The following is a 57671-nucleotide window of genomic DNA, read 5'->3' on the forward strand; positions in this document are numbered from 1 at the left end:
CGCCCAGGTCGACTACTAATCCACCTTTAACGACGTCTTTCACTTCCGTTTCAATCGTTTCTTTTGAGTTAAATTTCTCTTCAAGTGAACCCCAAGCATCTTCCGCGTCGACTTTCCGTTTTGAAAGAACATAATTATCTTCTTCGATTTTCATAATAATAAGTTCTAGTTCATCACCTTCAGCAACCGCATCCGAAGCCGTCTCAATGTGAAGGCTTGATAGTTCACTGATTGGAATAACACCATCAAACGGAGCTCCCGCAATTTCAACTGTCACCGATTTGTCTTCGATTTTCGTCACTTTTCCAGTAACACGGTCACCTTCATTGTAGTTGTTCTCTGTTTCTAAGTTCATCTCTTCAGTCATTATGTAGACCTCCTTCATAAAGAATCTTACTTCCATATTATGCGAATCGATTCATAATAACAAAAATTTACCCTTATTTTGTTCATTTATTTTGTTCGAGAAGGTTTTTGATCTCACTCATTATAACTTCTGTAACCTCTTCAGCCGACGTCCTATTTTCACGGTAAGGCGTCATGTCAAGCGGTTTTCCATAGACAACTGTTAATCTTTTAAATGCTTTATAAGGTCCTATAATTGCGCAAGGAACAACGACAGCATCTCCGCCTTTCAAAGCAAAAAATCCTGCACCTGCAAGACCTTCGCCAAGTTCGCCCGTCTTGCTCCGTGTGCCTTCAGGAAACATTCCGACCACTTTCCCTGATTTCAGGATTTTAAGTGTATTACGAAACGCCTCTCGATCACTCATCCCGCGTTTCACCGGATATGCATTCACTTGTGGCAGGACACTTTTTAATACTGGCAATTTGAAAAGTTCTTCTTTCGCCATGAAGTGAACAGGTCGTGGACAGGTGATCCCAACAACAGGCGGATCGACATTCTCAATATGGTTCGTACAGAGAAGAACACCTCCTTCTTTAGGAAAGTTTTCCTTGCCAATTACTTTAATTCTATATAGCGGATAAAAAATAGTGCTACACAGAAATTTGCCTAGTGGGTATAAATTCATAAACGCATCCTCTTTTCGGCCAGTTCGCTAATTTTTTTTCGCCACATCCTCGATGGTCATGGAAGTTGAGTCAATTAGAACGGCGTCTTCTGCCTGTCTCAGCGGAGATACCTCTCTCTCCATATCCGCACGATCACGTTCGCTTATTTCAGCCTTCAATTGTTCAATTGAAGTGATGAAACCGCGACGTTCATCTTCAATATGACGCCGCCTTGCTCTTTCTTCGACAGACGCAGTCATAAAAATCTTGAGTTCCGCATCTGGCAACACAGCTGTCCCAATATCACGGCCATCCATGACAACACCTACTCCTTCGGCTAATTGCCGTTGCTTATCGACCATTAGGCATCTAACACCACTGTGAGCAGCAACTGCAGACACATTGGCAGTTACCAGTTGTGAGCGAATGGATTCAGATACATCTACACCATCAACAATTATGGCTTGACCTACCGGTGACGGTAATAGAACGATTTCAATCTGTTCAAGTAATTTCTCCAGTTCCATTCCATCATTACTATTTATGTTGCGGTCTAATGCCTTATGCGTAAGTGCACGGTACATTGCTCCTGTATCAATATACGTATAACCTAGTTTTTCAGCTGTAATTTTGGCAATTGTACTTTTTCCAGCAGCAGCCGGACCGTCAATCGCGATTTTTATTCTTTTTGTCATTTCTCAAACCCCCGTAATCAATTCGAAAACATTGTATCATAAGTATGACGTCAGCGCCTTTGTTAGGTTGTGAAAGAAAAGGTAAAAGCCGCGGAATGTGCATTTTTCTTTGAATTAACCATTTCCCTTCGGCGCGCTAGTCATGAAAACGAAAAGAGAAAAGCCCTTTTATCACGGACTTTCCCCCATTTAAACTCTATTTAATATCTCTCATTTGCAATTGTCGTTCAAAGCAGAACCGAATGATGGATTGACGCACAAATGCATTTACTTTCTCAAATTCCAGCGAAGCAATTATTCTTCCATCTTTCTCCCATACTCTGACGACCTTTGCAGATAATTTAACATACTTAATATCGTGACTATTGAACGGTAATACGATAATTAACGATACGACTTCCTCAGCGACTAGTGTTGTGAAGTTTGACAAAAAAAGTGCGATACCGCCTGCACTTAAGTCTGCAGCGACATATTGGCTGAATAGACTATTTTTCTCCACAGCGACATCTATTGCTGATTCTACTCTTACAAATTGGCGTCTTTGTATCTTAATGAGCTGATCATCACCAGGATAGGTTAATTTCAGCATGGGGATCCCTTTATTAAGGCGACCACTTACTTCTGTCCGAAATGCATATGAAATTTTGGTGCTATCAGTGAAGTTCACTTGTAACTGCGTTCCATCCATGAAGAATGAAGTGCGTCCGGTTTCAATATGAGTTGGATAGTCAATCATCACGTACCCATCACTCATATCGACCACTTTACTTTTAAACTTTTCACCATCTTTAGTAAAATCCTTGTCAATAACAATAATTGTCCCTATCGAAAGTAGCACATGTAACACCTGCCATCTATATGTCATACATCCTATTATGTCATGACAAGATGGAAAATCCAATGCCTATTTTACTGTAACCTTTCCGTTTTAATTACTTCGGATGTTTCAGTGTCGACAATAACAGCATACGTACCTGTTTCACCATTTTCATCTAATGTGACAGTCATATAATGTGCAAGTCTCTGTTCCATCTGACGATTTTCAACATATGCATATTCTTCTTTAACAATCGTTACGTTGGTGTGGAAAAATGATTTCCAATCCTTTTTCGTTATCGGTTGCTTCGAAGTTTTCTCTTTACGTACATATTCAGAAGCATCCAATCCGATTATACCTGCATTATCTTTGGCGATTTTCAAATGAATGATATCTGAAAATACTTTTGCACCATATTCAGGTTCTACTCGAACAAACACCATATGCCATGCTGTACTATTTTCCCTTGCCTCTTCATAAACAAGATCCTTATACCCCGCATCTTTTAAAAACGACTCAGCTTTCTTTTTCAAGTCTTCAAACGGAAGGCTTTCTTTTCCAAAAGGTCTTTCCGTTAATAATGATAAGACATGGCCACCTTTTTCTGTGATGTCGATGTAACCGACAGACTCCTCTTCCGCGAAACGAATATGATAAAACGGATAGGGAGATCCTGGTTGGCTTTTTTCTACAACAATGGTTTCGTTTGATAGGTGTGGGAACAATTTTTTAAAGTTGGTAACAGCCTGTTCTTTTGTAACTTTCGGATCTTCTATTTCTTTAAGATCTTTCTTTTTCATCGAATCCGACTCACTTGCCGTGAGCGGGAAATCACTTTCTGTATACTGCTTTACAGCAGTGCCCATTCCTGTCCAATCGTGTCCAGCACTTGCACTATCGAGTCTTTTATTCCATCCATCAACCGACAAATCTCCGGTCACCATGCCTGCAGTTGCAACTTGCCACTCATCCGACATGGAACTCAGATTCTTGGAGGCTAGTTTCATTACTCGGTGATATTCAGCATTATCCTTTGAACGGTCAGTTTCCTTTGCAAAGTTACCAAGTCGTCCAAGATAATTCATCCAGGATGTAGAAAAACTTGGATCCATCGGCAGAGAGGATACGGAGTTTTTTATATCAGATGATAAGCGCCAAATGTCCTCCCGTGCTTCAGATGAGCCTTCTGTCTCATTAAATAATAACGTTTTCTTCACCGCAATATCTAATTCTTCCAGCTTCTTCGACGCATCAGTCATCTTATTAGCATATTGGTTGCTTAAGGCTATGGATAGCTCTTTATTTTCAGTCGCCTTAGTATAAGAAAAAATTGAAAGTGCTGCTACAGAGTATATCAAAACAAACATCAGTTTTTTCATAAATCAGCAAATAACAGCAGGAGCCTTTTTGTTATTCCCACTATATTTGCCCTATCCTCCTTTCGTGTTCAAATGTTAGTCCTTAATGGCAAAATACATGCAACCCAATTTTCTTTACTTGTGGTCGGGACCAAATCCATTCACTTGTTGCTGTAATAGGGTTAAAGTAGTAAATCGAGTTTTCTGATGGATCCCACCCATTAATTGCATCCAGGACCGCCTCTTTTGCTCGCTCATTGGGAGTCAGCCATATTTGACCATCTGCAACAGCAGTAAAGGCCAGTGGTTGGAAAATTACACCACCTACAGTATCAGGAAAGTCAGGATGCTCAATTCGGTTTAAAATGACCGCCGCAACTGCTACCTGGCCTTCATACGGCTCGCCCCTTGCTTCACCGTAAACCGCATTTGCTATCAGATTAAGATCTGCATCCGAATACTTTGCAGGTAATTGAACATTCTCTTTTTTGCCTGCGCCTTTATTCACTTGAGATGCTAGCGGCTTACTTCCGTAATGGGTGAACTTATTTCCTTTATTCATATTTTCTTTAACAAACTTCTCGTCATAATTAGATGCATCCACTAATTTCTTTCTTGTCTGTAGCCCTGCAATTCCGTCAACCGGAAGTCCATATTTCTCTTGGAAGTTACGTAAAGCCCAATAGGTTCCATAACCGAATTTCCCATCGATTGTCCCAGTGTAGTAACCGATATACTGAAGTCTTGACTGCAGCTCGATAACATCATCTCCGAAAGCTCCTCGTGTAACATTCTGCGTACTGAATGCCTCAATTTGACCGGGAGATGCAGCATATGCACTTCCGAGGAGAAGGACGATTGTAATCATGCGGATAATCAATTTTTTCAAGTTCATTCCTCCTTTTAAATCAGTTTGTCCAAAATCATCATTATTATTAGCAAAACAAAAAAATGATTCAGCAATTGCTGAATCATTTTGTGTTCATTCGGGTTTTACGTCTGAATTGTTGCATTGCGAATGAATGTGCATATTTAACTCGTGTTAAGCCAAACCACCATAGAAATAACATAAAAGGAATAATCAGATACAGCCACAAATCATCTACGGCAAGGATGCCATTGTATATGAAGTGAAGACCATATGGAGCTAGTAATGCTAAAAATAAGTACTTATTAACGTGTGCTTCAACTGCAAACTTAGCACGTCCAAAATAATAACCCATGACAACACCGAAAAGGGCATGACTTGAAACTGGCAGTAAAGCACGGAGAAAAGCTGTATCAGTTCCAAATGTCAAGAGATAAATAATATTTTCAACTGTTGCAAAACCTAAGGATGCGCTGGCACCATAAAGGATTCCATCATAAGCATCTTCAAATTCCACATGACGATAAATCGCTAACAGAAGGATAAGCCACTTAAAAAACTCTTCAAGACCGCTGGTAAAAACTACATTTCGAAAGAAGTAGTTAGAAAAAATGTTTTCCTCTTCGAAAACATGTTGAATGAACAATATTGGGAAAGTCATGATAGCTCCATATAAGAATGTATGAAATAATGTCAGAGAAGGTTCTTTTGCAATTTGTTTTCTTAAATAAAAATAACTGAAGAGCGCCAATCCCGGCGCAATCGCTACGGTAAGCAATATGAACATAGGCTGGCCTCCATTTCCGCTTTATTATACCATCAATTCCCATGAACAGGAGGAACTAAAATGCTGAAAAACATTCTACTCGTACATACAGGCGGGACAATTTCGATGGAACTAGATATCACAACGGGTGGCGTTATGTTAAGTGCGACCAATCCACTAGCATTAGAAATAAATAACATCCAACATTTCGCTACGATTACAGAAGTGGAAGCATTTAATTTACCTTCCCCTCACATTACACCCGAAGAGATGTTGGAGCTGCAAAAATTAATATCTCGACATATTGAGGACAGTCACTTCGATGGTGTAGTCATTACCCATGGCACGGACACACTTGAAGAGACTGCGTATTTCCTAGAACTGTCAACGAATTTCAGCATCCCCATTGTATTAACAGGTGCCATGCGCTCTTCCAACGAAATCGGATCGGATGGCGTTTACAACCTGATGTCTGCCGTCAGGGTTGCAGCTTCAGACTACGCCATCGGAAAAGGTGTGCTCGTCGTCCTAAACGATGAAATCCATACAGCGACTAACGTGACAAAGACTCATAGTAGTAGCGTATCAACTTTCCAAAGTCCTCAATACGGTCCAATCGGTATCGTAACGAAGTCGGACATTCATTTTCATCATGCGCCCCTTACCCGAACGTATCTTCCAATATTGAATATCACTAAAAAGGTAGCAATGTTGAAAGTCTATGCGGGAATGGATCCGGACTTGCTAATTTCAATCGCCTCACTCGGCTATGACGGCTTGGTTCTCGAGGGACTCGGACAAGGCAATGTTCCGCCTGATCTAATTACAGGAATCAGACAGCTCCTTTCTGACGGTCTTCCAATTATTCTAGTTTCCCGTTGCTTCAACGGAATTGCTCAAGACATTTATGCTTATGAAGGAGGAGGGAAAATGTTGAGTAAAATGGGTGTGCGTTTCGAACATGGACTTAGTGGTCAGAAAGCGCGTTTAAAACTATTGCTAGAACTATGTTCGGAGTAGTTTCCTAAGCAACGAAAAAGGCTTCTCCTCACCTGTTCTAATCAGGTGAGGAGTAGCCTTTTTCATATCTCGTTTTTCTTCATTTCGATGGCTCGCGCGATTAAGTCTCCATGAAACTTTCCATTTTCAATAAAAATTTCATTGGCATTATTTCCAGCTGCTATTACCCCCGCTACAAAGAGCCCTTCCACATTCGACTCCATCGTTTCTTCATCAAAAGTGGGACGTCCACTTTCTTTATCAATTGTAATACCTATTTTCTCCAAAAAAGCGTGGTTAGGATGATAGCCAATCATCGCAAAGACAAAATCATTATCGAATTCGAATGTCTCCCCCTTTTTTTCAATCACAACAGACGAGTTAGTGATTTTGAGTATATTCGCACTAAAATGCATATCAATGTCACCACTGCGGACAAGGCTGTCAAATCCTGGTAAAATCCACGGTTTGATACTCGGTGAATAGTCTGAACCCCGATAAATTACCGTAACCTGTGCGCCGGCACGTTCCAATTCAAGCGCTGCGTCAATGGATGAGTTCTTACCTCCAATGACAACAACCTTCTTTCCGAAGTAAGGATGTGCTTCTTTAAAGTAATGGAAAACGTTCGGAAGTTCCTCCCCTGCAATTCCCAATCGATTTGGATTGTCATAATAGCCAGTCGCAACAACAACGTTTGCAGCTTGGTACTCGTTTTTGTCTGTTAAAACGCGAAAGTCTTGACCTACCTTAGTGACGTCTTCCACTTTTTCGTAATTATTGATGGGTATTTTTTTAAATTCAGCTACTTTACGATAATAGACAAGCGCATCATTTCGCTTTGGTCTATCTATTGCAGTGATAAACGGAATATCCCCAATGGATAATTTAATACTGGTACTGAAAAAGGTTTGATGCGTTGGATAATGATAAATAGAGTTCACAATAGTACCCTTTTCAATAACAAGTACGTCATGACCTTTATTTTGCAATTCAATTGCCGCTGAAAGACCACATGGTCCTCCCCCTATCACAATTACATCTTTTAGTATCATTTTAACTTTCGCTCCTTTAGGACGGTTCAAGTGTATCTGATTGCAATAATATGACATTCTGGCTCTGCCCCTAGACGCAACGGTATCTTAGAAGTGCCATATCCATTGCTGATAAGCTTTGCCCGACCATTCTTGATGCGGAAGGATCCTTTGTCTTCCAGACCGTATTTACCGATTCTAATTTGACCTCCGTGTGTATGTCCAGCCAGCAATATACGAGGTTGATAAAGCTGTTCCACTTTCCTAAAAAGTGAAGGCGTATGTGTAACAAATATTACATTTTCATACTGTACGATGGATTGAAGAGAAGAATCAATATCGACATTCCCGCTAGATGGATCATCCGTTCCACCAATCCCCCACTTTGAATGACCAGGAATTGCTACATTTTCATTATCAAGGATTTTTCCTCCGTAGCGGCTAATCATATCCCTAATTTGCTTTTCTCCTGCCTCACGGTCATTGTTACCCCAGATAAAAAACAACGGACCTAAACTGGCTAACTGACGGATATTCTTCTCGACACGCGCTAATGGGACACCTTTTTCGGCAAGATCCCCGCCGACGATAACTACATCAATTTTATTTTCGAATTGAATTTTAGCTAGTAGCTTATCATCGATTTTACGCCTATGAATATCAGAAATGAAAAATACCGATAGCCTTTTGTCGAGTAACCTTTGACTTTCTATGTTCATGCTATGGTGAACAACGTTCCTTCTTCTGGCGCTCATAAACATGAATGTGATGAAGCCGACTATAATTAATACTAATAACTTAATTGTTTTATTGACCGTAATCATGCCCCACCTTTCATAGGAAAAAGGCAAAGCAAGTACACTTTGCCTTCTTCCACAATGTTATTTATCAAGGAATAACGAGCGTCTGTCCCACACTAATTTCATTTGAAGACAATCCATTCGCATTTCTAATTTTATCTACACCTGTTCCATTGCCATAATATTTCAGTGAAATACGATATAGATTCTCATTACTGGCCACTTTATGCGTTTTAGCAGTTGGTTTTGGTTCAGGTTTTGGTTCAGGTTTCTTCTCTGGCTTTGGTTCAGGTTTCTTTTCTGGCTTAGGTTCCGGCTTCACTACTGGTTTCTTCTCAGGAATTGGATCGGCTTTGACTACTGGCTTTTCCGCTCCACTGACCGGTTTACTTGTACTTTCCCCATCATCTTTGCTATCTGTTTTACTCTCATCATCCTCGGCCTCAATTGCAATATCCTTATCGGTGGCATCATTTTTTTTATCGGCCGCTTCCTTACTAGTTTCAAAGCGTATACCTGTTTCGCCACCTTTTGCAGATGTCATATCACCAGGGGAATAAAAATCAGAAATGAAATAAACTAAAATGAGTACTGGAATCAGCGTAAATAGTCCAAGAATTATGTTAATCATCAAATGGCCGGATTTCTTTTTCGGCTTCCGACCTTTCCTGTGTAATTCCGTACGCGATGGAAGGTCTAAAACTTCTGAACCTTCGTCTAAACTGATTTCTTTCCTGTGCTCTTCGAATTCAGTCTTGTAATCATCTTTTTTCATCGCCACATTCTCCTATCGCATCGTACTATTCTTCTATTATGACGAGTTTTGTCGTAAAAATCAAATACACATTGGTGAAATCACTACTGCCACTACGCTTTCATCTTGGAATAGATTGCGTCCAGATTTTGAATTGAGCCTGTGCCTGCAGGACGCGACGAATTTAGGACACCTTTTGACTAGCTGAAGGCTCATACTAAGTGAACTTGTTTGAGAAACCGAGCTATTATCCAAGAAGTACAGCTAGTCTTTGATCCCAATCCATCGTTCGTTTATCGAATGGAATCGACTTTTGTCCAACAGTGCCTATAAATTCTGCAGTTCTGCAAACTGAACAACAATATTGAGGTTTCACTTCACAGTTCTCACCAAAAAAACGTAAAATTTCGTGTCGAATGCATTGATCTGAGTGGATCAGTCGAAGCATCGTCTGTAGCTGTGCCTCTTTTTCCCTTATTAACTCATTCATCCGAATAATAACGTCTTCGATTGGCATCCGTTCAATATAGTAATCCATGACACGTTTTCCTGTTTCGCTGATTCGCGCTAATTCTGCAGCCTCATTAGGTGAAACATTATTCTCTAGAAGCTGTTGATAATGCCGAATTTCAGTTTCTTGCGGTATATCATCTTGAACAATAAACCGTGTTCTCGATTCGTCTTCTTGAGAAAAAAGCAATGTTGCAGCAGATTGTTTACCGTCCCGGCCTGCCCTTCCAACTTCTTGAATATAACTTGCAATGGCCTGGGGCACATGTTCATGGATTACTTGACGGATATCATTCTTATGTATACCCATGCCAAAAGCATTTGTAGCGCAAATCCAACTAATTTCACCAGTAATGAACTGCTCTTGGATAAATGCACGATCTTCTTGTTCTTTACCAGCGTGGTAAGATGCGACTGATACACCGTCCGTCTGGAGGATTGCTGAAAGTTCATCCGCACGTTTTCTTGAAGCAACGTATATAATTCCAGGACCCTGTGTTTCAATTATACGACTTCTTATCCAATCCGTTTTCATCATCCCGTTGTCAACTTTAATAATCGAATATGAAATATTCGGACGATCAAGTGATTGCTGATGGATGATTGGTGTCCGTAACTGTAAATAATGGCAAATATCAGCTTTTACCTTATCATCCGCTGTAGCCGTTAAAGCCAAAATACCCGGACGCGCCACACCGTTGAACAATTCCCCAATCCGTAAGTAATCTGGCCGAAAATCAAATCCCCATTGCGATATACAATGCGCCTCATCCACTACGAATAACGACACATTCAAAGTGCGGAGTAGTGCAGTCACTTTTTTCTGCAACAGCATTTCAGGTGAAATAAAAATAAATTTATAATGCTGCAACTCATTCATTATTCGTGTCTTTTCAGAATAAGTGTGGAATGAATTCAAAGCAACCACTCGTTTTTCACCATTTCTTTTCATGATGGCCACTTGGTCTTCCATTAAAGCAACCAAGGGTGAAACGATTAAGACTGCTCCTTCAAAGACATATGCTGGTAGTTGGTAGCAAAGGGATTTCCCAATGCCTGTAGGTAAAATGGCGACCGTATCTTTACCTGCAATTACATCTCGAATTACCTCCTCTTGACCCGTCCTGAATTGGTCAAAACCAAATTTCTCTTTCAAAATTTTGTGCATCTCCACTAGCATTCCACTCCAGTCCGAGCACCTAGAATTAGTCGTAGTTGAAAATAGGACAAGTGCTCGAATTCCGATTTCAGCACTCGAAGTCTTCGTGTTCCAAATTCACTAACCTTCAAAATGACTGCCACTACATCTTCCTCTGAAACAAAATCAGTTAGAGGGAATTCTAAGTCATTAATAGACATTTCGACGAAGTGATCTTCAATCGTACTTGTTTTCAATTTACGTACATTGACTATGTCTTCAATCGATAGTCCACGGATAAAAAGCTGTTTCGTTTTTACTGACGAATCAGTCAAGTATGTCGAAACCTTGACGTTTTCAGCTAATTTTCGCAACAAAGGCAAATCGGATGAATTCAAGATTACAGTTAGTAACATATGTAATGCTTCTATAAAAAGTAGACGGATGTCAAATGGATTTTGTTTCAAAGTATCCGATAATTGATCCCAAGTCCATCCGCTCATTTTAAAACCGCTCAATCGATAGGTGATAACTTGCTTTTGAATGTCGTCTATTCCGCTTCGTGTAAAGCAAACGCGAAGCTCTTCGCTAAGCAAGCGAGAAAACGCAGGATCGCCAATAGGCAAAGTATGTAAGATAGATTTTACAAAGTGCTGGATATCGCGGTCTTTTTGAACTGGCATGAAAGACTTTTCACCTGCCTTAAAATTAGAGACCGTTTGAACTGTAAGCGATAACCTTCCAAAAAAAATCATTTCACGACCTCTATAATCCCAACCGTTAAATTGATAAGATTGAATTTTTGCGACTTCGGCATTTCCCTGTTCAGTCAACTTGACGTATGAATCATTCATGGTTAAAATAAGTTCTTGATCCGCCAATTGATGAGCAACTAAATTAAACTCTTCTAACGACAATTTTGGTAAAATGCCAAAGAATTCTTTTAAGCCGTAATATTCGACATCCTGCAAAGTCTGACCCGATTTTTTGCCGCGTAATAGGTGAAAACCCGCATAGATTTTGCGTTCCCCATCTATTCTACTTATGATGGTTAATAGTATTGAAAATAGATTCATTTTGAATTCCTCCGATAAACAAACGTTTTTTGTTGAAAACTCTTGTCAACATCATTAGAATGGATTATGAAGTAAATTTTTTGTACGGAGAAAAGAGGAGAAAAAGACTATGCCTAAATATACAATCGTCGACCAAGATACATGCATCGCATGTGGGGCGTGTGGAGCAGCTGCTCCAGATATATACGATTATGATGACGAGGGGATTGCTTACGTTATCCTCGATGATAACACGGGTACAGCGGAAGTTCCAGAAGAACTAATGGAAGATTTGGAAGATGCTTTCGATGGCTGTCCAACCGATTCAATCAAGACCGCCGATGCACCATTTGATGGCGATGCGTTAAAATACGAAAATTAATTTCAAATTAGTAGTCGACATACACCAACCAGTATTACTAGCTCAGCGCATCTCAGTTGACGTCGGAGATACCATACCGACCCAACTACACTAGATTACTCCACAAGCATGTCCTATGCAGTGTTGAACGCGCTGAACTCACCTTCAGGTCACTAAATTAATTAATACATAGAAAAGCCGTACCGGTAAAACTTCCCGGTACGGCTTTTCTCTATATAGTATTTTGACTCGTTACATTTGTAATTCAAGAAGCTAATTGTGACCGCTGTTGAGCAATCCATTTTTGCATACTATTGAAAAGTAGCAATGTAATAACCATTAGAATAACACCTTTGACAAGGTTAAATGGTAAGATTCCCAATACAATCATCGAGTACAATGCATCACCTGACATAGCCGGCATATTAAGGAAGTAACCGTACATTGGCAAGAACAATACATAGTTCAGGACGCTCATGCCGACTGCCATCGCAACTGTTCCAGCAATCAGACCGACCGTAAGGCCTTTAGCCGTCCGGAATTTATTGAAGATGAAATAGATAGGTAGTATAAAGAGTACACCCGTTACAAAGTTTGCAAGTTCTCCTACAGGTACTCCTGTCGGGCTTCCTGACATGAACCAGTGCATAATATTTTTAAGCAATTCAACCGATATTCCAGCTACAGGTCCCATAGTCATAATTGCCAAAACGGCAGGAATCTCACTGAAATCGATTTTCAGAAATGCCGGTAATGCAGGTAACGGGAAGTTAAACTGCATCAAAACAGTTGAAATACTCCCTAGTATCGCGATCAAAATCATCTTACGTAATTTCTTGTTTGTCATTTGTTCCTCTCTCCTTTTGCGATTCACTTCAAAAGAGGAAAGGCCGTTCCATCCTATATATGTCGACAAAAAATCCCTAAAGCAAATAGGCTTTAAGGAGTTAAAAGGTACGTTTCGCTTTCGATACATGTCGCAATACGTCATCAGCTTCGCTCGTTCACATCAATATGTGTCTAACTTAAGGACACTCTGGTGTTCACTTACTTGCATCTATTGCTGCATTCATCTCGAAATCTTCACAAGTTAAAAGGAATAAATCTCCTATTTACCCATGATTAAACAAGCACCCTTTTTGTGGACAACACAAAAAGATGGCCGCACCTTCACCTTCTCCCATCCAGACTATACTGTCGGCTCCGGAATCACACCGGTATCAGCTGTTAAGCTCGCGGGCTTGGAAAAAAAAAGTTCCTTTACCGCCGGTCGGGAATTACACCCTGCCCCGAAGATGAATCAATATTATGTTACATTTCTATTGTATATATAAAAGAGTGCTTTGTAAACAGTTCAGTTTACAAAGCACTCTTTTTTCATTTCAAAATGAAAGGTAGCGGATTAGACCCAATCGGAACCGGTAAAGGTTGAATGAAGTTAAAACCGTTCCATTCTTCTTGAACTACATTTTCAAATTGAAGCTGTTCACCAAAGCTAGCGGCCGTTAACAGCATACCTTCAATCATTAACATTCCTTTTGTCGGCTCAATCGCTTCCAAGTCCAGGGGTTTTGTGAATGTTACAACAGTCACTTCAGTTCCTTGATTTACTTCAAATTCGATAGCAGCTGGAATGACTGACTGAAAAACATCATTTGGCTTTATCCTCATCTGTTGCAGTGCTTTTACGATAGATGGCTGCGTTTGCGAAAAGTTGGATGAAAGAAACTGCTGTCCATCTTCTTGCTCAAATAAGTAGTAATTAAAGTGATTGATACCACTCTTTAACACCATTGGCGTACTGGGCTGCCCGACTTCGGAAAATACGACTGCCGATTCATCTTCGTGCTGAAATTGTATTTCTTTAAAATCATAAAACGTATCCTGTAATGTATTGAAATACACTTCCATCGAAGCAGACGCCAAGTCGTAGCCATGCCCCTTCGGAAGCCGGTGGATAAGGTCTAAATCATCCCGAATAAAAACACCTTCATAAGGGTGATATGCAGTAAATCCGAGCGCTTCCTCGTCGATACGCACCGCATATTTTGTGTATAAATCATAACTTGTCGGATTCAAAGTTCCAAAATCCGCTTCGATTTGACTGTTTGGAATAACGAATGAAACAGGAATGCTTGATGCCTGATCACCTGCAAGCCCTAAATGGAATAATGTAGCGTCTGCGAGATCTACGGGATAGACAGCAAAACGATGCATACTACTCTCCACGTTCGCCATAATAGTAGAGGATTCCTCCGTCTGTTTTTCGGCCGTTGCCATTTTAGACGATTCATCTCCTACCGTAGAAGTGTCAAAGTCATCACTCTTCGTCACAGCCGAGTCTGCACTTTCAGACTTCATTGCGCTGTCATCTCCCCGAAACATCGATGGGATTAGAAGCCCAACAACTAGCAGAGCAGCGATAGCTACCAATGCCGGCATCCACCTTAAAGATCGCTTGCGACGGTGGTCGCTCAGCCTTTCATCCTGCTTAAGCCGTTCAAGAATCCCCGATTTTGAACGGTTATCCTCTATATCAGGCAAATCTCCAAGGAGATTTTCAATCTTGTTGTTATTCCATTTATTTGGGGTCATCAAGTTCCCTCCCTTCTGTCGGAAGAGCATTCAATTTCTTTTGTAAAGCTTTGATTGCCCTGTGTTGAGTGGTCTTTACTTTGCCTTCTGTCCAGCCAAGGATTTCAGCTGATTCAGCAATTGAAAGGTCTTGGAAATAACGCATAATGATAACCATTTTTTGATCACCTGTACACGTATTAAGTGCGTTTAACAGCTCTTGCATTTCTTCACTGAGTGTAACGATTTCCTCCTGAAGGATTCCTGTCGAAACGAGCTCACTTTTTTCCCAGTCGAATTTATCAAAGAGATGTTTTTTTCGCACTGTGTTTTTCCTGAAATAATCTATTGCGACATTTTTGGCAATTGAAAAGAGCCATGTCTTTTCGGAACTTTTCCCCTCAAAACCGACGTACGCCCGCAGCACCCTTACATATACTTCATGCATAAGGTCTTCAGCTTGATCACGGTCCCTTGTCAAATAGATAAGAAACTTGAACACATCCTGATGATACTGCTCGTATAGTCGGTGAAAAACGGAGTCGTTCATAAAATTCCCCCGCTCTATTAATTAGTCGTTCTTCAAGCTATTTAGTTACATATTTTTTAATAGCAATGTACAACAGAAAATCGTACCTTCAACGTCGCCCCTTGTTGCAGTAATTCTGCCGCCGTGGGAGTCGATTATACTTTTCGCGATAGCAAGTCCTAGGCCCGTACCGCCTTTCCCCCTTGTTCTCGCTTTATCCGCTTTATAAAATCGTTCGAAGATGTACGGAAGATCCTCTACTGGAATCCCAACGCCTGTATCCGTGACTTTTATTTCAATCTTATCTACAAGCTTTTCAATACTAATTTTGACGCTACCTCCATCAGGCGTATGGCGTATGGCATTGTCGATTAAATTAGTAAATACTTGCTCCAACCGATCTTCATCAACGTTTATAATTAATTCTTGGGTTTCTGGAAATTCGAAAGACAGTTCAACATTCGCTTCTCGCGCTACTTGCATGAACTTAAATACAATTCTGTCCAGGAAAGGGATTATTGACAAATCATCTTTGTAAAGCCGCATATGACCGGACTCCATCCTAGCGAGATCCAGAAGATCCGTCACAAGGCGTCCCATTCTTTTCGACTCATCGTGAATGATTTGCACCATCTCGTCGCGTTCCTCATCACTGTTGGTCACGCCATCTATAATCGCTTCACTGTAACCCTGCAGCATGGAAATGGGCGTTCGAAGTTCATGGGATACGTTTGCGATGAAATCTGAACGGAGCTTTTCAAGTTTATGCTGATCCGTCATATCTCTTAAGACTGCAACAGCCCCACGAATACTATTTCCGCTATAAAGCGGGCTTATCGAAATACCATAGAACTGACCATTCAGTTCCAATTCATCCTCCACTTCCTCAGCAAACGTAATTACGTGTTCAAGCATATGAAAAATGGCTGGCGGTATATGGCGATTTCCTTCTAGTTCCTCATTTTTAATATACCAATTTTGCAAGAGTCTTTCTGCTTGGGGATTACTTAAAAGAATCGTGTAATCACGATTGAATGTAATGACAGCATCCGTCATTGATGTCAAAATACTTGAAAGTTGTTCCTTATCCTGATTAATTAGTTCTACATGATATTTAAGTTGTCTACCCATCTGATTAAATGCCGTAGCGAGTTGACCAATTTCATCATTTTGATTTACAGGCAAACGAGTGTCGAAATTACCTTTTGACAATTCAAAAGCAGCTTGCCTAAAACTCCTTAAAGGTAGAGTAATTCGAGTAGACAGGAAGAATGCAAAAAATGTCGTTAAAATAAATGCTATAAATGCTGATAAAAATACAATATGCGTAGTTCTTTTCGTAGTTCTGTGGACAGCTTCAAGACTTTGGTAAATGACAACCGTACCAGTTACTTCATTTTCTATTTCAAGTGGGTAAGATAAAACTAGATATTTCTCCATGACATCTTCTTCAATATTAGAAGGTAGAATCATTTCCTTCACGACTGGCTTATCCAGTTTTTGATTGAATTGGAATAGAGATTCATTCAGGATTTTTTCCTCTATCTTTTCCTGGTTTAAGCCCTTATGAAACGAATCGGTAACTTCTCGGTCGGAACCCACAACCATTGCATTTGTTTCTTCGTCAAGAATGTCATGAATAATTACTTGCATCGAAGGTCCACCTTCATGATCTTCGACGATTTTACCGATTGTCGTTACTACCCTTCGTAAGGTATCCTCGGCTTGTTGCGTATGAAAATTATCAAGGAATTCTAGTAACAGTACTGTTACGATAAAAAGGACAAAGGAAACGAGAAGCAATATGGTTGCCCATAGCTTCCCGACAATTGAATTCCATATCCTATTCATTAGGAATCTCGAACTTGTAGCCGACTCCCCACACAGTGACAATCATTTTTGCCGCCTGTTCAGAAACGCGACTGAGCTTTTCTCGAAGTCGCTTAACATGCGTATCGACAGTACGAAGGTCGCCAAAGAATTCATAATGCCATACTTCTTTTAACAATTGCTCTCTGTCGAAAACTTTGTCCGGCGACTTCGCAAGGAAATAGAGAAGTTCATATTCTTTAGGCGTCAGCGCCACTTCTTTACCATCTGCTGTAACACGGTGTGCATCGTGATCGATTGTCAATTGTGGAAAAACGACTAAATCTTTCGATGTAGATGCCGAAGCTGATCCCGGGAATGTAACTGATCTTCTTAATATCGCCTTAACGCGCAGTACAACTTCACGCGGACTGAACGGTTTCACTATGTAATCATCCGCACCGGCTTCAAAACCGGTTACTCTGTCGGACTCCTCACCTTTTGCTGTCAGCATTATAACAGGCGTCATTATTTTCTTTTCTCTCAATTCTTCCAGCACTTCAAGGCCATCTTTTTCAGGCATCATTAAGTCAAGTAAAATACAGTCATAATTATTAATAAGAGCCTTTTCAAGAGCTTGGGCTCCATCAACCGCTTCGTCAATTTCATATCCTTCTCGCGTAAGATACATATTTAACAGACGGCGGATTCTCTCCTCGTCATCTACTACTAACAGTTTCAACTTTTCGTCCATAGATGTATACCCCTTTCAACATGCTTCTTATTCCATTGTACAAGTCGCCATGTAAAAAAGAAACAGAAAAGCGGCGGTGGCTTGCTTTGTCCCCGTTTCAATATGACGGATCAGTGAAGTACAGTAGTTTTTAATGAATCGTTCGGATGTTTTTATGTAAACAAAAAAAAACTTCATAGAAGTAGTTACCCAACTACTTCCATGAAGTTCTAAATTACTATTCAATTGTAAGTTTCCTTACCTTGTCTTAAGCATAGGAGTGTAACCCAGCAATGATTAAGTTAACAGCAATTAGATTAAACATAATAATAACAAACCCGATAACTGCTAGCCATGCTGATTTCTCGCCGTCCCACCCTCGTGAAAAACGCAAGTGAAGGAATGCGGCATAGAATAACCATGTAATAAGCGCCCATACTTCTTTTGGGTCCCAACCCCAGAACCTTGACCAAGCCTCATGAGCCCAAATCATAGCGAAGATGAGTGCACCGAGTGTGAAGACAGGGAAACCAATCAATACAGCACGATACCCAATTTCGTCCATCATTTGCGAATTCGCTTTTTTAGCGAGAGGCTGTAGCAATGCCGCAATTGGACGTCGGAAAATAAGTCTCAGAATCAAGTATAAAATGATTCCGCTCGCGATTGACCAGACAAATGTTGTAAGTGTTTTCGCATTAATGATTGGCGGCATTTCGGCAAATGGCGTCATTACACCTGGTGTAAGCGATTCATAACCAGCCATTCCGAAAAGTGGTGGATAATTGTACTCAATTTTAGCAGGTTGTTCATTTTTATCAATGTATGTGAATTCTGCTTCATAGCCTGCTATTTTAAACGACGTCGAAGACAATACGAACCCAATTACTAGTATAAGCGTGAAGATAACCGCCTCTAGCCAGAAACGCTGTTTCGACTTTTTCGTCATATCAATATTCTTCAATAAGTAGATGAGTCCCGCAACAGCACTAATCGCAAGAATCGATTCACCAAGTGCGGCCGTAATTACATGAACCCACAACCAATAACTTTTCAGTGCGGGAATAAGTGGTGTAATTTCCCTCGGGAACATACTTGCATACCCGATGATAATAATCGCGATTGGCAGCGCGAACAAGCCGAGTGATGGCGTTCTATAAATGTAATATAGAAGAATAAATGCCCCTACGAGCATCATTCCAAATGCTGTTGTAAATTCGAACATATTACTTACCGGGGCATGTCCTGATGCTATCCAGCGAGCAATGAAATAGCCTACATGGGTAATGAATCCGATAATCGTAATCGTAATTGCAATTTTGCCCCATCTGTTGTTTTTATAAGTAGTTTCCGATTTAGCACCTTTTACCGCACCGCCGAAAAAAAGCGTTGCGACAAGATATGCGATAAATGAAACTAAAAGTAGATTAGCACTTAAGTCTGCAAGTCCCATTATATTTTGTCCACTTCCTTATCTTCCAAGGTAGATTCTTTGTCTTGTCTGTCTTCATAATATGGTAACTGTGCAACTTCTTTTACTTGATCCAGGTCTTTCTTCAAGGAAAACCAGTTTTTATTTGTATGACCGGCAACTAACAGCCCGCCGTCAGTCCCTTTTTGAATCCAAATTCTTCTATGGTGCCAATAAGATCCTTGCGAGACACCAATCATGAAGATAATCCCCCCTACAAGAAGGAGATATAACGTTTTATCCTTGCGTACTGTAAGTCCCGATATATCTCGGGTTTCTGCACTAACGAAATTCACTTTATAATCATTGACTTCCGTTTCGAGTGTTTGTTTGATCGCAACAAAGCTCATTTCACCATCAGGCTTATCCGGAGTCACCATTTTAAAGATGAATGCAGGATTGTTCGGTATCGGAGATTTCGATATTGGTTCCCCGTTCTCAACCCCATCATAGTCAGGATAATAATCACTCAGTACAACGCTTGCGCCATTCTCAAGCTCGTAATCACGTTCCGGATTGTTAAGGTCGACCGTGAATTCCCCGAATGATGAACCCGTCGCTTTTTCAGTTAAATTGAACGTCATTGATTTTAATTCATCTAGACGAAAATCCATTTGAAACACGTTATAGCCATCAAATTTTAATGGTTTATTGACAATAATTGAGTAGTCCTTCACGAACTCTGTCTCATTGGAACCGGGAAGACTACCTTCCTTTTTTTGATACAAAGAGACATCGGTCTGATAGTTTTTCGCAATCATGCCAACACGTTCGAGCGCATCACCGAACACTTCGTCAGCTTCCTCTTTTGTATAGTTTTCTATGATGAATTCTTTACTTTCCAAAAAGTAACCTTCTGCCCCCGGAATAGAGCGTGTTTCTCCTTCGCGGATCCACATCGTTTCATCTACATAAAACCCAGGTATACCACGCAGTAGAATACCGAATAAGAAAATGATAAGTCCCAAGTGATTGACGTACGGACCCCATCTTGAAAAACGGTTTTTCTCTGCAAGTATTGCTCCGTCTTCCGTCTTCACGTTGTAACGAAGTTCCTTCAGTTTCTCCTCCGCTTTTAGAAGTGCGGCATCTGGATCTTCCGAAGGTCCTTCGCCATAGAGACGTTGTTTTTTCATGAAGGAAGGATGGCGTTTCGTACGTTGCTTTTTCAATGATTTATAAAGTGGAATAACCCGATCGACACTAGCGATGATGATGGATGCTCCAAGCATTCCGACTAGTGTGATGAACCACCAGCTATTGTACATATCATGAAACCCTAGTTTGTAATAAATGGTTCCAGCAAATCCGTAAAGTCTTTCATAGTAAGCAGCTAACTCCACTTCTGTGGATGCAGGTACATATAATTTCTGTGGGAATATCGTCCCGATTGCAGCTGTCGCGAGAACGGCAACAATAATACTGATACCAATTTTCACACTTGAAAAGAAATTCCATACTTTATCAACTATTGAACGTTTATATGTCTGCGATCTTCTTGCCGAACCTTCGTAGCGCATGTCAACAAGTTTACTTTCTTTCGCTTCTTCTGTTTGCGGTCTACCACATCGCTCACAAAGCACTGTGCCAAATGGATTGTCATGACCGCACTGGCATTTGATTTTGCTCATTCTGGATTTACTCCTTAAGAGGGTTGAATGCTTTCCATGAGTGTAATGATCTCATCTTCAGACATTTCCCTTGTTATGATTTGTTCAATTTCGCCGTCTTTATTGATAAGAAAGGTCGTAGGAAGCGGCACTATATTATAGGCTTCCTTAACACTCTTATCCTTATCGATTGTGATTGGAAAAGTCAGGCCATACTGGTCTCTAAACGTTTCAACCTTCAAATCAGATTCGGCGATATTGACTGCAAGAATATTGACGCCTTTTTCTTCAAATGCTATATGTTGATTTTCCATATATGGCATTTCCTTTTTACAAGGACCACACCAAGTTCCCCAGAAGTTCAGGAAAACGCCCTCGCCTTTATAATCAGATAACTGATGCGTGTTGCCTTCCAAATCGACAAGCTCGAAATCGGGGGCTTTATCTCCAACCGCTAATACTTTCACTTTATCTTTCGAAGCGATGGTATAGACAACTGCTGATACGAGAAGCAACAGCACAAACGTCCTAATAATTAGACGAGATTTCTTTTTACCTGCCTTAGCCATATGCACTACCTCCTAACAATAATTAAGCTCTGCCTTAAATTATAACAAATAGACCTTTGCAGTAACTTGCTATAAATGAAGGGTTTGTGAACAATTGCCTCACGGGGAGGAAAGTACTTCAATTCCTTCCCCATTTGCCCAGGGCAAGGCGTCAATCACATTTTTTAGATAAGTTTTGGTAAGCAATCAAATTTCGCATAGGCGCAAATGATTCGAAATCAGCCTATTTTACCTGTCTCCGCGAGGACACGAAGCTGTTTCACTTCATGTTTGGTCAGTTCACGTGCTTCGCCTGCATTCAACCCGTGGGTTGTTATGTTCCCAAATGATTCCCTACGAAGTTTTTGAACCGGACATCCGATTGCATCGAACATTCGACGTACTTGGCGGTTTCTGCCCTCGTGAATCGTGATTTCAATGAGTGCAGTACCGGCTTTCTTATCTACCGTCTGCATTTTCACATGCGCTGGAGCAGTTTTACCATCTTCCAAATCGATACCTTTTTCTAGTTTACGAAGCGCTTCACGATCAGGAATCCCTTTTACTTTTGCAATATACTTTTTCTTAATACCAAATTTCGGGTGTGTCATTAGATAAGAGAAGTCTCCATCATTCGTCATAATGATTACACCAGATGTATCGTAGTCAAGTCGTCCAACCGGGAAAATCCGTTGTTCAATTTGCGGAAACAGGTCTAAAACGGTTTTCCTACCTTTCTCATCGTCGACAGTGGAAATAACCCCTCTTGGTTTATATAGCAAATAGTATACGTAACTTTCTTTAACGAGCTCTACACCTTCAACTTCCACTCGGTCGGAATTGGATACTTTTGTCCCTAATTCCGTAACAACTACACCGTTCACTTTCACTTTACCAGCTACTATTAGTGTTTCGGATTTTCTCCGTGACGCAACTCCTGCTTGTGCTAGTACTTTCTGTAATCTTTCCATTAAGTCACCCCATCTTCATTCTGTAAAAAATTATGTCACACTTTGTCGTAAATGAAAAGAAGACTGACCTATATAGCATCAGTCTTCTCAAAAACGTCACAATTGAATTATTATTGGTGACGGGGTTTGTTTTCCACGATTCTCAGTAGCTTTCACTTAGATTCATTGTTTTAGTAGGACATTGCTCGCTACTAGCGGTTCTCCATTGAGTGAGACGGTCCATACGCCACTACTATTACCACTTTCCCCACGAGGGATTTGAATGACATTGGACAACTCTTCAGTTTCACCTTTTTTAAGCAGCAAACGAATGGATTTTTCCAATTCTGCTTCTACACCCGGTAGAATATCGTAAACTCCTTTTTTTGCGACGGTTACAATTTTATAGTTAGAAAAAACTTGATTTGCCAAGTTTTTATGTGTGTTCCAGTCATTACCGTCATTGAGCGTGACTACAATGATGTTTTTTCCATCCTTCTCAAAGTAGGTTGCAAGCGTTCGACCAGCAGCTTTTGTAAAACCTGTCTTCCCTGCAATTACAGTCGGTTCAGAATGGATAAGTCGGTGTTTATTTCGCCAGCTATAGACTCGATCCTTGCCCTCATAACTATAGTTTTTAGTGGATGCAATTTCACGGAACTGGTCATTTTCCATCGCGTAGTGCAGCATAAGCGCTGTTTCAAATGCCGTAGACAAGTGAAGCTCATCGTGCAGGCCAGAAGGATTAGTAAAAACAGTGTCATTCAAGCCGTAGAGTAGTGCGTTTTCATTCATTAAATTCACGAATCCATCCATTGAACCACCAGCTGCTTCTGATAAAGCAAACGCTGCATCATTCCCTGATCGCAACATCAAGCCGTAGAGCAACGCATACGAGTCCATACTTGTACCTGTCTGCAAATACAAGGAAGACCCTTCCGCTGATGCTGCTCGTGGAGATATAATTACATCTCCGGGAGGTGTACCACTTTCAAGGAACGTTAACGCCGTCCAGATTTTTGTCAGACTGGCAATTGGCAACCTGACATTTTCATTATGGCCTTCCAGTAACCTGCCCGTGTCTGCATCTATTACTGCCCATGCCTGACCGGACGCGGCCACTTCGTTTACCCCTGTGCCAAATAATATCGAGAAAAATAGGACAACAATGATTACCCGTTTCAAGAAATGTCTCCTCCTCAGTCATTTTCCATTGCAAATGCTTCCTGGAACTTTGTCATGAACAAGTCTGTTTCAATCTCCTCTCCCTCTTCGTCCTGAGAAAGCGGTGGCAAGCCGACAAGTGATTCCAAGCCGAAGCGGTCAAGAAACAAATCGGTCGTTCCATAAAGGATTGCTCGTCCACTTCCTTCAAAACGACCTTTTTCCATAATGAGCCCTTTAGCAATCAATGTGTTAATCGGGCCTTCGGATTTTACACCTCTTAGATCATCGATTTCAACGCGTGTTACAGGTTGTCTGTAGGCGATAATCGCCAATACTTCGAGAGAAGCCTGTGTCATGGTCTTTGGTGATGGATTTTCTAACAATCGTTTTAGATCCTCTGCAAATTCAGCTTTCGTCACTAAACGGTATGCACCACCAAAGATTTTCAGTTCAATACCACTTTCTCTACGTTCTTCATAGTTTGTCCGAAGCCAGTCGATTACCTCTGTAACTTCAGATTCATCATGCTCCGTCAAAGCCGTTAACTGTTGAATGGTTAACCCTTCATCACCTACGATGAATAAAAAACTTTCAATCATTCCCGGCAAGCGGCTTTCAATTACCATAACACTCATCCTCCCGTCGGAACGTCACAGTCATTTCGTCAAAATTACCATTCTGATCGACAGTGACGTCTCGCCGTTTCATTAATTCAAGCAATGATAGAAAGGTTACAACGAGATCGGTTGTCTCCCCGTCTTCAAATAGAGAGTAGAAATCACACTTTCCGCCTCCCCTTTCTAATATAGCCATAATTTCGTCCATTTTTTCATTTAGCGATACTTCTGTTTTTGTTATACTAGCCGTTAAGGGTGCTTTTAAACGCTTTCTATTTAACATCTTTTGGAATGCGCCGATTAGATCAAAAACATTTAAACTCACTTCCGATTCATTCGCGACGATTTCACCAAACTGCGTAAGATCTTCAGGTGTTTTTGTATAATGGACAGCTCGATCATCCGCCGATTCTTTCAGACTGATAGCAGCTTCCTTATACTTCCTATATTCAATAAGTCGAGCAACGAGTTCATCTCGCGGATCGTCTTCCGCATCCAGATCAAAGTCATCATCGAACGCTTCACTTTCGTGGACGGGAAGAAGCATTTTGCTCTTTATTTCTAGCAAAGTTGCAGCTAAAACTAGATATTCACTCAGCTCATCCAGTTGCAATACCCGCATCGCTTGAAGGTGTTCTATGTATTGTCCTGTCAATTGCGACATAGGGATATCGTATATATCAATTTCAAGTCTGTTGATTAAATGTAATAATAGATCTAGTGGACCTTCAAAAGCTTCCAATTTCACAAAATACGTCATACTTTCACACCTACCTATTTATCAAACTATGGAGAGGACTGTTAACATGCATCCGTACCATCATCCGTTATTCGTAAATTTCATTGTTTATTTTAACAGTAATCAAGACTATTTTGAATGTCATGAAGTACTGGAGGAATATTGGAAGTCTATTCCTAACAGAGATAAAAGCCACCCTTTAACCGCTTATATTCTCCTATCCACTGGAATGTATCATTGGCGTCGTGGTAATTTGAACGGCGCACTTCGAACGCTTGATAAAGCGATGGCAAAATTACCGGCATCTGAGATAGACACTCCCGCCTTCACAGACGAAATTGATTTCCATCTACTTATCCATAATTTAAAAAATGCAATCAGTCGATTGAAACAGCAACTCCCATTTGAATCGTTCCCGATTGTCATCAAATCGCCTACACTAACTAAACTCGTGCATAAAGCGGAACAATCTATGGAACTACTTCCCTTCGGTGATGATGCTGTCATTCATAAACATATGCTAAGAGACCGTAGTGATATTCTTAGAGAACGCGAAGAAAAGAAGAAGGGCAGATATTAATTATCTGCTCCTTCTTCTTTCTGCGTACATTTTTGTATAAATTGTACAGTTTCTTCCGTACCAACGCATTTCTGTTCAGGAAATAATGCCTGTACCTTTTTCACCATTTCCTTGCCGATCCCTTCACCACGAAAAGAGGGGTTGACGGAAATATGTTGCAAAGTGTACATTCCATCACCTAATTCAAGCCCAATAACACCGATAAAGTCGTCATCTTTTTTATAAAGATACAACTGCCATTTATCATCTGTTTCGTATTGGTGAATCGTGTCCTGCAGTTTTTTCACTGTTTTATCGCCGGGCATATACGAAAGTAAGCCCATTGCAATTTTTTCATTTATTTTCTTATAGCGTAGTAGTATCACTTGAATCCCTTCTTTTCTGAAAGTCCTTTCTGTTTCTAAAGGACTGACTGCGTTTTCCAATGATAAGCCTTGTCTATTATCGAGGATCGAGGACTGGTGCGACGAACCTCCAGTATACCGCCCCCCACATAATAGCTGCAACTACAATAAAGGCAAGCAGGAGGATATTGCGTTTGTTCAAATCTTCTCCCCCTGTCTAATTTGCTGCAACGGAATGTCGAGTCTGACAATATCTTCATAGGTCTCTCTACGAACAACCAGCTGGTCGACTCCTTTTTCGCAGAATACAATGGCAGGTTTAGGAAGTCGGTTGTAATTACTAGCCATAGAATAGCCGTAAGCTCCTGTACAGAAAACAGCGATAATATCGCCTTCGACAGGTTGTGCCAAATAAGCTTCTTCAATCAGCTTGTCCCCCGACTCACAACATTTCCCTGCTATCGTTACTTTATCATCGTGAGGCTCATTCATACGGTTTGCTGAGACCGCAGTATATTTTGCACCGTAAAGTGCAGGTCGTATATTATCTGACATTCCTCCGTCAACCGCTATATAAGTACGGATTCCTGGTACTTCTTTTGCGCTTCCAGCAGTATAAAGAGTCGTACCCGCATCTCCAACTAGTGATCTGCCCGGCTCTATCCAAACTTCAGGCATAGGGTAATTATAGCTGCGTGTCATAGACAAAACCACTTTTGCCATTTCTTCGATATATACTGACGGTTCAAGCGGTTTGTCTACCTCTGTATACCGAATACCAAAACCGCCGCCCAAGTTCAGAACGGTACATATGAATTGATGATTTTCTTGCCAGTCAACCATTTTCAACATAAGAGCTTCTGCAGCTAATCGAAATGCATCCGTCTCGAAAATCTGAGAGCCAATATGACAATGCATGCCCAGTAAGTTGATATAAGGATGATTGTACAGTTCGAGAAAAGCCTTATCTGTCTGACCATTTTTTAAATCGAAACCAAACTTAGAATCTTCTTGGCCAGTTGTAATATAATCATGCGTCGAAGCTTCTACTCCCGGCGTTACCCTAATAAGCACGTTCATCTTTTCTTCACGCGATTCCGCGATTTCTTTTACTAATCCGATTTCAGAAAAGTTATCGATAACAATACAGCCTATTTTTTCGTCGAACGCATACTGTAGCTCCGTAAAACTCTTATTGTTACCATGGAAGTGAATTCGATTGCTTGGGAAACCTGCGGCTACTGCTGTATACAGTTCTCCTCCAGAAACGACATCAAGAGAAAGACCTTGTTGTGCTGCTATTTCATATATAGCAATCGACGAAAATGCTTTACTCGCATAAGCGACTTGTGCACGGATGCCAACCTTTTCGAAAGTCTCTTTAAAAGCTTTTGCCCGTTCACGGAACAAGTCGATATCATAAACGATAAGTGGTGTTCCATAAGTATGTGCAAGATTAACCGTATCAACGTCACCTATTGTTAGGTGGCCTTGTTCGTTGATCGATTGAGTTCCGTATAAATGCATATTGCCTTCCCCCTCGACTTAGATAATTAAAACTTTATCATATATTGAAGGGTTGAAGCAACGTCTAGGACACACGGTTTCGATTAGGTGAGTTCGTTATGAATGGTCTAGGAGCATCTGCAGTCATCGGAAACCTTACTAGAACACGCAACATAGCTCTCGGGAAAAATGGGACAGCGGGCCATAAATATGGGATACCCATCGGCTTTAGAGAACATAAATAGTAAAATAGTACTGCAACAGCTATGAAAAATCCAGGTGCTCCAAGAAGTGCTGTCGATAACAAAATGCATAATCGGAAAATCTTTGTTGTCAAACTTAATTCGTAAGAGGGGATAGAGAAAGTGAAGATTGCGCTAACCGCTACATACAGTACGACTTCCGGAGTGAAAAGTCCAACATCGATTGCCACTTGTCCAATGACAATTGCGGCGACAAGTCCCATTGCGGTCGACATCGGCGTCGGCGTATGAATAGCTGCCATTCGGAGTATTTCGATACCTCCATCAGCAATGAGGAGCTGAACAAGAAGTGGGATGTCCCCAAGGTCTTTTGGCCCGATGTAACTGAGGAAATCTGGTAAGTATTGTTGTTTCGTCGCGAGCAAATACCAAAATGGCAAGAGAATGAGACTCATTACTGCTGCAAAGAAACGCATTAACCTGACCATTGTTCCGATAAGCGGTGCCTGGCGATATTCTTCGGCATGTTGAAGATGATGAAATAAAGGCGCAGGTACAAGTATGGCTGAAGGTGACGTATCAACAATAATTGCGACATGCCCTTCTAGCAAATGAGCCGCACATATATCTGGGCGCTCTGTAAAACGTACAAAAGGCATAGGGTGAAAACGCTGTTTCATGAGAAATTCTTCAAGTGATTTATCTGTCATCGTTAGACCATCATGACGAATTGCATCCAATCTTTCCCGGACATACGTTAAATGCTCTTCACTAGCCGCTCCTTGCATATATGTAATGGCGACGTCTGTTTTTCCATTCATCGACACTTTATGCATTTCAAACCGTAAATCTTCTGTTCGAATTCGCCTTCTGACGAGCGCTGTATTTTGGATGATATTCTCCGTAAATCCGTCTCTAGATCCTCTGACAACTTTTTCGTTATCCGGTTCGTCAGGCTGCCTGCCCGGATAAGATCGTATATCAATCGTAAATGCATAACCATCAGGTGTTACAAAGCCTGCCATACCACTTAGAATCGAAGTGAGTAACTCGTCAGTATCTTTTACATTTGAAACAGCATGATATGGAAAAAAAGAGAGGAAGCGTTCCCCTCCATCTTCCACATCGTCGTTTCTCTCGTTATTCCTCTCGTTACTTCTTTCGTTATTCCTTTGCATCTCCGTCAATAACATTGTTATCGTGAGACCGTCAATAAGTCCATTAATATAAAACAGCATTGTTGGCATTTCCCAAAGGTGCAACGACCTGGCGGTGGCATCGAACGACTTGTCTTTGCCAAAACATCTATAAAACCATTCTTCAGCTTCATTCATTGACTGAAATAATTTTTCCATTAGTTCAATCCGTCCTCACTTTTATAATACTTTCTTCCGGGTCTGCACCCATCCATTGTTTTAATTGTGCCAGGATTTTCTTTTCAAGCCGTGACACTTGTACTTGTGATATTCCAATTCTTTCCGCAATATCACTTTGTGTACAATCCAAATAATAGCGCATGTAGATAATCGTCTGATCTCGTTTATTCAACTTGGATATGACATCTCGAAGCGGGATGTGATCGAATACTCTCTCGGATCTGTCATCGCGAAGCTGATCCATAAGCGTTAGGCTATCTCCTTCACTTTCATAGAGCTGCTCATGAAGTGAGGCAGGATCACGCAAGGCGTCAGATGCTAGAACGATTTCGTCGACTGTTACTTCAAGTACTGCCGCAACTTCTGAAATAGATGGTGATTTACCATGTAATTTGATGTAATCATCGGTTGCATGACGAATTTTAAAACTAAGCTCCCGGATTGACCGACTCACTTTAACCATTCCGTCATCCCTAAGAAAACGCTGAATTTCTCCAACAATCATCGGGACGGCATATGTCGAAAATTTAACTTCATACGACAAATCGAACTTATCAATGGATTTCATAAGACCGATACAACCAATCTGGAACAAATCTTCAGGATCCGCGCCGCGGGAAGAAAATCGCTGGACGATGGACCAGACGAGCCGCGTATTCCCTTCTACCATCATTCTTCTTGCTTCTTTATCACCTTCTTGTGAAACTTTGATGAGTTCCCTCATCTTTTCCTGGGTCAACAAAGCGGGTTTCACTTCAACAGATGCGTCCATGGGTCACCTCATTCTGCTTGCTTCCGGGACCGGAGAAAACGTTTTTTCGAACTTGACGGATGTTCCATTCCCTAGTACAGATTCGACAGATACACTGTCGGCGAAACTTTCCATTATCGTAAATCCCATTCCCGATCGCTCCATGAACGGTCTTGTCGTAAACATCGGTTCCATTGCCTGCTCTACGTCAAAAATACCCATTCCTTCATCTCGGACCGTCATTGTCACTTTATTTCCTTCAATCAATGCATGCAGGGTGACTAGACTCTTCCCATCACATTCGTAACCATGAATAATCGCATTCGTTACAGCTTCTGAAACAATTGTCTTAAATTCAGAGATTTCTTCGATTGTCGGGTCCAACGGCGTGATAAAACACGTCATTGCCATCCTTGCAAGCGCTTCATTTTCTTCAATAGCGACGAATGATAACGTCATTTCATTGTTCATGTAATACCCCTCCAATTTCCCCGATCGCGATATCGACCGTGCAATGCCTTATATTCGGTCCCAGACCAGAAAATGTAAATATCTTCTCCATTGTTACGGATGGATTTAATATGAGTGTTTCCCCTTCAATAGGTGCTAAATCACGCATCCTGCCGAGAATGAGTCCTATTCCTGCACTATCCATGAAACCGAGATTTGCCAAATTCCAAATGACCGCCTTGACTTGTCCGCTAAAAATAGATGACGAAATGTGGGAACGGATTCGATTTGCCTCATGATTGTCCAATTCCCCTCGCAGTGTTGCAATTAAAATTCCATTGTCAATAATTTCGATGTCAGCCATGCTGAACCCCCTCCTTCCTGCAAATTATTCCACAACCGGAGGGTAAAAACCTTACACTTGACAGAACTAGTCAAAGTCATTGAAAGGTTCTTATATTTCGACATTGCCAACTACTAGTGAAAGTATGTACGTCTTCCAATCGATTTACACATGAGAGAAAAAAGAATTAGTTGACGCGGATTCTCGGGTGGGCGGCGGGAATTCTCGAACGGTTGACGGGGGCTATTGGGCGGTCCACTACATAGCAAAAAAGCTCCCCCCACCAATAAGTATTTGGTGGGGGGAGCTATGATTTCAATTACTATCAGCCCGTTATCATTTCTCCGATGAGACGCGGACCTTCTACTGCTACTTTTCCTACAGTAATATGTTTTTGTATAAGTTTCATGGATTGCTCTACATTTTCTGTATTTGAATGAATGATGGCGAGCGCTTCACCTTCTTGCACAGCGTCACCAATTTTCTTTGTTAACACAATTCCTACTGCCAGATCAATTTCAGCATCTTTGGTGGCTCTTCCTGCACCGAGGAGCATTGCGGCAACACCGATGTCATCTGCGTCCATCTTCGTAACATAACCTGATGATAACGCTGGTACGACTATTTGGTATTGTGCGGTTGGCAATAATGAAATATCATGTATGACCTTACCGTTACCACCTTGTGCTTCTATCAATTTACCGAATAATTCAAGCGCTGAACCATCAGCAATGACGGCTTTTAACATACTCCGAGCTTCATCGATTGAATCTGCTTTTGCTCCAGCTACAATCATTTTGCTACCAAGAACGAGACAAAGTTCTGTCAAATCTTCTGGACCATTCCCTTTGAGGGTTTCAATTGCCTCAATCACTTCAAGAGAGTTTCCGATTGCAAACCCTAATGGCTGACTCATATCAGAAATGACTGCCATCGTATTTCTACCGACCTGCTTTCCAATGGCAACCATTGAATGCGCCAGCACTTTTGCGTCTGCTTCCGTTTTCATGAATGCGCCGTCTCCCGTTTTCACATCCAAAACAATTGCATCTGCTCCTGCAGCAATTTTCTTACTCATAATGGAACTTGCAATTAGTGGAATACTATTAACCGTAGCAGTCACATCACGCAAGGAATACAGTTTTTTGTCGGCAGGCGTCAAGTTGCCACTTTGACCAATGACCGCCAATTTTAAATCATTCACTTGCTTTACGAACTGTTCTTCAGTTAGTTCAATGTGAAACCCTTCTATCGACTCTAGCTTGTCGAGTGTCCCACCAGTATGACCAAGCCCCCTACCGCTCATCTTCGCGACGGGAACGCCGCATGCTGCAACCAGTGGGGCAAGTATTAGCGTTGTTGTGTCGCCAACTCCACCTGTAGAATGTTTATCGACTTTTATTCCTTCGATTGCAGACAAGTCGATTTGGTCACCAGATTCTACCATCGCCATAGTTAAGTATCCTTGTTCTTCCGAAGTCATCCCTTTGAAATAGACCGCCATAAGGAATGCACTCGCTTGATAGTCAGGAATCGATCCATCTGTATATCCATTCACGAAGAATGTAATCTCTTCTTTCGTCAGGGCGTAGCCATCTCGTTTTTTCTCAATTACATCAACCATTCTGAACAAAATCATCACACCTCTTCTAATAAATCTAAGAAACTCTTGCCGAATTCAGGCATTTTCACATTAAAGTTTTCTGCAATCGTCGCGCCAATGTCTGAGAAAGTTTCATTCTGCGGCATAGCTCCACCCTTGTTAAATGATGGTGAGTAAATAATAAGGGGAACATATTCCCTTGTATGATCTGTACCTTCATGGACGGGATCATTGCCGTGATCTGCAGTTAGGATTAGCAAATCATTCGGACGCATTGCACTCATGATTTCTGCGAGTCTCACGTCGAACTCTTGCAGAGCATTTCCGTAACCAAGCGGATCCCTGCGATGCCCAAATAATGCATCAAAATCAACCAGATTCGTGAAACTGAGCCCCGTGAAGTCTTTTTTCATAACATCCAACAACTTATCAACACCGTCCATATTGCTGACAGTACGTACAGAATCCGTTATTCCTTCTCCATTATAAATATCAGAGATTTTCCCAATTGCAATCACTTCATAACCCGCATCTACCATTTCATTCATGACAGTACGACCGAATGGCTTCAATGCATAATCATGGCGGTTCGTAGTACGTTCGAAATTACCCGGTTCGCCGATGAACGGACGTGCAATAACACGGCCGACTAAAAACTCGGGCTTCATTGTTAATTCTCTTGCTATTTCACAAATCCGATATTGTTCCTCAATCGGGATAATCCCCTCGTGCGCAGCGATTTGCAATACTGGATCCGCCGACGTATAGACAATTATTGCGCCGGTCTCCATATGTTCTTGACCTAACTCATCAATAATTCCAGTACCACTTGCCGGTTTATTGCCAATTACTTTCCGACCAATGCGTTGTTCTAATTCTGAAATCAGTTCTTGTGGGAAACCATTTGGATATACTTTAAATGGTTTATCTATATTGAGGCCCATTATTTCCCAATGACCCGTCATAGTATCTTTCCCAACAGAAGATTCCTGCATTTTACCAAAATAGCCTCTGGGTTCATTCACAGGAGGGATGCCTTGTATTTCACTAATATTGGAAAGACCAAGACTGCCCATAATTGGCATATTTAATCCCCCCATAGCTTCACCGATATGACCCAGTGTGTCTGCACCTACATCACCGAAAAGATGTGCGTCTGGCGATTCCCCTATCCCCACAGAATCGAGTACGATTAGATGGATGCGTTCAAATTGTTGTTTTTTCATTATATTTCCTCCATAAATTACGATTTCTTTAGACTTTTAAGCTCTAGGATGAAACTTCACATAGACGTCTTTCAACCTGGATCGGCTGACATGCGTATATATTTGTGTAGTTGAGATATCGGCGTGACCGAGCATTTCTTGAACTGCCCTTAAATCTGCGCCATTTTCGATAAGGTGTGTAGCAAAAGTATGCCGCAGTATATGTGGTGTCAACTCTTTCTGTATACCCGCTTTTAAGGCATGTCCATTCAACAGTTTCCAACAGCCCTGTCTAGTTAGTCTAGTTCCCCTCATATTAACGAATAATGCTTCAGTTCCTCTTTGTTTCTCGATGAAAATCGGTCGAGCTTCTTCTATATAGCGCTTACATGCCTCGATAGACTTGCCTCCAAGCGGGATAATTCTTTCCTTACCACCTTTACCAAATACACGGACGAATCCCATAGATAAGTGAATATCATCCATATTAAGTCCAATCAGTTCACTTACCCGCATTCCCGTCCCATATAAAATTTCAAGTAAGGCCGTATCTCTTACGCCCTGAGGCTTAGAACGATCTGGTGACTCAATCAACTTGTCTACTTCTTCCATCGACAAAATACGCGGTAACTTTTGTTCAAGTTTCGGTAATTCCAAATGGACGGTTGGGTCTTGCGTTGTTACTTTTTCCCGAAGTAAAAATTGGTGAAACGAACGAATGGATGAAATATGCCTGGATATGGTTCGTGGTGATTTCCCGCCTTCTTTCATCTTTCGCAGATGACTTAGTATTGCTGGACGGTCAACGTCATCGATTGATTTATAACCTGCTAGTTCCATATTCCCCATATATTCATCAAGGTCCCTTTTATATGAAACAATTGTATTTACGGATAATTGGCGCTCCACTTTCAGGAAGTGCATATAATCCTCCAGTGCAAAACCGCTATCTTTCATAAACGGCGGGAAACATAAATAAAAATTCCTTCTGCTTTCAACTTAAGCAAACCCCTTCCCCCTTTTACCAGTTTCAGGAATACAGTACATAGTGATGTGCACCACTCAGCTCATAATATCGAGACATAAAGTTGGCGACCGTAACCTAGACGCAAAACCCTCATTCTTTTCAACCTTTAAGTAATACATGAACCATTTTTCACAATTTCAATTTCAATGAAAAAAGGACAGCTTTATGCTATCCTCTGTTTCAGTCTCCACTTTCATCAGTGTTTGATTTACATCTTTTACAAATGCCATGAAACGTTAACCAGTGGTCTTTAATTGCGAATTCAAAACGGTTCTCAACAATCTTTTCAACATCTCCGAGAAGATCCTCCTGAATTTCATCCACTGCTCCACATTCGATACATATAAGATGGTGATGAAAATGCGCAGCGCCTTCCTGCCGCAGATCATATCGCGATACACCGTCACCAAAATTGATTTTATCGACTACCTTTAGATCTGTTAGCAATTCTAGCGTTCGGTACACAGTAGCAAGCCCGATTTCCGGTGCTTTCTCTTTAACTAGCAAAAATACATCTTCAGCACTCAGATGATCTTCCTCATGCTCAAGGAGGACCAAAACCGTCGCTTCACGCTGAGGCGTCAGCTTGTAGCTGGCCCCGTGCAATTGTTGTTTTATCCGATCGATTCGGCTCTCCATACGACGCCCCCCTCAAACTGACTCCATTATAACAAACGGTCTTTCCTTATGACAACAGAAAGGGAGCGAGGAGTAAAATGGCGAAACTGATTTTCTATCTTAAAATGAATTGAAAAACGATAATTTCGATGGCTATTACAGCAGTTGAAACACCAATAATTGTCGGTAACGCACGCGTATTGGGTCTTTTCCCAATTGTTGAACGCATAAAGTATGGCGGGCTGAGGACAGCACAATACACTAGAAACATGAAACAAATAAGAAACTGAAAAGGGAACCACCAAATCGAATACTCCATAATTTTCATTCCTGAAGCAAGCAAATACGCGGATGATAACCCAAACAGAACACATTTTACAGCACCGAGAAATAAGACTGTGAACCGTGTTTTTCTAAACGACGACAACCCGAATGCAACGACAAAGAATAATGCTGCCGTTCCCACAGGTCTAATATAGCCTGCATCATGACCTAGAACAACGCGAGCGTCATAGAAGGTAACCACTCTTTCCACTGCGGTCATAGACATCTCACGAAATAAAAGCGCCCCTCCAATATAACCGATCGCGAGAATAACGAATAAATGGATGAACGATAAAGAACGGACCATAGCTGCACCTCCGCATAGTTTGTACAACATATGCTTGTCCGTCCAAAATTAGTTCACTTTGTTAAAAGGTTTTTAGCGTAAAGAATAGCAAAGGCCGTTTTGGCATCAAAAATATCCCCGGATGTAACCATTTCTTCCGCTTCCTTTAGGGTCACTTCCAGCAGTCCAATGAATTCATCTTCATCGCCAGAAGCAGGATTGTCGATTTTATATAAGTTCCTTGCCAAGTAGATGTGAATGATTTCATTCGCAAAACCGGGTGAAGTGGCAAATGATTGAATATATGTAAAATCTTTAGCGCCATACCCTGTTTCTTCTTCAAGTTCACGGACCGCTGTGATCTCAGGTTTTTCTCCAGGATCGATTTTGCCGGCAGGTATCTCAATTAATATACGATCCAATGCTTTTCGATATTGTTCAACGAGAACGATTTTCTTCTCTTCAGTAATCGCTAGGATTGCGACCGCACCCGGGTGTTTGATGAGCTCACGCATAGCGCTATTCCCGTCCGGCAGCTCTACCTTTTCAACGCGCAAAGTGATCACTTTTCCTTCATACAACGTTTCACCTGAAATTGTTTTTTCTTCGTAATTTTTCAATACAATCAATCCCTTCAAATGGTATTTCTAATGGAGTCATTGTACCATGGGAAAAACAGGGGGTGTTCTTATGAAGAAAAGAGAGTTGGGTAATAGCGGACTTTTCGTCTCTGAAATTGGATTAGGCTGCATGTCGCTTCCTAATGATTTTGATGAATCAAAAAGGATTGTTGATGCTGCCCTACATGCGGGCATAAATTATTTTGATACTGCGGATTTATATGATGCTGGTAAAAATGAAGAACTTATTGGAAAAGCTTTGAAAGGTAAGCGTCAAGAAATTATCCTGGCTACAAAAGCGGGAAACAAAATGAACGCGGATGGTAATGGATGGACATGGGACTCTTCTAAAGAACATATTATGGCTGCCGTAAAAAAGAGCTTGTTGCGTCTAGGAACAGACTATATCGATGTCTACCAGCTTCACGGGGGAACGATGGAGGACAATGTTGAGGAAACGATTGATGCATTTCAGAGCTTGAAAAAAGAAGGTCTGATTCGTCAATATGGCATTTCTTCCATTCGTCCAAACGTCATTAAACGATTTTTGGAGAGTGGTTCCGCAGTCACAGTCATGATGCAATATAATTTACTTGACCGCAGACCTGAAGAATGGTTTCCAATGATACACAGCGCTGGTGCATCTGTCATTACTCGAGGAACGATAGCCAAAGGTTATTTAACTTCGGAAGGATTATCAAGAGCCAGTAAAACGGACGGATTTGTCGAATATGATACAAATGCGTTAAAACAGGTACTCGTATCGCTCGATAGCAAATCAGAAGATTTACATGCAGCTGCAATTGCATTCGTACTTGAAGATAAAACGGTTGGTTCTGCACTTATTGGTGCTCGTACAACTGAACAATTGCTCGATTCCATAATTGCTTACGAGAAAAAGGTAAGTGAATTTGAAATGGCTCAACTAAGAAACATCGCAAAAAAACATGTATATAAAGAACATCACATTAAGTTGTAGATTGTTGGCATTTAAAAGCAGTTCACCTTGCTACAAGATCTCGGGTGTGTTATGTTGTCTAGACGTCAGAATGTAACGAGTGATATAAATGATAAAAATGAGTTTACCAAACACTATATTTTTAAAACAAAATCCCTTGACTGGAATCAGTCAAGGGATTTTGTTTCCTTAAGACAACTTGGTAATTATATGCTATTTACAGTGAGAAAGCACCTAGTTTAAGTTATGCAAGGAGGAGACTTTTTTGGATGAACAAAAATACAAAGATCTTAAATTAGGCGAACGTGGTGCAATAATAAGTATAATTGCATATATATTTCTTTCTGTATTGAAGATAACTATAGGAAATATTACTGATTCAGAAGCTTTAAAAGCAGATGGTTTAAATAACACCTCCGACATCATTGCTTCCATTGCCGTACTTGTTGGGTTAAAACTCTCTCAAAGACCACCAGACAAAAACCATAAATATGGACACTGGAAAAGCGAAACAATCGCTTCTTTGCTTGCCTCTTTCATCATGATGGCAGTAGGTATACAGGTATTAATCAGTGCAGCCATCACTTTTTTTCAAGGGGGTAATGAATCTCCAGATATACTCGCTGGATATGTCGGTATTTTTTCTTTCGGAGTAATGTATGTAGTATACCGTTACAATAAAAAGCTTTCAGAAAGAATAAATAGCCAAGCTATCATGGCCGCTGCAAAGGATAATATATCAGATGCTTGGGTAAGTATTGGTGCAGCAATTGGGATATTTGGCTCCCAATTAGGCATGCCATGGCTTGATCCGCTTACTGCCTTAGTTGTAGGATATCTAATTTGTAAAACTGCATGGGATATTTTTAGTCAAGCCTCTCATGATTTAAGTGATGGATTTGATGAAATTGAAATGATTGTCTATAAGAATACAATTCAAGCGGTACCCGGCGTTCAGAAAGTAAAAGAAGTAAAAGCTAGAAAGTATGGTAACAACGCAGTTGTCGATGTGGTCATTCTTGTAGAATCATCCCTAAATATTAATGAAGCGCACAGTATTTCGACATCAGTTGAAAAAGTATTAGTAAATAAACATGATGTATACGACGTACACGTTCATGTGGAACCTAATTCGAATTCGGAGCAGGATTAGTTTATTGAGGAGTGTTAATTATGTGGAAGTACCTAATAATACTCGTATGTTGTACTATTATTCCGGGCTGTCAAGGAGACAATAGTGAGGCAATAAACCAGATAGAAATGCTTCATTATTGCTGATAGCATACTATTTTAACACTTGGTGATAATTGTTAAATATGTTTAAATTTAAGGATTCGCATATGCTATTGGACTATGCACAGTCGATTTTATTAGTTCTTTATATCACCCATGATACTATTCTTCTCTTTTATATCCTTAGAAACAAAAAGCTTCATCCCCGGAAATTGGAATGAAGCTTTTTGTCGTGGTTACGTATTTATTATCGAGCACCAATTAGTTCTTCATAAGTAATCTCGATCATTCCTGGAATCTCAGTCGGAGATACCCCCAATAAGTCGCAAGGACGTCCAACCTTTTCTATTTTTCCATCTTTAACTTTAACGATGCGGTCCGCAAGTGCGTGGGCATCATTTTGATTATGCGTGACAAAAATTGCAGTTATTTTTGCTGCCTTGAGAATCCTTCGAAGATCTTCACGAATTTTCACTTGCAAATCTGTATCCAGGTTACTGAATGGCTCATCAAGAAGAATCAGTTCAGGTTCCGGAGCTAGTGCCCGTGCAAGTGCAACCCGCTGCTGCTGGCCCCCACTCAACTGGTGAGGATACCGTTTTTCAAATCCTGTTAGTTCAACGAGTTCAAGCACTTCTCGTGCACGCTTTTTTTTGTCTTTCCTAGTCATTTTCGGGAGCCCAAATAGAATATTTTCCTCAACACTCATATGCGGGAAAAGTGCATAGTCCTGAAAAACCATACCGATTCCACGTTTTTCCGGTTGCTGGAACGTCTGGTCGCAAAACATCTTCTTACCATTCAGAATAAATGAGCCTCCTGCCGGCATTTCTAGCCCTGCAATTAAACGAAGAAGTGTACTTTTTCCACTTCCACTGCGGCCAAGTATTGAAATAATTTCTCCTTTTTCCACCGTGAAGGAGAAATTATCGATCGTTTTCAAGGGGGATTTGGGATAAGAGAACTGCAAACTTTTAATATCTATAAACATATTATTCCGGCTCCTCTCTTAGTAACTTATGGAAAACAAAGATCGCAATCGTGCTAACACCTACAATTAATAATGATGCTTGTGATGCTTCCATAATCTTTTCATCACTTGCATATTGGAACGCCTTTGTCGCTAATGTATCGTAATTAAATGGCCGTAAGATTAACGTTAACGGAATTTCTTTTAGTATATCTACAAACACAAGAATAAATCCACTAATAATAGCGCCCTTCATCATAGGTACATCTATCTTGAAAAATGTTCGAAGGCTGTTTGCTCCTAGCATACGAGACGCATCACGGAAATCTGTTCCAATTTTATCAAAACCCGATTCAATTGAATTATAGCCGATTGCAAAAAAACGGATGACATACGCACTAATTAGCATAAACAAACTGACGCTCAATACAAGTTCTGAATCTGTACCAAAGAACCGATAGATAGGAGCGAGAAATCGGTCAAGCGCAATGAATGTTGTAATAACAGCCACAGCTACAACCACACCGGGTATCGAATAACCGAGGACCGTTAATTTCGGCAGTACTTTGGCAAACTTGTGACTGACAATTCGACTAAAGTTACCTACTACTAATGAAAATATAATTATTAAGAATGCACCCATTCCCGCTACAATAACAGAGTTTTTCGTATAGAGTAATACATCCTGCATTGGTACTTTACCAAACGTCAGTATAACCCAATCAATTAACTGAAGGATTGGTATAAAAAATGCCACACTAAAAATAATAACTGTGTACAACGTCGCAAATACCGCTTTCTTCCCCTTTAGTTTAACAAGTGGAAGTGGTCTTACTTTTGTCGTGGAGTAGCTAAATTGTTTGCCCCCTCGTAGTAAACGTTCAATAATCAGAATAACAATAACAATTCCCATAAGAGAGGCAGCTAGTTTGATGGATGACTCCAAATCACCAAGCCCGAACCACGTTTGAAAAATAGCCGTACTAAAGGTCTGAATTCCAAAATATTTCACTACCCCGTAATCGTTTAAAACTTCCAAAACTACTAGACTCACACCACCAATTATGGATACACGGGAAATTGGGATCACAACTTTAAAGAAGATTTCAAAAGGACCTTTCCCTAAAGTCCGCGCACTTTCAATTAGAGAAGCAGATTGATGAGAAAGAAAAATTCTCGTAATCATATATACATACGGATAAAGAAACAATGTATAAATGAAAATCGCACCTGGGACATGCATAATGTCAAAATAGGCAGGATTCGGTATGATATCGAAATGGTTACGTAGTGTCTTTTGAATGACGCCCGTGTAATTAATGATGCCGTGATACGTATAGGCACCAATGAAAGGCGGAATCGATAATGGAAGAATAAGCGCCCATTTCATAAAGTTCCTGAGCGGAAAATTATATTGGGCAATGAGCCAAGCGAGACTGAGCCCGATTGCAATCGTGAACAGCGCCGTAAAGAAAACGAGTGTGAGCGATGACTTTATATAGTTAAGAAGCATGAATTCCTTTATATGTGCCCAATTTTCACTTGCTGGTGAAAAAATGCCTACTACAATCGATATATTAGGTAAAAATAGCATGATGATAATGAGTATTGCACCAATCGTCCATCCGTTTACATTAGCTAAATGCTTGTTCATATCAAAAACCATCCTTTACCTTTTCAGCAATAACCCCCTTGCCGGAAATACGGAAGGGGGCTCGACTTTTATTTCCAGCCGACTTCGTTAAAAATCATAATCGCTTTCGCGTTATTCTCTCCTAGAGTCGATAATGGTATATCTTGTTCTTTAAATTCTCCCCAAGATTTAAGGAGTTCTGAAGGCTCTACATTAGCATTCACAGGGAATTCATAATTCGCTGAGGCAAACTCGCCTTGCGCTTCTTCCCCAGTAAGAAATTCAAGTAATTTAAGTGCGTTCTCCGCATTTTTCGAACCTTTGATAACTCCAGCTCCACTAATATTTACATGTGTTCCCGTCGTTTCTTGATTTGGAAAGAAAACACCAAGGTTTTCTGCTACTTTCACTTCTTCCGGTTCTTCTGAATGAAGCATTTGACCGAAATAGTATGAGTTCATAATTGCGACGTCACCGATACCCGCAGCGATTGCTTTCGCCTGATCTCGATCTCCGCCTTCAGGATTTTGGGCAAAGTTATTGACGAGACCTTGTGCCCATTCTTTTGCTTCCTCTTCACCATTTATCTCTATGAATGAAGCGAGAAGTGACTGGTTATAAACACTTTCAGAAGATCGGACGAGAACACGCCCTTTCCACTTGTCTTCAGTAAGCGCTTCGTACGTGGAAAGCTCTTCAGGTTTGATTTTATCTTTATTATACACAAGAATTCTCGCACGTTTCGTCAAACCCACCCACATATCGTCAATATCACGCAAGTTCTCAGGTATTTGTTTTGATAAGATGTCACTTGACACGGTTTGAAGTAGTCCTTCTTCTTTCGCACGATACAGTCTACCGACGTCAGCTGTTAGTAATACATCCGCTTTCGTTGCAGATCCTTCACGCTTGATGCGCTCGATTAGTACATCAGCTTCGTCTTTGATGACGTTAACTTTAATGCCGGTTTCTTGTTCAAACTTTTTATATAATTCATTATCAACGTCATAATGACGGCTTGTATACAAATTCACTTCTGATTTCTCGTTTTTTTCGGAATCTGCATTTGTATCCGTACTACTTTCCTTTTTAGTTGTACTTCCACAAGCAGCAAGTACGAGCATCACGGCAATAACGACTAAGAATAAACTTCTTTTCATGACATTCCAACTCCCAACATTTATTTTATAATTGAAAATGATTCTCAATCTCACTAATAATATATAATGAGATACATTGGAAGTCAATCTATATTTTATATTCAGTCAATTATAAGGCCAGTCTTCTATGATTTGCATGTCCCAACTAAAAATCCGCAGCCTCTCTATGTTAATAGAACAAGCAGGCGACATGAAAACATATTAAGCTTTTTGTTCAGATAACTGTATTGATTTCTTCTTTTTCGAAGGGACAATATATTTAACGCAATTGCTGTTAAAGATTCATGATACTCAATGTACATACCGCGTAACACCATTGTGATATTGTTGAGATAGCAATTAGATTTGGGAGGAAGAATTTTGACGAATCCACATTCCAACTATACAAGTAAGAAATTGAATTTCACTAAGAAAACGTGGATCCTCCTTATTGGTATTATTTTCATGGCATCCACGCTCCGTTCACCATTAACGACTGTTGGTCCATTAATTTCCTCTATAAAAGACAGCTTGACGATTTCCAATACACTAGCAGGGTTTTTAACAACCATTCCACTGCTTGCATTTGCACTAATCTCACCCTTCGCTCCGAAGATTGCACGACGCTTCGGGTTGGAATTGACATTATTCTTTTCTCTTCTATTATTAACTGCAGGCATTGTCATTCGTTCTCTGGGTTCAACGTCAAATTTACTTATCGGCACTTTCCTACTTGGACTCGCCATTGCGTTCGGCAATGTTTTATTGCCCAGTTTGATAAAACTCAATTTCCCGCTCCATATTGGCCTTATGACTGGCATTTATTCTGTAGCTATGAATATATCGGCGTCAATTGCAGTCGGTGTCAGTGTTCCGCTTGCGAGTGGAATGAATTTCGGATGGGAAGGTGCGCTTGGTGTATGGGGTGTTTTATCTTTCATCGCTGTGTTATTTTGGTTTCCTCAACTTAAAAATAAGAAAACATCAAAAGTGGATACACTCGCATCACTTAAAACAAAATCCGCTTCTCTATTGCGCTCCCCTATGGCTTGGAGCGTAACCTTTTTCATGGGTTTCCAATCTTTGTTATTTTATACAACTTCGGCATGGTTACCAGAAGTATTAAAATCTCAAGGATTGGATGCTGGCAGTGCTGGGTGGATGGTTTCCCTCATGCAATTTTCACAATTACCCATGACATTCATCATTCCAATTCTAGCCGGGAAAGTGAAAGATCAGCGCTGGATTGTCGCAAGTGCTGCGGTTTTATATCTATCGGGTTATATAGGTATTATGGTTGGTGAAACCGCGCTTGTTCCGTTATTTATGATTTTAATAGGTATTGCAGGCGGAGTAGCTTTCGGACTGTCGATGATGTTCTTCAGCTTACGCACTCGAACACCACATGAAGCAGCAAATCTGTCAGGCATGGCACAGTCTTTCGGTTACGCACTTGCTGCAGCCGGTCCTGTTTTGTTTGGTATTTTACACGACTTCACATCCAGTTGGACAATACCAATGCTGCTAATTATCCTTTCAAGTATAGGTATTCTTATATCAGGCATGAAAGCAGGTAAAAATGGTTTCGTTACTCCTGAATAACGAAGGTAAAGCCGAAACTACAATAGTTTCGGCTTTTTTCTATTCAGAGATTTATATGGGATTGTCATTCGCACTAAAATATCGATCCTCCACAGACTTAAATATAAATTGGAGCCACCAGCCTTAAAAGTCGTAATTTGCTTCTTTTGCTTCTCTAATCTTTGTATAGGTTTCTGTTAACACAACGGTATCCTCTACTAAACGGTCAATCCGGAAGTGCACATCATCATTTACAATTTCTTTGCGAAGAAAGTCCTGCTCCTCAATAAATACGTAGGTTTGAACAATCTGTGCCTTCATATAGGCTAAAATCGGTTTTAACTGCTGCTCCGCAATCAAGTAATGCTTTGGTGAACCGGCAGTTACAAGCATGCTCACTACTTTATCCCGAAACGCATTGACCGGTAGCAAGTCAAAAATGTTCTTTAATGTCGCTGGAATAGATGCCTGAAAAATGGGTGTCCCAATGATAATTGCATCAGCTTCCATTATTATTTTTGATACAAATCCTGTATCTCCTTCATAGTCCAAATAATTGCGCCCATCACTAAATTGAACGTTATAATCAGCTAAGTCTATTAATGTCACTGTTGCATTTGGATATTTTTCAGCAATTGATTCTACTGTGTGGTTCATGGCTGTTCTTGTTTTTGAGCCCACTATTGAACCCGATATTCCAACGATTTTCATGGTAGGATCCTCCTAATTTTTAGCTGTATACTTTTTAATTGCCGGTAAAATTTCTGTTCCAATCAGCTCAATGTTTTTCATTAATTTTTCATATGGCACTCCACCAAAATCTATTTGTGCGATATATCGTTGATGACCAAATACCTCATGCTGATAGAGAATTTTTTCAATGATTTGTTGTGGACTACCGATATTCATGACATCACGCGTATCTGCACCCTGAGCAAAGTGTTGTTTTGGATAACCTCGTCCGTTGATTAACTGCATCCCTTGATTAACATGAGGATACGAATCTCTCTGTGCCTGTTGAGTTGTTTCGGCAGCATAAAAAAATCCAGCTGTTGAAATCGGAAGCTCAGATGCTTCAAAACCGCTTCGCTCAGCAGCCTCACGGTAAGCATCGATAGAGCGTTTAAAACTTGTAGCAGGTCCACCTAAAGTCGCTAGAAACATCGGAACCCCCACGTGTCCAGCCTTGATTGCGCTAGCAGGCGGCCCACCAACAGCGCGCCAAATCGGCATGGAGCCATTTTGCGGACGTGGAATTACTAAAGCATTCTTTAATGGTGCACGGAATTGCCCACTCCAATTAACAACTTCCTCTTCATTTATCTTCAATAACAGTTCAAGTTTCTCTTCGTACAACTCTTCATAATCACGAAGATCATAGCCTAGTAAATCAAATAGCCCTACCCGTGAAGCACGGCCAGCAATAATCTCCGTGCGCCCATTTGAGATCAAATCAATCGTAGCGAAATCTTCGTACACTCGAACAGGGTCCGATGTACTGATAATTGTAGAAGAACTTGCAATTTTAATTTTACTAGTTGCTTGAGCAATTGCTGCTAATACAACTGAATGTGCCTGTGTTGCAAAATACTCCTGATGACTCTCCCCCACACTAAAAAAATCAATACCCGCTTGCTCAGCTAGCTTCGCTAAATCAATGATTTCATGAATACGTTGCTGTGCAGAAATACGTTCTCCGGTATGTGGATTCGGTATATGATCTCCTAGTGTATAAATTCCAAACTCCATTCCTTTACTTTGATCAATACGATATTTCTTCATTTTCCTGACCCCTCTCTAATTTCATTATTAACGTTAGTATAATCTTATAACGCACATAGTGTAAGTACACACTAAAAAGTGCCATAGTATCAAAAAGGAAACTAATGAGTGTGTTAAAATGGAAACACAACGATACGGTAAATCAAAAAAAATAAAAAAAGGCGATATTTCGTTCAAATCCGAACGGAATATCGCCCTCTATTTATCATGTCTTCAGTTCAGTTCACTTTCCAGAACCCGTTACGAGGGCGTTACATTTTATCAATTAGACCAATTCCTTAATAGCTATTTCATATTTACTATGTGCCTTTTCCCAATCTTTTTCTCTGAAGTCTATTGGCTCACCATCAAGTAATAACTTTATGACGTCCAAACAAACATGCCATCCTGCAAGGTCTTTTGATGTTTGTGGAGTTATCGTTTTAAACTTTTCCTTAAATATCATTAAACACCCTTTTTGTTGCGGATATAGTTCAAAACGGACAACATCGCCGAACCAATCAAATTCAAGTACAGAATGTATTGCGTGCTCAAAAATTTCAAGTTCCTCAAACTTCCCATCCTGCATGTCGAACGTCATGAATCCACCTTTTCGAGGATCTCCAACACGTAACTCCTTAAACCACTTTTCCAGTTCCCGGTTATCCATCAACATTAACCATACGTTTTCCACGGAATGTTCAAGAAGACGTTCATAGCGGGCGATGTATCCATTTTCAACTCGCTTAATGTCAGCTATTATCATAATTTCACTCCTTCATCTAGATCGATTTGTTGTTTGATAACTAATTTCCACACGGTTTTCCGCCTTATATATTATTTAAAATCAATTTCTAATCCGATTGGGCAATGGTCACTACCGAGAATATGCGAATGGATAGTTGCATCTACCAGTAAACTTTCAAGCTGTTTTGACACAATGAAATAATCGATTCGCCATCCGATATTGCGTTCCCTGACTTTACTCATATAGGACCACCACGTATAAGCCCCTTCTAAATCTCGATTGAAATACCGATATGTATCAATAAAGCCTGCTGCTAACAATGCCGTCATTTTGCCGCGTTCTTCAGTAGTGAATCCTGAATTACCTATGTTCGATTTCACGTTTCGTACATCAATCTCCTCATGCGCAACGTTCAAATCGCCGCATAAAATCACTGGTTTTATACTATTTAACTCTATCAAGTATGCCCGCATTTTATCTTCCCACTCCAAACGGAAAGGCAGTCGAGTTAAATCACGTTTGGAGTTTGGCGTGTAGACGTTCACCAAGTAAAATCCAGGGAACTCCAACGTGAGAATACGTCCCTCTTCTTCGGAATCCATTTCCCCTACGCCATATTTCACTGTTATCGGTTTTTCTTTCGTGAACACCGCTGTTCCAGAATACCCTTTTTTCAGCGCATAATTCCAGTATTGAAAATAACCATCCAACTGCATGTCGATTTGGCCTTCTTGTAATTTGATTTCTTGTACGCAGAAAATATCAGCGTCTACCAATTCAAAGTATTCCAAGAAACCTTTACCTACGCATGCCCTTAATCCATTGACATTCCATGATACTAATCTCATTCTAATAATCTCCTTAACATACATACTTCTAAATCGTTTTACAGTAATTAAATTACCGTTTTATGTGAATAGTCACATGTAGAATACAGTCACTCGATATCCATTGCCAAAGCTACTTGATATAAGTCTAAATCAATATCGAGCTGTTTTCCCATTGCTAAATAGGCAAGTTGCTCCCCTAAGAACGGTCCTACTGTTAATCCGGAAGCACCTAATCCATTCGCTAGCAATAGCCCTTGTACCCCAGGCACTTCACCAATAATTGGAAGGAAACCAGGTGTGAAAGGCCGGTATCCGATTCGTGCTTCCGTAAAGGTACTATCCGATAATCCTGGTGCGACTTGTAGCGCTTTTCCTAAAACCTCATTTAAACCGCCTGCAGTCACACGCATATCGAATTGCATTTCATCTTCGTGCGTTGCCCCGATAACCACTTTCCCATTATCAAATGCTAATATATATTGATCCGTAGGTGGTATTACAACTGGCCACTCATTCGTTTGTGTATCTTCAAGCTGTAAATGAACGATTTGGGCTTTTTGAGAAGTCACTTGTAAATGTATGCCCATTGGCTCCATCAATTCAGCTGCCCAAGCACCTGCAGTAACAATCACAGTATCGGCAGTAAATTGAGTCCCATTAACCTGAACACCCGTTACCAATTTGTTGGTAAATGTCAGTTTTGCTGAGCCATTCACAAAAACCGCACCATGTTTTTTTGAAGAATTGACCAAAGCAGATCGCAAAGCTCGCCCATTTACACGTGCCGCCCCGCTTACATAGACCGATCCATATTCCTCTGAAAGAGGCGGGAATATCGCATTTGTTTCACTTTTTGTCATTTGACGAATTTCACCCATTTCTGGTGCATCATCCAGTCTTTTCTTCGCTCGTTCTTCCATCTTTTGAAGTTTAAGCGGATCTGTATGCAAGCTGACTGCCCCAACCCTTTGGTATCCTGTTTCAGTTTCCCCGTCCTCTTCTAATTGCTGAATTAGTGACACATAATAAGCTGCGCCACCTTTTGCAAGTGCATACCAAGCTTTATTTCTTCTCTGAGAAAGCCATGGACAAATAATTCCTGCGGCGGCGTCCGTGGCCTGCCCTGCATCCTGCCGATCCACAACCGTCACATGTGCGCCCGCTTTCGCCAAGTGATAAGCTGTCGAAGCGCCTAAGATTCCACCACCGATAATGATAAATGATTTCAATATATACACCTTTTTTCTCTATAATGTGTTTTAATCATACCAGTTTAGATAATCAATGTATCCAAGTTACATTGTCGAAACTAAAAAGACATAACTTGTTGGATAGCCAACAAGTTATGCCTTCTTTCATCACACGGATAGTAGCGCCGCATCACTATTCAATTTTTCTCCCCGAATTCGTTGGAATTCAGCCATTAGCTTTTCAATCGTCAACTGCTTCTTTTCTTCAGCTTCGACTTCCAAGATGATTTGTCCCTTATCCATCATTATCAATCTGTTACCAAGATCCATCGCTTGCTGCATATTATGCGTAACCATAAGCGTGGTCAATTGATCCTTTTCAACAAGTTCTTTTGTTATATTTGTAATTAATGCTGCTCTTGACGGATCCAGTGCTGCCGTATGCTCATCAAGAAGCAATATGGCCGGTTGTGTAAAAGTAGCCATTAACAGAGAAAGCGCTTGACGCTCTCCTCCAGAAAGCATGCCTACTTTTGCATTTAGCCTGTCTTCGAGATTTAAATGAAGCGTTTCGAGTGATTCCCTGAACAACTCACGACGTTTCTTATGAACACCTTTCCGTAAACCGCGTTTTTTGTCTCTGGAAAAAGCCATTGCTAGGTTTTCCTCGATTGTCATGGAAGGAGCGGTACCAGACATAGGATCCTGGAATACCCTACCAATCATAGCAGATCGTTTATATTCAGGCAGTTTCACCACGTTTTTACCTTCAATTTCAATCGTGCCAAAATCAGGTGTTAGTGCTCCTGAAATCATATTCATCATGGTTGATTTCCCTGCACCATTACTGCCGATAACAGTAACAAAATCGCCTTTTTTTAAATGCAAATTGATTTGATCAAGTGCAATTTTTTCATCGGGAGTTGCTTCATTGAATACTTTATTAATCTGTTGGAGTTTCAACAATTGCTTTTCCCTCCTTTTTCTGCGCTTGATCATTACCTGATATTCGTTCTGCATAACGTTTTGCTTTTCTATTATTCTCCCGCCTTTTTTCAAGAAACTGCGGTAAAATGAGTGCGGCTATTACGATAACAGCAGTGATTAATTTCATATCTCCCGTATCAAGAAACTCTACGCGCAGGGCCAGGCCTAATACTATTCTATAAATAATAGCCCCTGCAATAACCGCGAGTGTTGTTCGTATAATTGTTTTTGTACCAAAGATTGCTTCACCGATAATTACTGAAGCCAACCCGATAACAATCATTCCGATACCCATACCGATATCTGAGAACTTTGAGTACTGCGCAATTAAGGCACCCGAGAATGCTACAAGCCCATTTGATAAGCCTAATCCTAAGATAACGAGTGTATCTGTATTAGCTGAAAAACTACGAATCATTTTTTTATTATCGCCGGTTGCCCGAATGGCAAGTCCAATTTCTGTTTGAAGAAACCAATCCACTACGAATTTAATTATTAGTGTAATAATAATAACTAAAAACAGCGTTCCCCATGTAGATGGCAAGTAATTAACACCTAGCATGGAGAAAAACTGATTTATCGCATTATCGATTGGAAGCGTACTCCAAAATGTGTAAAAACCACTAAACAACGTCTCAGCATTTAATAAAGGAATATTAGGACGTCCAATTGATGTTTCTGACGTCATTCCCATAATCCTTAAATTGATTGAGTATAGTGCGATCATCATTAAAATTCCTGCTAGCAATGGGTTTATTTTTCCTTTTGTATGTAAGAGCCCCGTAATACAACCAGCTATAAATCCAAATACGATAGCTACTCCAGTTGCCAATAGTGGATGATAGCCAAAGAAAATCATTGTTGCTGCAACTGCTGCTCCTGTTACAAAACTTCCATCTACCGTAAGATCGGGGAAATCAAGCACCCGAAATGTGATATACACTCCGAGTGCCATGATTGCATAGATGATTCCTTGCTCAACAGAGCCGAAAATAGCACTAAACATACAGAATCATCTCCTAATTTATTCGCTGAATTCAGCTTTCCATTCATCTTTAATAGTAAGCCCAATTGTATCAGCCGTATCTTTGTTCATAATAAGTTTCAAGTTTTGTGGAATTTGAACTGGTAAAGTAGCTGGTTCACTTTCACCTTTTAATACCTTCACTGCCATTTGACCTGCTTCATAACCGATATCGTAATATTCGAATCCATATGCCGCTAAGCCACCACGTTTTACTGAATCGAATTCACCTACCATTACCGGAAGTTTATGTTCATTTGCTACGGATACTACAGATTCAAGTGCAGAAACAACAGTATTATCTGTAATGATATAGAATGCATCCACTTTTCCAATCAAGGATTCTGTAGCCTGTTTAACATCAGCTGAAGTGGCAACCGATGCTTCTTTTACGCTCATATCCATATCTTTTAGCAATTCTTTTACTGCATCTACTTGCGCACGGGAGTTCTGTTCGCCGGAGTTAAATACCATCCCAACATTTTTTACCCCAGCTTCTTTAAGGAATTTCATTGTATTCGGAATAGCTTCAGGGTGATTATCGATCGTACCCGTGACATTTCCACCTGGACTCTCATTTGAAGCAACAAGTTCAGCACTTACTGCATCTGTAACTGAAGTGAAAATAATCGGAATTTCTTGCGTAACACTAGCTGCTGCTTGTGCACTTGGTGTAGAGTTTGCAAAAATCAAGTCAACGCCTGAACTAGCTAGATTATTTGCGATTGTTGTATTTGCACTGTTGTCGTTCTGTGCATTTTGAATATCATATTCTACTTCAAGACCTGCATCTTCGATAGCCTTTTGAAATCCATCGAACGCTGCGTTTAATGATGGGTGTTCTACAATTTGCGTCACACCAATTTTATATTTTTCAGTTTCTTCATTAGCTTCTGTCGCTTTATCGTCGTTTGACGTTGTAGAGGTTTTTTCTGCTCCACCACATGCTGCGAGAACGAACATAACACTCAAAAGTCCCACTGTATACGCTATCCAATTCTTCTTCATTCAATTTCCCCCTTTTACATTTATCGCTTTCTTTTAGTCTTTTTTTATAGCGATAATTATTCGTAATAGTACACTGTCCACTAGTGTTAGTCAATAGGATTTAAATTCCCCAGTGCAGTAGAACGCTTTATATTTTACTTGAAATCTATTTCTTCAGTAAAAATTAAAAATGCATTTCTTCGTATAAAAATAAAGAAGTTTTACTTAATCTCATTATCATGAATTGTACAAAAAAGAGATCAGTTCTCCATTTGGAGTGCTGATCTCTTTATATTTCAACTATCGGAAAAAGTGACTTAAGAAAAAATAGTACTTCATGCAACCTTTTCATGGTATTTATTTATCAACACGTCCAATTCTTGACTGCATTCAACAACCAAAGGATGAGTAAACCCGAACGTTTTTGCTTTCCTATACATGATCTTTCTTTTAATCCCAATTTGAACCAACAATGCTTTTTCATTAAATAGACTTTTCACAATTTTTCCTCCATATGATATATTGGGCTTCATATCTTGAAGTTATTTTCTTGTAGGTTAAGAAGCAACGAGTTCATCGTACAACACTCTTCATGAAAAGAATGTCGTATTGTAGTGTTTTTTTAAATGTTCACCAAACCATCACAATTAAGACGCATATTTTAGAATAGCAATTGATTTCTTTGACTTCCTTACAGCATTTAACAACATTTTCACTGTCACCTATTCGAAATTCTGCATAAAATTTTACAGTACTTAATTTTGACCAATTGTACCTTACTATAGAACTCAACTCATTTTACACATTAACGATTATAAGTTTTAAAAACGGATTGAATTCGTTTACTGAGCCATATTAATAAAGAACAATACTTGGAGAGGAGGTTTGACCATGAAACGAAATAATACTGAAGATACCACTAAAAATTCTACTGGGGCGCAACTTCAAAAAATGAAAAAAGATAAATCAGGCGTTATGAAAGAAGAAATCTCGCTTGAGTTAGCTGAACTGGATAATTTAAATCCCACTCATGAGCCAATGACTCCAAATCAACGCGAAAAAAGCGAATCTGAAAAAACGTATAAATAACTGAGAGAAGTAACTATTTAGGTAGTTACTTCTCTTTTACATACTTTGGAATAAGTACAATAAGATTGATGAAAGTCATCGTTACCTTTACCTGATATCAAGATTGATAGGCAATATCCCTTACCCTGGTATCCATTCACAGACAGCTCTTTTACACCTTGCCTATACCTATATTATTCAATGAGTACTGGGTGTGTTAACAGACGTAACAAAACCAACCGTCTTTAAAATAAAAAACGGTTGGTCTTTGACTTAAATCGTTACTTTTCAAATACTTGATGAAGCACATCATTAGGTTTACTATTATTCAGGTTTTTGTAGATACAGCTTGCGGGTTTTTCCCGTAGCGTTTCAGAGAATGCGTTTGCCAGGTCTGCTTCACCTGATACATGAATTTCTCTCCAACCTTTTTCTTTCTTTAATTTCTCAACGATTTCCACCATTCCTTTATAAAATCTCTGCAAGTTTTCTCTTAGACGAGGTTCAAGCGCGTCGACTTTCGAACTCCCCAAACCCAGATTATGCGCAGCAGATGCTTTATTCCGCTCTCCCCATCCTTCCAAGTTCGGATCAAATTCGAAAGTAAGTTCATTCTTAATTGCTCCCATTGCAGTGTCTAAAATGCGTACTTCCCCAAAACTAGGCAAGATAATACCTGCCTCCGGATAGGCTTTGTACATATACTCCATCTCTTCAGTCACGGCATGATTTTCCCAGTGAAAACTCGTTTTCACGGGAACCTGAACATAGTGAACTGACCATAACTCCGGATCTAATGAGGCAAAGATTACAACGCCTTTGCTCAAATCATTTTTATTATCCTCAACTTCTTTTTCGATTTTTTTCTTCAATGCATTAAATGCTTTCATTTCATTTTCATCTTTAGAAGCTGTTAAATATTCATCAATGCGCTTTAAACCACTCTTCAAGTGAATTCTCCAAGCACCGTTTAATTGCTCCGGATCACCCGGATTGGTGTTTAAATACACACTCAAGACACAACGATTTTCACAGTTAAATTCTTTCAAGGTTTGGAGTTCTTTGCTAATAGACATCATTTAACCTCCTTAAATTTCGTTCCACTCTAAGGATACCCTTGCTCGACTAGTCTAAACGATTTCTGTGGGGTATCTTCTTTAAATGACAGCGAACCGCTATCCCTATTCAAAGTAACCGATGCTTGAATTACTTTTGCACCAACGAATAAACACCTACGAAAAGGAAACATTGCCATTTTTGCAGGTGTTTAAAAATTATACTAATTAGGTCAAGATCTTTGGTTTCCTTTGTTTCAATAACGGTTCTCGGTATTCTATCTCTTTGCCCGTTTCAATATCAATGAACGTACTTGTTTCATTAAACCATCGATCGGGTGCTTGATGTCCCCAAAATGTTTGGCGAAGTGGGTCATTTAAATCCCAACGTTTAGGCTTTAAGTCAGGATCGGTGGTTAAATAATCTCCCGTGTATAGTTCTATACGATGCCCATCCGGATCTCTCAAATAGAGAAAAAAAGCATTTGACAAGCCATGGCGACCAGGACCACGCTCTATTGAATCCGCATACCCCATACTAGCCAAAGTATCACAGCAATCGAGCACGCTAAGGCGATCTGTTAATGAGTATGCAAAATGATGCAATTTTGGACCAGGACCACTCATAAATGCTTGGTCATGTACAGTTGGTTTGCGATAAAGCCATGCTGCCCACAAGTCTCCCTCTTCAGTATCTGTATACTCTGAACACGAGAATCCTAAGTGATTGACGTAGAAATCATAAGCTTTCTGAACATCTGGAACAGCACAGTTTACGTGGTCAATTCGCTGAATCTTGGCTCCGCGATAGAGGTCATATCGCTGAAGCATCCGGTCAACAGTGGTCATTTCCGCAAAAAACTCTAAAGGAATACCTGAGACATCATGCACTCGAAGTGTTCTTCCAATTGCATGTTGTTCCCCTTTATCCATCCACTTTGTTTGTAAACCTAGCGATAGAAATAATTTTTCGATTTCCTCAAGATCCTGTTCTTTTTCGACCTTATAGCTTAGTACTTCAACAACGGCTTTGTCTGCTTTTTTCAAAAGTAAACTATGATGCGAATGTTCCTCTAAACCTCTTAAGTAAATATGGTTTTCATCACTTTCTGTTTCAATCATGCCTAACCCATCAACATAGAACTGACGAGACACTTGCAAATCCACTACATGAAGAACGGTTCTCGCAATTCGAATGATTGAAAAGTCCAACTTACTCACCATGCCTTCCTTTATTTTTTTCCGAACTGCTGTATACGATGTTCATCAATGGATACATGAATTATTTTTTGTTCAGTATAAAAATCAAAGCCATAGTGTCCACCTTCACGACCGATGCCAGAAGATTTCATCCCTCCAAAAGGTGTTCTTAGATCGCGGACGTTTTGAGCGTTCACCCAAAGCATTCCCGCTTCAATCTTGTGTGCAACTCGATGGCCACGTTTAATATCGTTAGTCCACACATAACCTGCAAGTCCGTAATCAATAGCATTCGCTAATGTAATGACTTCTTCTTCGTCTTTGAATGTCATCACAGTTAATACGGGCCCAAAGATTTCTTCTTGTGCAACGCGCATGTTATTTTTAGCATTTAGGATCAATGTTGGTGCAACGAAATTGCCACTGTCGAATTTCTCAGGAATATCGCCGGTAACTACGTCGGTGCCTTCCGCTTTTGCAATCTCCAAATAGCTATTCACTTTATTAAAATGACCTTTATCAATCAATGGCCCCACTTCCGTATCTTTGTCTAGTGGGTCACCAATTATAATATTCGACACACGCAACTTTAAAGCATCTATAAATTGATCTTTAATCCCTTCTTGTAGAAACAAGCGGGAGCTCGCAGTGCATCGTTCACCGTTAAATGAATAAATTCCCCAGACGCAAGCATCTAAAGCTCGTTCAAAGTCTGCATCCTCAAAGACGATAATAGGAGATTTTCCACCGAGTTCCATAGAGCACTTTTTCAATGTATCTGCACTATTTTTTATAATCATAGTGCCCGTCGTTGTTTCACCTGTGAAAGATATTAGTTGGACGTCTGGATGTCTAACGAGCGCATCTCCTGCTGTTTCACCGTAACCGTGAACAACGTTGAAAACACCTTTAGGAAGATCTGCCTTATGAATTATTTCGGCTAATAGGTTAGCTGAAAGCGGAGAGAGTTCAGCCGGCTTTAATACAACTGTATTTCCAGTCGCAAGTGCTGGCGCGACTTTCCATGTCTCTAACATAAAGGGAGCATTCCATGGTGTGATTAACCCTGCAACTCCTACAGGTGCATTAATCGTGTAGTTGATAAATTCTTCATCCACTTGATAGGATTCACCAACAAGACGACTTTCTACCATACGGGCATAAAATCTGAAATTTTCAGAGGCACGACTTACCATATTTCTAGTTTGACTAATGGGAAGTCCTGTATCAAGTGATTCTAGGTACGCTATTTTTTCTACTTCTTCGTCTATCAAATCTGCAATACGGTAAATGTATGCCAATCTCTTTTTAAGTTTCATTGTTTTCCAAGGTCCGTGATCAAAAGCATATCGAGCCGCTGCCACTGCTTTTTGAATATCATCAGATTGTCCTTCAGCAACTTCATTAATTTGTTCATTTGTAAACGGATTTATGTTTTTAATCGTCATCCCATTTATAGCCGGTGTAAATTCCCCATTTATATAGAGTAATATATTCTTTTGCGTTTCATGTTTATATGAAACTGACTTATGAATTGATACCATACTCTTCACCTAGTTTCTTATCATTATTTTATGGAAGCCCCTTGTGGTAATATTGCAAGGTCAATAAGTGATTGGCGAACCTCTGCTTGTATTTCAACTGAAGGTAATCCCAAAGGCAAGCGAAGTTTAGGTGTGATTTTCCCCATCATACCTAGTGCTACTTTAACCGGTGATGGATTTGTATCTTTGAAGAGTACATCATTTAGTGGCATTAATTCGAAGTGAAGATTTTGCGATTTTACAATGTCTCCTGCAACCCATGCGTTGTAAAGATCGGCTACTTTCGTTGGTTCAACATTTGCTGTGGCACTTATAAATCCAGCTCCGCCAATTGCGAGCATTGGATAGCAAAGTAATTCAATTCCCGAAAACAATAGAAAATCCCTTCCGCAGGTTAACAGCACGCGATTTACGTGTTCGAAGTCTTTATTTGCTTCTTTTACACCGATAATGTTCGGACAATCATCAACTAAGCGTTTCATCGTACTTACTTCCATATTAACGGCGGACCGACCCGGAATATTATAAATTATAATTGGTGTTTTAACTGAATCTGCTACTGTTTTAAAGTGCTGATAAAGTGCTTCTTGGTTCGGCTTATTATAGTAAGGTACGATAACCATTGCAGCATCCGCACCTATTTCTTCGGCATATTTCGTTAATTCCATTGTTTCATCATGATTTGTAGAACCTGTACCAGGTGCAAAAAACACGCGTCCATCAATTGTCTTTGTTGCCAGATCCATAACCCTTTTCCTTTCGGAGATAGTTAATGAACTCGGTTCACCACTCGTACCTGTTACAGAAATTCCATGACTTCCACTTTCAATTTGCCAATTGATCAACTCAATGAATGCTTTTTCGTCGATTTCACCACTATCAGTAAACGGAGTAATGACAGGGCAAATTGAACCTCTTAATTTCTTTTTAGCTTCATCGTATCCCATAGTACTCACTCCTTCTAAAAAAATATTTACCTGTCAATAATGTGAAACTTCAATTGACTATGCCGGCATCTCTCTTAGTTTTGTTCAAAAAACTTGCAACCATGTCTTTATAGGGTTGCTTATCAAAACCATCATAATAGGCATTCGACATTCTCACAGGATCCCCAAAGAAATAATATTCATAGAGTGCTTGTCGGTTACCAAATGCACTAATGGTAATATCCCACGCCAAGCGAAATAGCTGTACTTTTTCCTCACCGTTAATGGTTGCACCCTGTGTATAACGGTGAACCAATGGGCCAACGTCCGTACTAGAGAAGTCTGCTTCAGTTGGAAGTGCCATTAATCCTGAAGCGCCTAGTATTTTAATAATTTCATTCATACGCTGATACATTTTAGGGTACCAGTTGCGTGCAGCATTTAACGGTTCAAAGTCGGGTGTCATATTGCCGTATTGATCGATTTTTGCATTGTGTTCAGACTTGAACAAATGAGAACGCATGACTTCTAAAATAACCATGATCTCACTTGCTTTTTCTTTAACATGCATAAATTTATCAATACCAATAGCTTCCATCATACTAATGACAACACCCAGAATAAATTCAGTTTTTACGATGTTTTTTGAAATAACTTGATGCGTCATATGGATAACCGCATTTGT

60 protein-coding genes and 1 riboswitch (2 of these 61 cut by a window edge) are annotated in these 57671 nt (G+C 40.3%); of the genes, 7 read left to right on the plus strand and 53 right to left on the minus strand.

What is annotated here, in order from left to right:
* From rpsA to prsW, 7 genes are all read right to left on the minus strand, one after another.
* Positions 1 to 367, minus strand: the start of a protein-coding gene (gene rpsA, locus AC1TO6_RS12265) for a 30S ribosomal protein S1 (protein ID WP_482101890.1). The gene continues 782 nt to the left of window position 1, outside the view; the window shows 367 of its 1149 coding nt (coding positions 1-367); it begins with the start codon at positions 365 to 367; the stop codon falls past the left edge of the window.
* A gap of 82 nt (positions 368 to 449) precedes the next feature.
* On the minus strand, positions 450 to 1034 hold the full coding sequence (locus AC1TO6_RS12270; protein WP_482101891.1) for a lysophospholipid acyltransferase family protein: 585 nt from the start codon (positions 1032 to 1034) through the stop codon (positions 450 to 452).
* Positions 1035 to 1061: 27 nt separating this feature from the next.
* The gene (cmk, locus tag AC1TO6_RS12275) at positions 1062 to 1709 is read right to left on the minus strand and encodes a (d)CMP kinase (RefSeq protein ID WP_482101892.1); all 648 of its coding nucleotides are present in this window, start codon (positions 1707 to 1709) and stop codon (positions 1062 to 1064) included.
* A 196-nt stretch (positions 1710 to 1905) separates the two neighbouring features.
* On the minus strand, positions 1906 to 2574 hold the full coding sequence (locus AC1TO6_RS12280) for a flagellar brake protein (protein ID WP_482101893.1): 669 nt from the start codon (positions 2572 to 2574) through the stop codon (positions 1906 to 1908).
* A 44-nt stretch (positions 2575 to 2618) separates the two neighbouring features.
* A complete protein-coding gene (locus tag AC1TO6_RS12285; RefSeq protein ID WP_482101894.1) occupies positions 2619 to 3893 on the minus strand; it encodes a PepSY1/2 domain-containing protein in 1275 nt (424 codons plus the stop codon).
* Between the two features lie 94 nt (positions 3894 to 3987).
* Positions 3988 to 4779: a spore cortex-lytic enzyme gene (gene sleB / locus AC1TO6_RS12290; protein ID WP_482101895.1), complete on the minus strand. Its 792-nt coding sequence runs from the start codon at positions 4777 to 4779 to the stop codon at positions 3988 to 3990.
* 76 nt (positions 4780 to 4855) lie between these two features.
* Positions 4856 to 5539 (minus strand): glutamic-type intramembrane protease PrsW, encoded by a 684-nt coding sequence (gene prsW, locus AC1TO6_RS12295; protein ID WP_482101896.1) that lies wholly within the window; start codon positions 5537 to 5539, stop codon positions 4856 to 4858.
* A gap of 60 nt (positions 5540 to 5599) precedes the next feature.
* Here prsW and AC1TO6_RS12300 point away from each other — a divergent pair, with 60 nt between their 5' ends.
* Complete coding sequence (locus AC1TO6_RS12300) at positions 5600 to 6538, plus strand: asparaginase (protein ID WP_482101897.1); 939 nt, start codon at positions 5600 to 5602, stop codon at positions 6536 to 6538.
* 62 nt (positions 6539 to 6600) lie between these two features.
* Here AC1TO6_RS12300 and AC1TO6_RS12305 read toward each other — a convergent pair whose 3' ends face one another.
* The 5 genes from AC1TO6_RS12305 to AC1TO6_RS12325 all read right to left on the minus strand — a co-directional run bounded on the left by AC1TO6_RS12305 (position 6601) and on the right by AC1TO6_RS12325 (position 11829).
* Entirely contained in the window at positions 6601 to 7572 is a 972-nt protein-coding gene (locus AC1TO6_RS12305; RefSeq protein WP_482101898.1) for a YpdA family putative bacillithiol disulfide reductase, read from the minus strand.
* A 26-nt stretch (positions 7573 to 7598) separates the two neighbouring features.
* The gene (locus AC1TO6_RS12310; RefSeq protein WP_482101899.1) at positions 7599 to 8375 is read right to left on the minus strand and encodes a metallophosphoesterase; all 777 of its coding nucleotides are present in this window, start codon (positions 8373 to 8375) and stop codon (positions 7599 to 7601) included.
* A 64-nt stretch (positions 8376 to 8439) separates the two neighbouring features.
* A complete protein-coding gene (locus AC1TO6_RS12315) occupies positions 8440 to 9126 on the minus strand; it encodes a LysM peptidoglycan-binding domain-containing protein (protein ID WP_482101900.1) in 687 nt (228 codons plus the stop codon).
* Between the two features lie 226 nt (positions 9127 to 9352).
* Positions 9353 to 10783 carry a RecQ family ATP-dependent DNA helicase gene (locus AC1TO6_RS12320; RefSeq protein ID WP_482102020.1) on the minus strand — a complete coding sequence of 477 codons (1431 nt, stop codon included), beginning with the start codon at positions 10781 to 10783 and terminating at the stop codon, positions 9353 to 9355.
* Positions 10784 to 10788: 5 nt separating this feature from the next.
* Positions 10789 to 11829 (minus strand): YpbB family protein, encoded by a 1041-nt coding sequence (locus AC1TO6_RS12325; RefSeq protein ID WP_482101901.1) that lies wholly within the window; start codon positions 11827 to 11829, stop codon positions 10789 to 10791.
* Between the two features lie 109 nt (positions 11830 to 11938).
* Here AC1TO6_RS12325 and AC1TO6_RS12330 point away from each other — a divergent pair, with 109 nt between their 5' ends.
* Positions 11939 to 12190 (plus strand): ferredoxin, encoded by a 252-nt coding sequence (locus tag AC1TO6_RS12330; protein ID WP_482101902.1) that lies wholly within the window; start codon positions 11939 to 11941, stop codon positions 12188 to 12190.
* Between the two features lie 244 nt (positions 12191 to 12434).
* Here the strand turns inward: AC1TO6_RS12330 and AC1TO6_RS12335 are convergent, their stop codons facing one another.
* From AC1TO6_RS12335 to AC1TO6_RS12390, 12 genes are all read right to left on the minus strand, one after another.
* Positions 12435 to 13016: an ECF transporter S component gene (locus tag AC1TO6_RS12335; RefSeq protein ID WP_482101903.1), complete on the minus strand. Its 582-nt coding sequence runs from the start codon at positions 13014 to 13016 to the stop codon at positions 12435 to 12437.
* A 321-nt stretch (positions 13017 to 13337) separates the two neighbouring features.
* A riboswitch (FMN riboswitch) is annotated at positions 13338 to 13470 on the minus strand.
* Between the two features lie 76 nt (positions 13471 to 13546).
* Complete coding sequence (locus AC1TO6_RS12340) at positions 13547 to 14764, minus strand: hypothetical protein (RefSeq protein WP_482101904.1); 1218 nt, start codon at positions 14762 to 14764, stop codon at positions 13547 to 13549.
* On the minus strand, positions 14751 to 15293 hold the full coding sequence (locus AC1TO6_RS12345) for an RNA polymerase sigma factor SigX (protein ID WP_482101905.1): 543 nt from the start codon (positions 15291 to 15293) through the stop codon (positions 14751 to 14753). Before AC1TO6_RS12345 ends, AC1TO6_RS12340 begins: the two co-directional genes overlap by 14 nt.
* A gap of 45 nt (positions 15294 to 15338) precedes the next feature.
* Complete coding sequence (locus AC1TO6_RS12350) at positions 15339 to 17123, minus strand: ATP-binding protein (RefSeq protein ID WP_482101906.1); 1785 nt, start codon at positions 17121 to 17123, stop codon at positions 15339 to 15341.
* Positions 17116 to 17835: a response regulator transcription factor gene (locus tag AC1TO6_RS12355; RefSeq protein WP_482101907.1), complete on the minus strand. Its 720-nt coding sequence runs from the start codon at positions 17833 to 17835 to the stop codon at positions 17116 to 17118. Before AC1TO6_RS12355 ends, AC1TO6_RS12350 begins: the two co-directional genes overlap by 8 nt.
* A gap of 247 nt (positions 17836 to 18082) precedes the next feature.
* Entirely contained in the window at positions 18083 to 19267 is a 1185-nt protein-coding gene (gene ccsB, locus AC1TO6_RS12360) for a c-type cytochrome biogenesis protein CcsB (protein ID WP_482101908.1), read from the minus strand.
* The gene (gene resB / locus AC1TO6_RS12365; RefSeq protein ID WP_482101909.1) at positions 19267 to 20916 is read right to left on the minus strand and encodes a cytochrome c biogenesis protein ResB; all 1650 of its coding nucleotides are present in this window, start codon (positions 20914 to 20916) and stop codon (positions 19267 to 19269) included. Before resB ends, ccsB begins: the two co-directional genes overlap by 1 nt.
* Before the next feature lie 14 nt (positions 20917 to 20930).
* Entirely contained in the window at positions 20931 to 21464 is a 534-nt protein-coding gene (gene resA / locus AC1TO6_RS12370) for a thiol-disulfide oxidoreductase ResA (protein WP_482101910.1), read from the minus strand.
* 218 nt (positions 21465 to 21682) lie between these two features.
* Positions 21683 to 22414: a pseudouridine synthase gene (locus AC1TO6_RS12375; protein WP_482101911.1), complete on the minus strand. Its 732-nt coding sequence runs from the start codon at positions 22412 to 22414 to the stop codon at positions 21683 to 21685.
* A gap of 162 nt (positions 22415 to 22576) precedes the next feature.
* Complete coding sequence (locus AC1TO6_RS12380; RefSeq protein WP_482101912.1) at positions 22577 to 23578, minus strand: D-alanyl-D-alanine carboxypeptidase family protein; 1002 nt, start codon at positions 23576 to 23578, stop codon at positions 22577 to 22579.
* A gap of 14 nt (positions 23579 to 23592) precedes the next feature.
* On the minus strand, positions 23593 to 24186 hold the full coding sequence (gene scpB, locus AC1TO6_RS12385) for an SMC-Scp complex subunit ScpB (RefSeq protein ID WP_482101913.1): 594 nt from the start codon (positions 24184 to 24186) through the stop codon (positions 23593 to 23595).
* A complete protein-coding gene (locus tag AC1TO6_RS12390) occupies positions 24176 to 24937 on the minus strand; it encodes a segregation/condensation protein A (protein ID WP_482101914.1) in 762 nt (253 codons plus the stop codon). Before AC1TO6_RS12390 ends, scpB begins: the two co-directional genes overlap by 11 nt.
* Before the next feature lie 46 nt (positions 24938 to 24983).
* On the opposite strand from AC1TO6_RS12390, the gene AC1TO6_RS12395 reads away from it, so the two are divergent.
* Positions 24984 to 25496 (plus strand): DUF309 domain-containing protein, encoded by a 513-nt coding sequence (locus tag AC1TO6_RS12395; RefSeq protein WP_482101915.1) that lies wholly within the window; start codon positions 24984 to 24986, stop codon positions 25494 to 25496.
* On the opposite strand, the gene AC1TO6_RS12400 is transcribed toward AC1TO6_RS12395, so the two are convergent.
* The 12 genes from AC1TO6_RS12400 to AC1TO6_RS12455 all read right to left on the minus strand — a co-directional run bounded on the left by AC1TO6_RS12400 (position 25493) and on the right by AC1TO6_RS12455 (position 36152).
* Positions 25493 to 25861, minus strand: coding sequence for a GNAT family N-acetyltransferase (locus AC1TO6_RS12400; protein WP_482101916.1), 369 nt, complete (start codon positions 25859 to 25861; stop codon positions 25493 to 25495). The two genes, AC1TO6_RS12395 and AC1TO6_RS12400, sit on opposite strands and share 4 nt — an antisense overlap.
* Positions 25862 to 26038: 177 nt before the next feature.
* On the minus strand, positions 26039 to 27367 hold the full coding sequence (gene lysA / locus AC1TO6_RS12405; protein ID WP_482101917.1) for a diaminopimelate decarboxylase: 1329 nt from the start codon (positions 27365 to 27367) through the stop codon (positions 26039 to 26041).
* A gap of 64 nt (positions 27368 to 27431) precedes the next feature.
* On the minus strand, positions 27432 to 28904 hold the full coding sequence (locus tag AC1TO6_RS12410) for a spore germination protein (RefSeq protein ID WP_482101918.1): 1473 nt from the start codon (positions 28902 to 28904) through the stop codon (positions 27432 to 27434).
* Positions 28905 to 28908: 4 nt separating this feature from the next.
* Positions 28909 to 29697: a SigF/SigG family RNA polymerase sporulation sigma factor gene (locus tag AC1TO6_RS12415; protein WP_482101919.1), complete on the minus strand. Its 789-nt coding sequence runs from the start codon at positions 29695 to 29697 to the stop codon at positions 28909 to 28911.
* A gap of 3 nt (positions 29698 to 29700) precedes the next feature.
* The gene (gene spoIIAB, locus AC1TO6_RS12420) at positions 29701 to 30147 is read right to left on the minus strand and encodes an anti-sigma F factor (RefSeq protein ID WP_482101920.1); all 447 of its coding nucleotides are present in this window, start codon (positions 30145 to 30147) and stop codon (positions 29701 to 29703) included.
* Positions 30137 to 30490, minus strand: a complete 354-nt coding sequence (locus AC1TO6_RS12425; protein ID WP_482101921.1) for an anti-sigma factor antagonist — start codon at positions 30488 to 30490, stop codon at positions 30137 to 30139. Before AC1TO6_RS12425 ends, spoIIAB begins: the two co-directional genes overlap by 11 nt.
* Before the next feature lie 304 nt (positions 30491 to 30794).
* Positions 30795 to 32093 (minus strand): pyrimidine-nucleoside phosphorylase, encoded by a 1299-nt coding sequence (locus tag AC1TO6_RS12430; protein ID WP_482102021.1) that lies wholly within the window; start codon positions 32091 to 32093, stop codon positions 30795 to 30797.
* 14 nt (positions 32094 to 32107) lie between these two features.
* Complete coding sequence (deoB, locus tag AC1TO6_RS12435) at positions 32108 to 33298, minus strand: phosphopentomutase (RefSeq protein ID WP_482101922.1); 1191 nt, start codon at positions 33296 to 33298, stop codon at positions 32108 to 32110.
* A 36-nt stretch (positions 33299 to 33334) separates the two neighbouring features.
* On the minus strand, positions 33335 to 34234 hold the full coding sequence (xerD, locus tag AC1TO6_RS12440) for a site-specific tyrosine recombinase XerD (RefSeq protein WP_482101923.1): 900 nt from the start codon (positions 34232 to 34234) through the stop codon (positions 33335 to 33337).
* Positions 34235 to 34484: 250 nt separating this feature from the next.
* A complete protein-coding gene (gene fur, locus AC1TO6_RS12445) occupies positions 34485 to 34943 on the minus strand; it encodes a ferric iron uptake transcriptional regulator (RefSeq protein WP_482101924.1) in 459 nt (152 codons plus the stop codon).
* A 94-nt stretch (positions 34944 to 35037) separates the two neighbouring features.
* On the minus strand, positions 35038 to 35553 hold the full coding sequence (locus AC1TO6_RS12450) for a hypothetical protein (protein WP_482101925.1): 516 nt from the start codon (positions 35551 to 35553) through the stop codon (positions 35038 to 35040).
* Positions 35554 to 35606: 53 nt separating this feature from the next.
* Positions 35607 to 36152 carry an NUDIX hydrolase gene (locus AC1TO6_RS12455; protein ID WP_482101926.1) on the minus strand — a complete coding sequence of 182 codons (546 nt, stop codon included), beginning with the start codon at positions 36150 to 36152 and terminating at the stop codon, positions 35607 to 35609.
* A 70-nt stretch (positions 36153 to 36222) separates the two neighbouring features.
* Between AC1TO6_RS12455 and AC1TO6_RS12460 the strand changes: the two genes are divergently transcribed.
* Both AC1TO6_RS12460 and AC1TO6_RS12465 read left to right on the plus strand, forming a co-directional pair.
* A complete protein-coding gene (locus AC1TO6_RS12460; RefSeq protein ID WP_482101927.1) occupies positions 36223 to 37131 on the plus strand; it encodes an aldo/keto reductase in 909 nt (302 codons plus the stop codon).
* A gap of 244 nt (positions 37132 to 37375) precedes the next feature.
* On the plus strand, positions 37376 to 38263 hold the full coding sequence (locus AC1TO6_RS12465; RefSeq protein WP_482101928.1) for a cation diffusion facilitator family transporter: 888 nt from the start codon (positions 37376 to 37378) through the stop codon (positions 38261 to 38263).
* A gap of 327 nt (positions 38264 to 38590) precedes the next feature.
* Here the strand turns inward: AC1TO6_RS12465 and AC1TO6_RS12470 are convergent, their stop codons facing one another.
* The 3 genes from AC1TO6_RS12470 to AC1TO6_RS12480 form a co-directional block, all read right to left on the minus strand.
* Positions 38591 to 39334: an ABC transporter ATP-binding protein gene (locus tag AC1TO6_RS12470; RefSeq protein WP_482101929.1), complete on the minus strand. Its 744-nt coding sequence runs from the start codon at positions 39332 to 39334 to the stop codon at positions 38591 to 38593.
* A 1-nt stretch (position 39335) separates the two neighbouring features.
* Positions 39336 to 40967 (minus strand): ABC transporter permease, encoded by a 1632-nt coding sequence (locus tag AC1TO6_RS12475; protein ID WP_482101930.1) that lies wholly within the window; start codon positions 40965 to 40967, stop codon positions 39336 to 39338.
* A 68-nt stretch (positions 40968 to 41035) separates the two neighbouring features.
* Positions 41036 to 42106 carry a Fe(3+) ABC transporter substrate-binding protein gene (locus tag AC1TO6_RS12480; RefSeq protein WP_482101931.1) on the minus strand — a complete coding sequence of 357 codons (1071 nt, stop codon included), beginning with the start codon at positions 42104 to 42106 and terminating at the stop codon, positions 41036 to 41038.
* 360 nt (positions 42107 to 42466) lie between these two features.
* On the opposite strand from AC1TO6_RS12480, the gene AC1TO6_RS12485 reads away from it, so the two are divergent.
* Entirely contained in the window at positions 42467 to 43687 is a 1221-nt protein-coding gene (locus AC1TO6_RS12485) for a CynX/NimT family MFS transporter (protein ID WP_482101932.1), read from the plus strand.
* A 123-nt stretch (positions 43688 to 43810) separates the two neighbouring features.
* On the opposite strand, the gene AC1TO6_RS12490 is transcribed toward AC1TO6_RS12485, so the two are convergent.
* The 9 genes from AC1TO6_RS12490 to AC1TO6_RS12530 form a co-directional block, all read right to left on the minus strand.
* Positions 43811 to 44377 carry an NADPH-dependent FMN reductase gene (locus tag AC1TO6_RS12490; protein WP_482101933.1) on the minus strand — a complete coding sequence of 189 codons (567 nt, stop codon included), beginning with the start codon at positions 44375 to 44377 and terminating at the stop codon, positions 43811 to 43813.
* 12 nt (positions 44378 to 44389) lie between these two features.
* Positions 44390 to 45448 carry an LLM class flavin-dependent oxidoreductase gene (locus AC1TO6_RS12495; RefSeq protein WP_482101934.1) on the minus strand — a complete coding sequence of 353 codons (1059 nt, stop codon included), beginning with the start codon at positions 45446 to 45448 and terminating at the stop codon, positions 44390 to 44392.
* Between the two features lie 265 nt (positions 45449 to 45713).
* Positions 45714 to 46193, minus strand: a complete 480-nt coding sequence (locus tag AC1TO6_RS12500; RefSeq protein ID WP_482101935.1) for an SRPBCC domain-containing protein — start codon at positions 46191 to 46193, stop codon at positions 45714 to 45716.
* Positions 46194 to 46264: 71 nt separating this feature from the next.
* Complete coding sequence (locus AC1TO6_RS12505) at positions 46265 to 47023, minus strand: exodeoxyribonuclease III (protein ID WP_482101936.1); 759 nt, start codon at positions 47021 to 47023, stop codon at positions 46265 to 46267.
* 89 nt (positions 47024 to 47112) lie between these two features.
* Positions 47113 to 48234, minus strand: a complete 1122-nt coding sequence (locus AC1TO6_RS12510; protein WP_482101937.1) for an NAD(P)/FAD-dependent oxidoreductase — start codon at positions 48232 to 48234, stop codon at positions 47113 to 47115.
* Positions 48235 to 48363: 129 nt separating this feature from the next.
* The gene (locus AC1TO6_RS12515; RefSeq protein ID WP_482101938.1) at positions 48364 to 49161 is read right to left on the minus strand and encodes an ABC transporter ATP-binding protein; all 798 of its coding nucleotides are present in this window, start codon (positions 49159 to 49161) and stop codon (positions 48364 to 48366) included.
* A complete protein-coding gene (locus tag AC1TO6_RS12520) occupies positions 49139 to 50188 on the minus strand; it encodes an ABC transporter permease (RefSeq protein ID WP_482101939.1) in 1050 nt (349 codons plus the stop codon). The genes AC1TO6_RS12515 and AC1TO6_RS12520 overlap by 23 nt, the downstream gene beginning before the upstream one ends.
* A gap of 18 nt (positions 50189 to 50206) precedes the next feature.
* Positions 50207 to 51214, minus strand: coding sequence for an ABC transporter substrate-binding protein (locus AC1TO6_RS12525; RefSeq protein WP_482101940.1), 1008 nt, complete (start codon positions 51212 to 51214; stop codon positions 50207 to 50209).
* A gap of 314 nt (positions 51215 to 51528) precedes the next feature.
* Positions 51529 to 51693 carry a Spo0E family sporulation regulatory protein-aspartic acid phosphatase gene (locus tag AC1TO6_RS12530; protein WP_482101941.1) on the minus strand — a complete coding sequence of 55 codons (165 nt, stop codon included), beginning with the start codon at positions 51691 to 51693 and terminating at the stop codon, positions 51529 to 51531.
* Positions 51694 to 52084: 391 nt separating this feature from the next.
* Here AC1TO6_RS12530 and AC1TO6_RS12535 point away from each other — a divergent pair, with 391 nt between their 5' ends.
* Complete coding sequence (locus AC1TO6_RS12535; RefSeq protein ID WP_482101942.1) at positions 52085 to 52282, plus strand: hypothetical protein; 198 nt, start codon at positions 52085 to 52087, stop codon at positions 52280 to 52282.
* 260 nt (positions 52283 to 52542) lie between these two features.
* Here the strand turns inward: AC1TO6_RS12535 and AC1TO6_RS12540 are convergent, their stop codons facing one another.
* The 5 genes from AC1TO6_RS12540 to hpaB all read right to left on the minus strand — a co-directional run.
* The gene (locus tag AC1TO6_RS12540) at positions 52543 to 53337 is read right to left on the minus strand and encodes a VLRF1 family aeRF1-type release factor (RefSeq protein ID WP_482101943.1); all 795 of its coding nucleotides are present in this window, start codon (positions 53335 to 53337) and stop codon (positions 52543 to 52545) included.
* Between the two features lie 207 nt (positions 53338 to 53544).
* On the minus strand, positions 53545 to 54528 hold the full coding sequence (hpaD, locus tag AC1TO6_RS12545; RefSeq protein ID WP_482102022.1) for a 3,4-dihydroxyphenylacetate 2,3-dioxygenase: 984 nt from the start codon (positions 54526 to 54528) through the stop codon (positions 53545 to 53547).
* 20 nt (positions 54529 to 54548) lie between these two features.
* Positions 54549 to 56060: a 5-carboxymethyl-2-hydroxymuconate semialdehyde dehydrogenase gene (gene hpaE, locus AC1TO6_RS12550; RefSeq protein ID WP_482101944.1), complete on the minus strand. Its 1512-nt coding sequence runs from the start codon at positions 56058 to 56060 to the stop codon at positions 54549 to 54551.
* A gap of 23 nt (positions 56061 to 56083) precedes the next feature.
* Positions 56084 to 57007, minus strand: a complete 924-nt coding sequence (hpaI, locus tag AC1TO6_RS12555; protein WP_482101945.1) for a 2,4-dihydroxyhept-2-ene-1,7-dioic acid aldolase — start codon at positions 57005 to 57007, stop codon at positions 56084 to 56086.
* A gap of 49 nt (positions 57008 to 57056) precedes the next feature.
* Positions 57057 to 57671: the end of a 4-hydroxyphenylacetate 3-monooxygenase, oxygenase component gene (gene hpaB, locus AC1TO6_RS12560; RefSeq protein WP_482101946.1), read on the minus strand. It continues 870 nt past the right edge of the window; the window shows 615 of its 1485 coding nt (coding positions 871-1485); the start codon falls outside the window, past its right edge; it ends in the stop codon at positions 57057 to 57059.

It is taken from the genome of Sporosarcina sp. Y352, from assembly GCF_056786535.1.

What these genes read in the sequence shown, in the direction of transcription:
- AC1TO6_RS12270 (WP_482101891.1), bottom strand. Translation starts at nt 1,034, where the DNA reads ATGAATTTATACCCACTAGGCAAATTTCTGTGTAGCACTATTTTTTAT.
- cmk (WP_482101892.1), bottom strand. Translation starts at nt 1,709, where the DNA reads ATGACAAAAAGAATAAAAATCGCGATTGACGGTCCGGCTGCTGCTGGA.
- AC1TO6_RS12280 (WP_482101893.1), bottom strand. Translation starts at nt 2,574, where the DNA reads ATGACATATAGATGGCAGGTGTTACATGTGCTACTTTCGATAGGGACA.
- AC1TO6_RS12285 (WP_482101894.1), bottom strand. Translation starts at nt 3,893, where the DNA reads ATGTTTGTTTTGATATACTCTGTAGCAGCACTTTCAATTTTTTCTTAT.
- sleB (WP_482101895.1), bottom strand. Translation starts at nt 4,779, where the DNA reads ATGAACTTGAAAAAATTGATTATCCGCATGATTACAATCGTCCTTCTC.
- prsW (WP_482101896.1), bottom strand. Translation starts at nt 5,539, where the DNA reads ATGTTCATATTGCTTACCGTAGCGATTGCGCCGGGATTGGCGCTCTTC.
- AC1TO6_RS12300 (WP_482101897.1), top strand. Translation starts at nt 5,600, where the DNA reads ATGCTGAAAAACATTCTACTCGTACATACAGGCGGGACAATTTCGATG.
- AC1TO6_RS12305 (WP_482101898.1), bottom strand. Translation starts at nt 7,572, where the DNA reads ATGATACTAAAAGATGTAATTGTGATAGGGGGAGGACCATGTGGTCTT.
- AC1TO6_RS12310 (WP_482101899.1), bottom strand. Translation starts at nt 8,375, where the DNA reads ATGATTACGGTCAATAAAACAATTAAGTTATTAGTATTAATTATAGTC.
- AC1TO6_RS12315 (WP_482101900.1), bottom strand. Translation starts at nt 9,126, where the DNA reads ATGAAAAAAGATGATTACAAGACTGAATTCGAAGAGCACAGGAAAGAA.
- AC1TO6_RS12320 (WP_482102020.1), bottom strand. Translation starts at nt 10,783, where the DNA reads ATGCACAAAATTTTGAAAGAGAAATTTGGTTTTGACCAATTCAGGACG.
- AC1TO6_RS12325 (WP_482101901.1), bottom strand. Translation starts at nt 11,829, where the DNA reads ATGAATCTATTTTCAATACTATTAACCATCATAAGTAGAATAGATGGG.
- AC1TO6_RS12330 (WP_482101902.1), top strand. Translation starts at nt 11,939, where the DNA reads ATGCCTAAATATACAATCGTCGACCAAGATACATGCATCGCATGTGGG.
- AC1TO6_RS12335 (WP_482101903.1), bottom strand. Translation starts at nt 13,016, where the DNA reads ATGACAAACAAGAAATTACGTAAGATGATTTTGATCGCGATACTAGGG.
- AC1TO6_RS12340 (WP_482101904.1), bottom strand. Translation starts at nt 14,764, where the DNA reads ATGACCCCAAATAAATGGAATAACAACAAGATTGAAAATCTCCTTGGA.
- AC1TO6_RS12345 (WP_482101905.1), bottom strand. Translation starts at nt 15,293, where the DNA reads ATGAACGACTCCGTTTTTCACCGACTATACGAGCAGTATCATCAGGAT.
- AC1TO6_RS12350 (WP_482101906.1), bottom strand. Translation starts at nt 17,123, where the DNA reads ATGAATAGGATATGGAATTCAATTGTCGGGAAGCTATGGGCAACCATA.
- AC1TO6_RS12355 (WP_482101907.1), bottom strand. Translation starts at nt 17,835, where the DNA reads ATGGACGAAAAGTTGAAACTGTTAGTAGTAGATGACGAGGAGAGAATC.
- ccsB (WP_482101908.1), bottom strand. Translation starts at nt 19,267, where the DNA reads ATGGGACTTGCAGACTTAAGTGCTAATCTACTTTTAGTTTCATTTATC.
- resB (WP_482101909.1), bottom strand. Translation starts at nt 20,916, where the DNA reads ATGAGCAAAATCAAATGCCAGTGCGGTCATGACAATCCATTTGGCACA.
- resA (WP_482101910.1), bottom strand. Translation starts at nt 21,464, where the DNA reads ATGGCTAAGGCAGGTAAAAAGAAATCTCGTCTAATTATTAGGACGTTT.
- AC1TO6_RS12375 (WP_482101911.1), bottom strand. Translation starts at nt 22,414, where the DNA reads ATGGAAAGATTACAGAAAGTACTAGCACAAGCAGGAGTTGCGTCACGG.
- scpB (WP_482101913.1), bottom strand. Translation starts at nt 24,186, where the DNA reads ATGGTAATTGAAAGCCGCTTGCCGGGAATGATTGAAAGTTTTTTATTC.
- AC1TO6_RS12390 (WP_482101914.1), bottom strand. Translation starts at nt 24,937, where the DNA reads ATGACGTATTTTGTGAAATTGGAAGCTTTTGAAGGTCCACTAGATCTA.
- AC1TO6_RS12395 (WP_482101915.1), top strand. Translation starts at nt 24,984, where the DNA reads ATGCATCCGTACCATCATCCGTTATTCGTAAATTTCATTGTTTATTTT.
- lysA (WP_482101917.1), bottom strand. Translation starts at nt 27,367, where the DNA reads ATGCATTTATACGGAACTCAATCGATCAACGAACAAGGCCACCTAACA.
- AC1TO6_RS12410 (WP_482101918.1), bottom strand. Translation starts at nt 28,904, where the DNA reads ATGGAAAAATTATTTCAGTCAATGAATGAAGCTGAAGAATGGTTTTAT.
- AC1TO6_RS12415 (WP_482101919.1), bottom strand. Translation starts at nt 29,697, where the DNA reads ATGGACGCATCTGTTGAAGTGAAACCCGCTTTGTTGACCCAGGAAAAG.
- spoIIAB (WP_482101920.1), bottom strand. Translation starts at nt 30,147, where the DNA reads ATGAACAATGAAATGACGTTATCATTCGTCGCTATTGAAGAAAATGAA.
- AC1TO6_RS12425 (WP_482101921.1), bottom strand. Translation starts at nt 30,490, where the DNA reads ATGGCTGACATCGAAATTATTGACAATGGAATTTTAATTGCAACACTG.
- AC1TO6_RS12430 (WP_482102021.1), bottom strand. Translation starts at nt 32,093, where the DNA reads ATGGTTGATGTAATTGAGAAAAAACGAGATGGCTACGCCCTGACGAAA.
- deoB (WP_482101922.1), bottom strand. Translation starts at nt 33,298, where the DNA reads ATGAAAAAACAACAATTTGAACGCATCCATCTAATCGTACTCGATTCT.
- xerD (WP_482101923.1), bottom strand. Translation starts at nt 34,234, where the DNA reads ATGAAAGATAGCGGTTTTGCACTGGAGGATTATATGCACTTCCTGAAA.
- fur (WP_482101924.1), bottom strand. Translation starts at nt 34,943, where the DNA reads ATGGAGAGCCGAATCGATCGGATAAAACAACAATTGCACGGGGCCAGC.
- AC1TO6_RS12450 (WP_482101925.1), bottom strand. Translation starts at nt 35,553, where the DNA reads ATGGTCCGTTCTTTATCGTTCATCCATTTATTCGTTATTCTCGCGATC.
- AC1TO6_RS12460 (WP_482101927.1), top strand. Translation starts at nt 36,223, where the DNA reads ATGAAGAAAAGAGAGTTGGGTAATAGCGGACTTTTCGTCTCTGAAATT.
- AC1TO6_RS12470 (WP_482101929.1), bottom strand. Translation starts at nt 39,334, where the DNA reads ATGTTTATAGATATTAAAAGTTTGCAGTTCTCTTATCCCAAATCCCCC.
- AC1TO6_RS12475 (WP_482101930.1), bottom strand. Translation starts at nt 40,967, where the DNA reads ATGAACAAGCATTTAGCTAATGTAAACGGATGGACGATTGGTGCAATA.
- AC1TO6_RS12480 (WP_482101931.1), bottom strand. Translation starts at nt 42,106, where the DNA reads ATGAAAAGAAGTTTATTCTTAGTCGTTATTGCCGTGATGCTCGTACTT.
- AC1TO6_RS12490 (WP_482101933.1), bottom strand. Translation starts at nt 44,377, where the DNA reads ATGAAAATCGTTGGAATATCGGGTTCAATAGTGGGCTCAAAAACAAGA.
- AC1TO6_RS12495 (WP_482101934.1), bottom strand. Translation starts at nt 45,448, where the DNA reads ATGAAGAAATATCGTATTGATCAAAGTAAAGGAATGGAGTTTGGAATT.
- AC1TO6_RS12500 (WP_482101935.1), bottom strand. Translation starts at nt 46,193, where the DNA reads ATGATAATAGCTGACATTAAGCGAGTTGAAAATGGATACATCGCCCGC.
- AC1TO6_RS12505 (WP_482101936.1), bottom strand. Translation starts at nt 47,023, where the DNA reads ATGAGATTAGTATCATGGAATGTCAATGGATTAAGGGCATGCGTAGGT.
- AC1TO6_RS12520 (WP_482101939.1), bottom strand. Translation starts at nt 50,188, where the DNA reads ATGTTTAGTGCTATTTTCGGCTCTGTTGAGCAAGGAATCATCTATGCA.
- AC1TO6_RS12525 (WP_482101940.1), bottom strand. Translation starts at nt 51,214, where the DNA reads ATGAAGAAGAATTGGATAGCGTATACAGTGGGACTTTTGAGTGTTATG.
- AC1TO6_RS12535 (WP_482101942.1), top strand. Translation starts at nt 52,085, where the DNA reads ATGAAACGAAATAATACTGAAGATACCACTAAAAATTCTACTGGGGCG.
- AC1TO6_RS12540 (WP_482101943.1), bottom strand. Translation starts at nt 53,337, where the DNA reads ATGTCTATTAGCAAAGAACTCCAAACCTTGAAAGAATTTAACTGTGAA.
- hpaE (WP_482101944.1), bottom strand. Translation starts at nt 56,060, where the DNA reads ATGGTATCAATTCATAAGTCAGTTTCATATAAACATGAAACGCAAAAG.
- hpaI (WP_482101945.1), bottom strand. Translation starts at nt 57,007, where the DNA reads ATGGGATACGATGAAGCTAAAAAGAAATTAAGAGGTTCAATTTGCCCT.